This window comes from Bifidobacterium saguini DSM 23967, assembly GCF_000741715.1.
Lineage (GTDB): Bacteria > Actinomycetota > Actinomycetes > Actinomycetales > Bifidobacteriaceae > Bifidobacterium > Bifidobacterium saguini.
The window spans coordinates 288,358-346,028 of sequence record NZ_JGZN01000003.1; the positions used below are offsets into that span (position 1 = coordinate 288,358).

Annotated in this window: 49 protein-coding genes, 1 tRNA gene and 1 riboswitch (1 of these 51 running past the window's edge); of the genes, 33 read left to right on the forward strand and 17 right to left on the reverse strand. The window is 55.1% G+C overall.

Going from position 1 to position 57,671, the window contains the following annotated elements; genetic code table 11:
• The 9 genes from BISA_RS01260 to BISA_RS01300 form a co-directional block, all read left to right on the forward strand.
• On the forward strand, positions 1–243 hold the final stretch of the coding sequence (locus tag BISA_RS01260) for an amino acid ABC transporter ATP-binding protein (RefSeq protein ID WP_237746054.1). 612 nt of this gene lie to the left of the window's left edge; 243 of the gene's 855 nt are visible here — the last part of the coding sequence; its start codon lies beyond the left edge, outside the window; the stop codon is at positions 241–243.
• Positions 244–314: 71 nt separating this feature from the next.
• Positions 315–1,220 (forward strand): cysteine ABC transporter substrate-binding protein, encoded by a 906-nt coding sequence (locus tag BISA_RS01265; protein ID WP_033889696.1) that lies wholly within the window; start codon positions 315–317, stop codon positions 1,218–1,220.
• Positions 1,221–1,361: 141 nt separating this feature from the next.
• Positions 1,362–2,594, forward strand: a complete 1,233-nt coding sequence (locus BISA_RS01270; protein ID WP_033889697.1) for a trans-sulfuration enzyme family protein — start codon at positions 1,362–1,364, stop codon at positions 2,592–2,594.
• 64 nt (positions 2,595–2,658) lie between these two features.
• Positions 2,659–3,969, forward strand: a complete 1,311-nt coding sequence (locus tag BISA_RS01275; RefSeq protein ID WP_033889698.1) for an O-acetylhomoserine aminocarboxypropyltransferase/cysteine synthase family protein — start codon at positions 2,659–2,661, stop codon at positions 3,967–3,969.
• A gap of 92 nt (positions 3,970–4,061) precedes the next feature.
• A complete protein-coding gene (locus BISA_RS01280; protein ID WP_033889699.1) occupies positions 4,062–4,304 on the forward strand; it encodes a mycoredoxin in 243 nt (80 codons plus the stop codon).
• 224 nt (positions 4,305–4,528) lie between these two features.
• Positions 4,529–5,287: an amino acid ABC transporter ATP-binding protein gene (locus tag BISA_RS01285; RefSeq protein WP_033889700.1), complete on the forward strand. Its 759-nt coding sequence runs from the start codon at positions 4,529–4,531 to the stop codon at positions 5,285–5,287.
• Positions 5,288–5,360: 73 nt separating this feature from the next.
• A complete protein-coding gene (locus BISA_RS01290) occupies positions 5,361–6,179 on the forward strand; it encodes a transporter substrate-binding domain-containing protein (protein ID WP_033889702.1) in 819 nt (272 codons plus the stop codon).
• A 91-nt stretch (positions 6,180–6,270) separates the two neighbouring features.
• Complete coding sequence (locus BISA_RS01295; RefSeq protein ID WP_033889703.1) at positions 6,271–6,933, forward strand: amino acid ABC transporter permease; 663 nt, start codon at positions 6,271–6,273, stop codon at positions 6,931–6,933.
• A gap of 253 nt (positions 6,934–7,186) precedes the next feature.
• The gene (locus tag BISA_RS01300) at positions 7,187–8,074 is read left to right on the forward strand and encodes an SPFH domain-containing protein (RefSeq protein ID WP_420308618.1); all 888 of its coding nucleotides are present in this window, start codon (positions 7,187–7,189) and stop codon (positions 8,072–8,074) included.
• 289 nt (positions 8,075–8,363) lie between these two features.
• Here BISA_RS01300 and BISA_RS01305 read toward each other — a convergent pair whose 3' ends face one another.
• Positions 8,364–9,212 carry a patatin family protein gene (locus BISA_RS01305; RefSeq protein WP_033889705.1) on the reverse strand — a complete coding sequence of 283 codons (849 nt, stop codon included), beginning with the start codon at positions 9,210–9,212 and terminating at the stop codon, positions 8,364–8,366.
• A 23-nt stretch (positions 9,213–9,235) separates the two neighbouring features.
• Positions 9,236–10,030, reverse strand: a complete 795-nt coding sequence (murI, locus tag BISA_RS01310; RefSeq protein WP_033889706.1) for a glutamate racemase — start codon at positions 10,028–10,030, stop codon at positions 9,236–9,238.
• Between the two features lie 51 nt (positions 10,031–10,081).
• Here murI and dapF point away from each other — a divergent pair, with 51 nt between their 5' ends.
• Positions 10,082–10,975: a diaminopimelate epimerase gene (dapF, locus tag BISA_RS01315; protein WP_033889707.1), complete on the forward strand. Its 894-nt coding sequence runs from the start codon at positions 10,082–10,084 to the stop codon at positions 10,973–10,975.
• Between the two features lie 104 nt (positions 10,976–11,079).
• On the opposite strand, the gene BISA_RS01320 is transcribed toward dapF, so the two are convergent.
• Complete coding sequence (locus BISA_RS01320) at positions 11,080–11,769, reverse strand: vitamin K epoxide reductase family protein (protein WP_051917261.1); 690 nt, start codon at positions 11,767–11,769, stop codon at positions 11,080–11,082.
• 212 nt (positions 11,770–11,981) lie between these two features.
• Here BISA_RS01320 and BISA_RS01325 point away from each other — a divergent pair, with 212 nt between their 5' ends.
• The 6 genes from BISA_RS01325 to BISA_RS01350 all read left to right on the forward strand — a co-directional run bounded on the left by BISA_RS01325 (position 11,982) and on the right by BISA_RS01350 (position 19,690).
• Positions 11,982–12,875, forward strand: coding sequence for a PHP domain-containing protein (locus BISA_RS01325; RefSeq protein WP_081889953.1), 894 nt, complete (start codon positions 11,982–11,984; stop codon positions 12,873–12,875).
• A gap of 168 nt (positions 12,876–13,043) precedes the next feature.
• A complete protein-coding gene (locus BISA_RS01330; RefSeq protein ID WP_033889709.1) occupies positions 13,044–14,396 on the forward strand; it encodes an ABC transporter substrate-binding protein in 1,353 nt (450 codons plus the stop codon).
• A 96-nt stretch (positions 14,397–14,492) separates the two neighbouring features.
• On the forward strand, positions 14,493–15,428 hold the full coding sequence (locus BISA_RS01335; protein ID WP_161786493.1) for a carbohydrate ABC transporter permease: 936 nt from the start codon (positions 14,493–14,495) through the stop codon (positions 15,426–15,428).
• Positions 15,429–15,430: 2 nt separating this feature from the next.
• Entirely contained in the window at positions 15,431–16,438 is a 1,008-nt protein-coding gene (locus BISA_RS01340; RefSeq protein ID WP_033889710.1) for a carbohydrate ABC transporter permease, read from the forward strand.
• 68 nt (positions 16,439–16,506) lie between these two features.
• Complete coding sequence (locus BISA_RS01345) at positions 16,507–18,588, forward strand: beta-galactosidase (RefSeq protein ID WP_033889712.1); 2,082 nt, start codon at positions 16,507–16,509, stop codon at positions 18,586–18,588.
• A 43-nt stretch (positions 18,589–18,631) separates the two neighbouring features.
• Positions 18,632–19,690 (forward strand): LacI family DNA-binding transcriptional regulator, encoded by a 1,059-nt coding sequence (locus tag BISA_RS01350; RefSeq protein WP_033889713.1) that lies wholly within the window; start codon positions 18,632–18,634, stop codon positions 19,688–19,690.
• Positions 19,691–19,759: 69 nt separating this feature from the next.
• Here BISA_RS01350 and BISA_RS01355 read toward each other — a convergent pair whose 3' ends face one another.
• Positions 19,760–19,984, reverse strand: coding sequence for a DUF3107 domain-containing protein (locus BISA_RS01355; RefSeq protein WP_033889714.1), 225 nt, complete (start codon positions 19,982–19,984; stop codon positions 19,760–19,762).
• Positions 19,985–20,040: 56 nt separating this feature from the next.
• Complete coding sequence (locus BISA_RS01360) at positions 20,041–21,747, reverse strand: phosphotransferase (protein WP_033889715.1); 1,707 nt, start codon at positions 21,745–21,747, stop codon at positions 20,041–20,043.
• Between the two features lie 111 nt (positions 21,748–21,858).
• Here BISA_RS01360 and BISA_RS01365 point away from each other — a divergent pair, with 111 nt between their 5' ends.
• On the forward strand, positions 21,859–23,421 hold the full coding sequence (locus tag BISA_RS01365; RefSeq protein WP_081889954.1) for an ATP-dependent helicase: 1,563 nt from the start codon (positions 21,859–21,861) through the stop codon (positions 23,419–23,421).
• A gap of 25 nt (positions 23,422–23,446) precedes the next feature.
• Here the strand turns inward: BISA_RS01365 and BISA_RS01370 are convergent, their stop codons facing one another.
• Positions 23,447–25,150 carry a zinc-dependent metalloprotease gene (locus BISA_RS01370; RefSeq protein WP_033889717.1) on the reverse strand — a complete coding sequence of 568 codons (1,704 nt, stop codon included), beginning with the start codon at positions 25,148–25,150 and terminating at the stop codon, positions 23,447–23,449.
• A gap of 166 nt (positions 25,151–25,316) precedes the next feature.
• Here BISA_RS01370 and BISA_RS01375 point away from each other — a divergent pair, with 166 nt between their 5' ends.
• From BISA_RS01375 to BISA_RS01415, 10 genes are all read left to right on the forward strand, one after another.
• A complete protein-coding gene (locus BISA_RS01375; protein WP_033889810.1) occupies positions 25,317–26,165 on the forward strand; it encodes a YlbL family protein in 849 nt (282 codons plus the stop codon).
• A 127-nt stretch (positions 26,166–26,292) separates the two neighbouring features.
• Positions 26,293–26,718 (forward strand): DUF3052 domain-containing protein, encoded by a 426-nt coding sequence (locus BISA_RS01380; RefSeq protein WP_033889718.1) that lies wholly within the window; start codon positions 26,293–26,295, stop codon positions 26,716–26,718.
• Between the two features lie 102 nt (positions 26,719–26,820).
• A tRNA-Val gene (locus BISA_RS01385) sits at positions 26,821–26,897 on the forward strand.
• Positions 26,888–27,043, forward strand: a complete 156-nt coding sequence (locus BISA_RS12750; protein WP_156099581.1) for a hypothetical protein — start codon at positions 26,888–26,890, stop codon at positions 27,041–27,043. Before BISA_RS01385 ends, BISA_RS12750 begins: the two co-directional genes overlap by 10 nt.
• Positions 27,044–27,130: 87 nt before the next feature.
• Positions 27,131–28,753 carry a DivIVA domain-containing protein gene (locus tag BISA_RS01390; RefSeq protein ID WP_033889719.1) on the forward strand — a complete coding sequence of 541 codons (1,623 nt, stop codon included), beginning with the start codon at positions 27,131–27,133 and terminating at the stop codon, positions 28,751–28,753.
• Positions 28,750–29,937, forward strand: coding sequence for a 1-deoxy-D-xylulose-5-phosphate reductoisomerase (gene dxr, locus BISA_RS01395; protein ID WP_033889720.1), 1,188 nt, complete (start codon positions 28,750–28,752; stop codon positions 29,935–29,937). The genes BISA_RS01390 and dxr overlap by 4 nt, the downstream gene beginning before the upstream one ends.
• A gap of 72 nt (positions 29,938–30,009) precedes the next feature.
• Positions 30,010–31,212 carry a flavodoxin-dependent (E)-4-hydroxy-3-methylbut-2-enyl-diphosphate synthase gene (gene ispG, locus BISA_RS01400; protein ID WP_033889721.1) on the forward strand — a complete coding sequence of 401 codons (1,203 nt, stop codon included), beginning with the start codon at positions 30,010–30,012 and terminating at the stop codon, positions 31,210–31,212.
• Positions 31,213–31,355: 143 nt separating this feature from the next.
• Entirely contained in the window at positions 31,356–33,068 is a 1,713-nt protein-coding gene (locus BISA_RS01405; protein WP_033889722.1) for an alpha/beta hydrolase family protein, read from the forward strand.
• A gap of 90 nt (positions 33,069–33,158) precedes the next feature.
• Entirely contained in the window at positions 33,159–33,878 is a 720-nt protein-coding gene (gene recO, locus BISA_RS01410; RefSeq protein ID WP_033889723.1) for a DNA repair protein RecO, read from the forward strand.
• Positions 33,879–33,880: 2 nt separating this feature from the next.
• The gene (locus BISA_RS01415; protein WP_033889724.1) at positions 33,881–34,672 is read left to right on the forward strand and encodes an isoprenyl transferase; all 792 of its coding nucleotides are present in this window, start codon (positions 33,881–33,883) and stop codon (positions 34,670–34,672) included.
• A 302-nt stretch (positions 34,673–34,974) separates the two neighbouring features.
• Here the strand turns inward: BISA_RS01415 and BISA_RS01420 are convergent, their stop codons facing one another.
• The 11 genes from BISA_RS01420 to thiM all read right to left on the reverse strand — a co-directional run bounded on the left by BISA_RS01420 (position 34,975) and on the right by thiM (position 48,999).
• Positions 34,975–35,751, reverse strand: a complete 777-nt coding sequence (locus BISA_RS01420) for an ABC transporter permease (RefSeq protein WP_033889725.1) — start codon at positions 35,749–35,751, stop codon at positions 34,975–34,977.
• Positions 35,752–35,894: 143 nt separating this feature from the next.
• Positions 35,895–36,950, reverse strand: coding sequence for an ABC transporter substrate-binding protein (locus tag BISA_RS01425; RefSeq protein ID WP_033889726.1), 1,056 nt, complete (start codon positions 36,948–36,950; stop codon positions 35,895–35,897).
• 278 nt (positions 36,951–37,228) lie between these two features.
• Entirely contained in the window at positions 37,229–38,791 is a 1,563-nt protein-coding gene (locus tag BISA_RS01430; protein WP_033889727.1) for a glycoside hydrolase family 32 protein, read from the reverse strand.
• 328 nt (positions 38,792–39,119) lie between these two features.
• Entirely contained in the window at positions 39,120–40,163 is a 1,044-nt protein-coding gene (locus BISA_RS01435) for a LacI family DNA-binding transcriptional regulator (protein ID WP_033889728.1), read from the reverse strand.
• Positions 40,164–40,183: 20 nt separating this feature from the next.
• Positions 40,184–41,554, reverse strand: coding sequence for a serpin family protein (locus BISA_RS01440; RefSeq protein WP_051917264.1), 1,371 nt, complete (start codon positions 41,552–41,554; stop codon positions 40,184–40,186).
• Positions 41,555–41,563: 9 nt separating this feature from the next.
• A complete protein-coding gene (locus BISA_RS01445) occupies positions 41,564–42,037 on the reverse strand; it encodes a hypothetical protein (RefSeq protein ID WP_051917265.1) in 474 nt (157 codons plus the stop codon).
• Between the two features lie 150 nt (positions 42,038–42,187).
• Positions 42,188–43,561, reverse strand: a complete 1,374-nt coding sequence (locus BISA_RS01450) for an MFS transporter (RefSeq protein ID WP_033889729.1) — start codon at positions 43,559–43,561, stop codon at positions 42,188–42,190.
• A gap of 297 nt (positions 43,562–43,858) precedes the next feature.
• Complete coding sequence (locus tag BISA_RS01455) at positions 43,859–44,236, reverse strand: thiamine-binding protein (RefSeq protein ID WP_033889730.1); 378 nt, start codon at positions 44,234–44,236, stop codon at positions 43,859–43,861.
• 91 nt (positions 44,237–44,327) lie between these two features.
• Positions 44,328–45,125: a bifunctional hydroxymethylpyrimidine kinase/phosphomethylpyrimidine kinase gene (gene thiD, locus BISA_RS01460; protein WP_033889732.1), complete on the reverse strand. Its 798-nt coding sequence runs from the start codon at positions 45,123–45,125 to the stop codon at positions 44,328–44,330.
• 54 nt (positions 45,126–45,179) lie between these two features.
• Positions 45,180–47,921 carry a phosphomethylpyrimidine synthase ThiC gene (thiC, locus tag BISA_RS01465; RefSeq protein ID WP_033889734.1) on the reverse strand — a complete coding sequence of 914 codons (2,742 nt, stop codon included), beginning with the start codon at positions 47,919–47,921 and terminating at the stop codon, positions 45,180–45,182.
• 181 nt (positions 47,922–48,102) lie between these two features.
• Positions 48,103–48,999 carry a hydroxyethylthiazole kinase gene (thiM, locus tag BISA_RS01470; protein ID WP_033889735.1) on the reverse strand — a complete coding sequence of 299 codons (897 nt, stop codon included), beginning with the start codon at positions 48,997–48,999 and terminating at the stop codon, positions 48,103–48,105.
• A riboswitch (TPP riboswitch) is annotated at positions 48,991–49,098 on the reverse strand. It overlaps the preceding gene by 9 nt.
• Positions 49,099–49,272: 174 nt before the next feature.
• On the opposite strand from thiM, the gene BISA_RS01475 reads away from it, so the two are divergent.
• The 6 genes from BISA_RS01475 to BISA_RS01495 all read left to right on the forward strand — a co-directional run bounded on the left by BISA_RS01475 (position 49,273) and on the right by BISA_RS01495 (position 57,592).
• Positions 49,273–50,691 carry a C1 family peptidase gene (locus BISA_RS01475; RefSeq protein ID WP_420308615.1) on the forward strand — a complete coding sequence of 473 codons (1,419 nt, stop codon included), beginning with the start codon at positions 49,273–49,275 and terminating at the stop codon, positions 50,689–50,691.
• A gap of 247 nt (positions 50,692–50,938) precedes the next feature.
• Positions 50,939–52,225, forward strand: a complete 1,287-nt coding sequence (locus BISA_RS01480; protein WP_033889737.1) for an MFS transporter — start codon at positions 50,939–50,941, stop codon at positions 52,223–52,225.
• Between the two features lie 57 nt (positions 52,226–52,282).
• Positions 52,283–53,587, forward strand: coding sequence for an MFS transporter (locus BISA_RS01485; protein ID WP_033889738.1), 1,305 nt, complete (start codon positions 52,283–52,285; stop codon positions 53,585–53,587).
• Between the two features lie 197 nt (positions 53,588–53,784).
• A complete protein-coding gene (locus BISA_RS11820) occupies positions 53,785–56,202 on the forward strand; it encodes a family 78 glycoside hydrolase catalytic domain (RefSeq protein ID WP_474846793.1) in 2,418 nt (805 codons plus the stop codon).
• Positions 56,145–56,351 (forward strand): alpha-L-rhamnosidase C-terminal domain-containing protein, encoded by a 207-nt coding sequence (locus BISA_RS13260; RefSeq protein WP_237746055.1) that lies wholly within the window; start codon positions 56,145–56,147, stop codon positions 56,349–56,351. Before BISA_RS11820 ends, BISA_RS13260 begins: the two co-directional genes overlap by 58 nt.
• Positions 56,352–56,392: 41 nt before the next feature.
• Positions 56,393–57,592 (forward strand): LacI family DNA-binding transcriptional regulator, encoded by a 1,200-nt coding sequence (locus tag BISA_RS01495; RefSeq protein ID WP_081889956.1) that lies wholly within the window; start codon positions 56,393–56,395, stop codon positions 57,590–57,592.
• Positions 57,593–57,671: the final 79 nt, after the last annotated feature.

The window sequence follows — 57,671 nt, forward strand, 5'->3', positions numbered from 1 at the left end:
ACCGCAGCACTTGACCCGGAAATGGTGCGTGAAGTGCTTGACGTGGTGCTCGAACTGGCCAAGGCCGGGCAGACCATGCTCATCGTGACCCATGAAATGCAGTTCGCTCGCGCTATTGCCGATCATGTGATTCTGCTGGACGGTGGCCACATCGTCGAGGAATCACATGATGCGCACGCGTTCTTTGCCCACCCGCAAACCGAACGCGCCCAGCAATTCCTGCGCACCTTCGAATTTGAGTGACTTCATAACTGAACTGGATAACTGAATAACCCATCACAACCAAGAAATAATAAGAGAGAAGGGAAGAGCCAATGACCATCAAGATTGGCAACGCTTTCAAGACAATCATCGCCACCGGAGCGGCCCTGATGATGGCCGTCTCCGTGGCCGCATGCGGTCCGAGCGCTGGAACCCCGTCCGACTCCGCATCCTCCGATTCCAGCTCCTCCAGCTCCAGCGCAAACGCCAAGGCGCGCACGCTGGACGAGATTAAGAAGAGCGGCAAGATCAAGATCGCCGTCTTCTCCGATAAGGCTCCGTTCGGCTATGTGGATCAGGACGGCAAGTACCAGGGTTATGACGTGGTCTTCGCCGAGCGCTTGGCCAAGGATTTGGGCGTTGACGTGGAATACACTTCAGTGGATCCGGCCGCTCGCGTGGACGTGCTCACCTCCAACAAGGTGGATTTGGTGCTCGCCAACTTTACCGTGACCGATGAGCGCGCTGAAAAGGTGGACTTCGCAAAGCCATACATGAAGGTGGCACTCGGTGTGGTCTCCCCGGAAGACGCTCAGATTACCGATGTGAGCCAGTTGGATGGCAAGACCCTGATTATCGCCAAGGGCACCACCGCTGAAACCTGGTTCGAGAAGAACGCTCCGAACGTTACGCTGCAGAAGTACGACCAGTACGCTGACGCCTACAATGCGCTGCTGGACGGCCGCGGCGACGCCTTCTCCACCGACAACACCGAGGTGCTGGCTTGGGCCAAGGCCAACAAGGGCTTCAAGGTGGGTATCACCCACTTGGGCGATGATGACACCATTGCTCCCGCCGTGCAGAAGGGCAACAAGGAGCTGCTCGACTTCGTGAACGAGGAAATCGCCAAGCTTGGCGAAGAGAACTTCTTCCACAAGGATTACGAGCAGACCCTCGAGCCGGTCTACGGTGATGAAGTGGATCCCGATGAGATTGTGGTAGAAGGCGGAGAGCTCTGACACATAGCCTTCCATAACCAACACATATAACAACGCCGGCCTTAAGGCCGGCGTTTTGCGTTATGGTCGAAACTGTGCCAAGCAAGGAATGTCCTTGCTGCATAAGGCCAATGAATTCTAGCAACTCAAAGGGGGTGCGCAATGACCAGGTTCAACACTCAGCTCGTCCACGGACTGCCGGTTGACGATAACAACACCGGAGCCGTGAACCCGCCGATCTACAACTCCACGACATATGCCTTCGAGAGGGTCGATGCGATGCCTCGCTATGACTATGCTCGAAGCGGCAATCCAACCCGCGATTTTCTTGAGCGCCAGATCTCACAGCTCGAGGAAGGCACACGAGGATTCGCTTTCGCTTCCGGCCTTGCCGCGATTCACGCCGTGCTTTCCATCTTCAAGCCGGGCGACCGCATTGTAGTGGGAGACAATATCTACGGCGGTACTTACTCGCAGCTCAATGAATTTTTCACCCGCTGGGGTCTGCAAGTCGACGCCGTCGACACGCAGGACCTGACCGCTCTCACCGCAGCTGTGCAGGGCGATCCCGAGAACGGCATCGCGCCAGCACAGGCCGTCTACTTTGAAACCATCACCAACCCATTGCTCAAAGTCAACGACGTACGCGGTATTGCCGCAGTCGCTCACCGTTTCGGTGCGCTGACCATCGTGGATAACACGTTCGTCACTCCATATCTGCAGAAGCCGCTTTCCCTCGGCGCGGACGTGGTGATTCATTCCGCCACCAAATACTTGGCCGGTCACTCCGACGTGAACGCCGGTTTGGTAGTGGCATCCGGCGAGGATTTGGCCAACCGCATCTACTTCGCACAGAATCGTTTGGGTGGCGTTCTGGCACCGGCCGAATGCGATGCGGTACGCCGTGGTATTCAGACCCTCGCTCTGCGCATGGATCGTCAGCAGGAGAACGCGCTCGCCGTGGGCCGTTACCTGCTCGCTCACCCACTGGTGAAGTCCGTGCATTACCCAGGTCTTCCAGGAGCCGGAGACCAGCGTCTTGCGGCCAAAGGTTTGAAGGGTGCCGGTGGCGTACTGAGCTTTGAGGTTGTTCCGGGAGTCGATCCCGCGGACCTGCTCAATAATCTGCATGTATTCCGTCTGGCCGTTTCACTGGGCGCGGTCGAATCCCTGGCCGAACTGCCTTGTCGTATGACCCACTTCGAACTGCCACGCGAAGAACGCCTCAAAGTCGGTATCACCGATGAACTGGTACGTCTTTCTTTGGGCATCGAAGATGCGGCCGACCTCATCGAAGATTTGGGACAGGCGTTCGATATCGCCTATGAGCAGTACCTCAAGCGTCATGCCGGCTCTGACGTGTTCGCACAAATAACGGAGGAGGCATTCGCCTAGCGAATGTGAAATGTGCAATACATTTCCCAGACTATCGCAGACATGAATTGGGGCTGACATACATATGGGTATCGCATCCGAAAACGAGGAGTTCGCCACACGCGCGATTCATGCGGGATACAATCCGCTGGAATACGGACATGCGGCAGTGCCTCCTATCTACGCATCCGCCGCATTCGACTTGGAGAATGCCGTACGTGGCGATGCGCTTGCGGGCGGACTCATCGACGGATTCGAATACTCCCGTGTGGCCAACCCCACTGTTGACGTATTGGAAAAACGTCTGGCCGCTCTGGAAGGCGGCATTGGAGCTGTAGCCGTTGGCTCCGGTATGGCTGCGGTGAGTTACGCGCTGATGTGCGCAGGCGAGGGCGGTGGTAGAATCATCGCTCCCAGCAATTTATATGGTGCAAGCGTGGATGCACTCGGTGATTTTCTACCACAATTCGGCATCCACACGGATTTCGTCAAAAGCATCAACGACTTGTCTGAAGTGGAATCACGTATTGGTCCGGATACGCGAGCGATTTTCACGGAAACCGTGGCCAATCCCTCCACGGAATTGTTGGACATCGAGCCGCTTGCACAGTTGGCGCACAGCCACGGCATCGCCCTGATCGTAGACAACACCGTGCCGACGCCCTACCTGTTGCGTCCGATTGAATTCGGTGCGGATATCGTCGTACATTCCACAACCAAAGGCATCACCGGCCACGGCAATGCGATTGGTGGCGCTATCATCGATGCCGGCAAATTCGATTGGGCCAACGGTCGATTTCCGCAGTTCACCACCCGGCAGCAGGTTATTAGTGACGACCGCAATAACGAGTGGCACAGTTTTGCCAGCAAGTATGGCAATGCTGCATTCATTAAGCGCATTCGCATCAAATACTTGCGAACGTTCGGTGCCGTGGCCAGTCCATTCAATGCGTACCTATCGTTGATCGGGTTGGAAACATTGCCGCAGCGAGTCAGCCAGCAGGTGGCTTCCGCGCAGCATATCGCTCAACATTTGAGCCGTGCCGCCCATGTGATGAAAGTCAATTATTCTGGGCTGGGCTATACGCCGCAATACGAGCTGGTAGGCAAGTATTTTCCGCGCGGTGTTGGTCAGATTCTCTCATTCCTGGTAGATGGCAGTGCGGATAACGTGCGCCGCATCATCGATGGCACCAAGCTGTTCTCCTATGTGCCGAACATTGGAGACGCTCGTTCGCTGATCGTTGATCCAGCACATATCACGCATCGCGAGGTGCCAGCTGAAGCGCGTATCGCGGCCGGTGTGAGCGACAATCTCATTCGATTGTCCATCGGATTGGAAAACGTGAACGATCTCATTGCTGATTTGGATCAGGCGATTGCTCATGCATACTGAGCGTTGCAGCTGTTCGTTGTGAGAATAATCTGTGCTGTTATTCTTAAGGACATTGTGAACTTGGGGTTGACATAGTGAAGAAAGGACAGAACATGGCTATTGATGTGTATGGTGCAACATGGTGTGGCGATTGCAAGCAGGCAAAGCGCACGCTTGAGGAACTTGGCACCGAATATAACTGGCACAACATTGAAACCGAAGATGGTGCCGCCGATCGTGCGGTGGCCATTAGCGGACAGCAGCATATTCCGGTGGTACTGTACCCGGATGGCAGCTTCCAAGTGGAACCTTCCGCAGTGGATATCAAGAACAAAGTCAGCGAACTGGGATTGTAAGAGACAGTTTCAGAACCGTTGAGCGATTGCCGTACCGGTGCAATCGCTTTTTTATTGACAGGAATTGGCTGTTCGACATCGGCTGTTTATTGATGTGAATAGCTGTTCATAGGTAACGCATATAGCCACGCCGAAACATGAGCATATGGGCGAGTCTACGGTGAATGGTTGTACGGCGGAGCGGCTCTGGCGTACGGAACAGTAATGATAAGGGAAGTAGCAGCATGATTCAGATCAGGGGCGTGAGCAAAAGCTTCGAGGGCACCAAGGTGCTTGACGGGCTTGACCTTGACATTCCTCGTCAGAATGTGGTCACTATTATCGGGCCTTCAGGTTCCGGCAAGTCCACGCTGCTGCGCATTCTGGATTTTCTCGAGCATGCTGATTCCGGCACCGTTGACTTTGGTGATGGGGCAGTGGATTTAACCACCACCAAAACTGCTGATATACGCAAAGTACGTTCCAAAATCGGGTTCGTATTCCAGAATTACAACCTGTTTTTGAACAAGAACGCGTTGGAAAACGTAGCTGAACCACTGATTTATGCCAAAGGGTTGAAGCCCGACGAAGCTCGCAAGATTGCAGCCGAACAGCTTGATCGTGTGGGATTGGCCGATTATCAGGATCGATTCCCAAGCACATTGTCGGGTGGACAGCAGCAGCGCGTAGGCATTGCTCGCGCGGTAGCCATGAATCCTGAATTGCTGGTGCTTGATGAGCCGACTTCGGCACTGGATCCCGAAATGGTGACCGGTGTGCTTGAAGTCATCAAGCAGCTCGGCAAAGATGGCATGACGATGCTGATGGTCACTCACGAAATGCGTTTCGCTTATGAAGCTTCGAACCATGTGGTGTTCATCGAGGGTGGTCATGTGATTGAACAGGGTGACCCGAAGCAGCTCTTCGAACATCCACGAGAAGAACGTACCGCCGAATTCCTGTCGTCCACGAATAATGTGCTGATGATTCCCGCATCACGATAGCGGCGAGCTGAAGCACCAGAATTCACAGTTGTTGATTCAACCATTGATGACAATATCAAGAGAGGGGTTTGTCATGTCTCAGAATCATCTTATCCGCAAGGCCGTTGCCTTGCTGTCCGGCGTTGCCGTGCTGTTCTCAGTGGCTGCCTGCGGTTCCGCATCTGCGGGCGGATCCAACTCCAACGCTCTGGAGCAGGTCAAGCAGGCCGGCAAGATTGTGTTCGCCACCGAGGGCACGTATGCTCCGTTCAGCTACCATGACTCCAAAACCAATGAGCTGACCGGCTACGACGTTGAAGTGGCCAAGGCCATTGCCAAGGAAGTCGGCGTCAAGGCCGAATTCGCTGAAGGCAGCTTTGACTCTCTGCTGGCCGGCGTGGATGCCAAGAAGTACGATACGGTTGCCGACCAGATTTCCGCCACTGACGAGCGCAAGGCTAAGTACGACTTCTCCGACCCGTACACCTACTCCTACGGTGTGGTCATCACTTCCAAGGAGAATCCGAAGAATGTGAAGTCCTTCGATGATGTCAAGGGTTTGCGTGCTGCTGAAACCGGCACCTCCAACTGGAACAAGACCGCTCAGGAGAAGGGCGCCACCATTGTGCAGGTCAATGACTTCGGCCAGCAGGTTGACGCCATTACCTCTGGTCGTGCAGACGTGTCGCTGAACGACGGCCTCGCCGCCCTTGACTACTTGAAGCAAAAGCCTGACGCGGATATCAAGATCGCAGCCAAGTCCGAGAAGACCCCGGCCGCCTACCTGCCGTTCCGCAAGGGCAGCGACGATCTGGTCAAGGAAGTCAACAAGGCCATCTCCAAGCTGCAGAAGGATGGCACTCTGACCAAGATTTCCGAGAAATACTTCGGTGAGGACTTCTCTCAGGAGTAAGCCCTCGATGTCGGTTCCCTTGCCAGCAAGCAGGGAAGAGGCTCATAATAATCGGCCTGATGGATACGTATTAACCAACAAAGGATAACCAATGGATGCACGAGTATGGGGAATAGTCGTAGATTCCTTTACTAAGCTACTGATTCCCGGTATTACCGTGACCATTCCGCTGACGCTGATCTCCTTCGCCCTCGGTTTGATCCTGGCGATTGTGGTGGCGTTGGTTCGCGTGGCCAAAGTTCCTGTGGCATCGCAGATTGCATGGTTCTACATCTGGGTGTTCCGCGGAACGCCGTTGCTGGTGCAGCTGTTCGTTATCTTCTTCGGTCTGCCATCCATCGGCATTACGATTCCTGCACTGCCTTCCGCGGTGATTGCGTTTTCGCTCAACGTGGGCGCGTATGCCGCCGAAACGTTACGCGGTGCTATTCTGGCCGTGCCCAAAGGCCAGCTTGAAGCCGGTCTTGCGGCGAATATGCCATACGTCACAATTATGCGTCGCATCATTCTGCCGCAAGCGTTCCGTTCAGCGTTCCCGCCCTTGTTCAATTCCTTCATCGCGCTGGTCAAGGATACGTCCCTGGCCGCAAATATCACAGTGGTAGAAATGTTCATGACCGCGCAGCGTATCGTAGCTATCTACTATGAGCCATTGGTGCTGTATATCGAAGTGGGACTTATCTACTTGGTATTCTGCACGCTGCTGGGATGGCTGCAGGACTATTGCGAGAAGAAACTCAACGAGCACTTCTAACAGTGCTGTTGATGCTTCGGTTGAAGGCGCTTCCTTGATGAAGCGCCTTTTTCATTTTTTGTATATTCGCCTGCACATGGTGAACGGAACGTGAAATCTCATCATATGCCTGATATGACTCGCATAGAGGTCCATCCATTCCAGCTGTTGCGCTGGTAGCATGGAAACTGTTGGGTCACGGCACAACGATATGCCGTGCTTAGCCCTTGGAAAGGGGGCTTCGATGACTATTGCAGCCATGTTGGGAGGAACCATGCTGTTGCTGCTGATTCTGTTGATCATTATTATTCTGCTGGTGTTCGCCGCGATTTTCGTCGTGCCGCAGCAGCAGGCATATATCATCGAACGATTCGGTAAATTCCTGAAAGTTCAGTTCGCTGGTATCCACATGCGTATTCCGTTCGTCGATCGCATTGCCATGAAAACGAATATGCGCGTGAACCAGTTGAACGTGCAATTGGAAACCAAGACGCTGGATAATGTGTTCGTTACCGTGGTGGCATCCACGCAGTTCCGCGTTAATCCAAATGATGTAGCTACCGCATACTATGAGCTGCGTGATCCAGCCGGTCAGCTTCGTAGCTACATGGAAGATGCTTTACGCTCCGCCATCCCTGCCCTGAGCTTGGATGATGCATTCGCTCGTAAGGATGATGTGGCTTCCGATGTGCAGAAAACCGTTGGCAATGAGATGAGCCGATTCGGTTTCACCGTGGTCAAGACCCTGATTACGGCCATCGACCCAAGCCCGCAGGTCAAGAACGCGATGGATTCCATCAACGCCGCCCAGCGTGAGAAGGAAGCCACCCGTCAGCGTGCTGAAGCGCAGCGTATCCAGATAGAGACCCAGGCCGCTGCGGAAGCTGAGAAGACTCGTCTTCAAGGTGAAGGCCAGGCTAACTACCGTCGCGAAATCGCCAACGGTATCGTCGACCAGATTAAGAGTTTGCAGGCTGTGGGCATGAACATCAATGATGTGAACAACGTGGTGTTGTTCAACCAGTATCTTGATGTGATGCGCTCGCTGTCTGAATCCAACAATGCGAAGACCGTGGTATTGCCGGCTTCCACGCCGGGAGGCTATCAGGATCTCTATGAGCAGGTCACCAAGGCCATGCTCACCGCCTCCGAAACTAAGTAGGAGCAGACGGTTTCCCATCCCGCCAAGCACCTACCTCCACTGCTTCTACTACCTCCATTGACTGTAGGTTTTTGAACTTTAACTGTAGGTTTTTGAACACTGACTGTAGGATATCGAACGTAATTCGTTCAGAAACCTACAGTCAGTGTCAGATATCCTACAGTCAAAGTTCAAAAACCTACAGTCAATGTTGAATACCCTACAGTCAGTGTTCAAAAACCTACAGTCGGGATGAGAGGTTCGGATTTCAGGGGTGCGGAGGTATCACGGTATCGCGAAAAAATGTCTGCTATTTGCTGAGGAACTCCGGAATCTCTTCAGCGGCGGCGTATCCCTTGCGGTACATCATTTCCAAGCCCTCGAAATTCTTCTTCAAGGTGTTGAGGCCGTATAAATCTTCAGGAGCGAGAATCAGCACCTTGCCCTCGACTTCATACTGTTTGGCCAATTCAATCTCATCGTTATAGGTCTTGTACCGTTCGCGCAAGCGCTCCGCAGCGGCCGGGTACGTACGTTCCAGAATGCGTGCCGGTGGTAGGTCCTTACGCTGCTGGCGTACTTCATCACGAAGACGCGAAAGAATCAGAATCACACGCTCGTAGCCATCGTCCAAAGCCTTCTGCACCGGTACCGGGTCGGCAATGCCGCCATCGAAATACGGCACATCGTCTACCACATATGGCTCGCACGCCACAGGAACCGCAGAAGATGCCTTGACGATATCGAAATCATCAAAGCGGATACGAGACTTATCGAAATACTTCGTTGAACCATCTTCGGCGTTGCACGCCACCACGGTGAAACCAGTGGGATTGGCTTCAAATGCTTCGAAATCCACCGGGTACTCACCGTCATGATTGCTCAATGTGCCATAAATGTAATCAAGATTGGCGAAATTATGGTTCTTGAAGAAGCTTTCCGCACTGGCATATTCCTTGCGGAAGGCGTACTTCGTGTAGAACGTATGATTGCGCCCGTGCTGGCGCGCGATGAACGAGGTCATGTTGGCGGCGCCGGCCGAAACGCCGTAACACATGTCCACATCAATACCGTCTTCAAGCATGCGATCCATTACGCCGCAGCCGAAAATCGCGCGGAATCCGCCGCCCACATCAATCATTGCGGTTTTATATGCCATAGAAATCCCTCTTTCAACAACTTTTAACGATTCAACAGTTCGTGTGTAAGCGTGGCGATACGCTCGGATGGGTCGGAGTTGGCGAGGTCCACACGGCCACGTGCATCTTCCGGTGCCAGTTTGCCCAAGGATTCAAGCACCACGCCCAGATGCCGCACGGTACCTTCATTGCCGTCGATGATGGCTGCGCGCTCAGGCAACAGTTCACGGAAATAGTCACGGTAGAACACAAAATGCGTGCAGCCCAGTACCACGGAATCAATACGGTTCAAATCGTATTGATCAAAATATCGGTGCAGCGTATCCATTACCAGCTGATGATTGCCGAGCTGGCCGGATTCCACGATTTCCACCAAATCAGGACAAGGCTCTTTGTAAATCTCATTATCCGAATCAAAACGCTGCATGAGATTCGCGAATTTCTGCTCGCGCAAAGTCAGGGGAGTGGCGGCCACAATTACACGTTGCGGGATATGATGCGGGTCGGAGGGTACGTCACCCCGGTCGCACGCCACTTTCAACGCCGGTTCCATGCCGATGATTGGAATGTCGTAATGTTCACGCAGGTCGTTGACAGCTGCGGAAGTGGCGGTATTGCAGGCAATCACCACTGCCTTAACGCCTTGCTGCACAAAATGCTCAACTATTGCAAAGCTCAGCGCCTTGACCTGCTCGGGTGTCTTAGTGCCATACGGGGCGTTGGCTGAATCGCCGAAATACAGCACATGCTCGGCTGGCATGTCCTTGGCGATTTGCCGGGCCACAGATACGCCACCAAGACCGGAATCGAACACGCCAATTGGAGCCGACGAACTCATGCCTGAATCCTTCCTGTCATTGTGTCGATTACTAGAGTACTCTTACAAGGCATGAGCCTTCCGAAACAAGTAACCAAAGCACATGGTACCGGCAATGATTTCGTTGTATACCTTGACCGCTCCGGCAAGTATGAGCCCACCGCGGAAGAGGTGCGCTTCCTGTGCGATCGGCATTTCGGTATTGGAGCCGATGGCCTGATTCGCCTGACCCGTCCAGATTTCGTCTCCGATTTGAATGATGACCAGATAGCGCAAATGCTTGCAGGCGGCGCGCGCTGGTTCATGGATTACCGCAATGCTGATGGTTCGTTGGCTGAGATGTGCGGTAACGGCACGCGAGCCATCACGCTGTTTGCTCAGCGAGAAGGTGTTGCCGACTCCACCGAACCGTTCCGTCTGGGTACTCGCGCAGGTGTGAAGATTTTGACGCCTAAAGGCAATATGAAGCCGTATGGTGCGGATGTCTTCCAGGTGGAAATGGGCGCATGGAGGATTGGCGAACTGGATGCGTACGAGGTAACGATTCCCGGCACTGCCGGTTCCGCACGCGGCACTTTCGTGGACATGGGCAATCCGCATGTTGTGGCGGTGATTGAGGATGCGTTCGCTTCGCTGCCGGTAGTTGAAGAGCTCGATTTGGTGACCAAGCCGGTGGTGGCTCCGGAAATCGAATCTGACCAGAACGTGGAATTCGTACGCGTTGACGATATTGATGAGGCCGCTGGCACTGGCGAAGCCACTATGCGCGTCAATGAACGCGGCTGTGGCGAAACACTGTCCTGCGGCACCGGTTTGTGTGCTACCGGCATTGTGCTTCGAGCCAAGACCGGTATTGATCACTGGGATATTACGGTGCGCGGCGGTACTTTGCGCGTGGATGTGACCGACGAGGATGTGAAGCTCACGGGTGCCGCTACTCTTGTGGCCGATATCACACTGCTGTAGTCATAGGGTAATAAGGTATTTGGCTCCCCTGTGCAAAAGAGGGGAGCCAAATACCTCCTGCCGGCTGAGGGAAGCCAGAAAAGTGCGTGCTTGTTTGCCGTCTGTTATGCGGCAAACAGCGCGGCACCTTCAGTCACAAATATCAATGTTACAATGGCCACAATCCACAGCACATCAATCATCAAGTCGAAATTCAGACGATAGTACTTATTAAGTCCTGCCGGCACGTTGCTAGTGACTTTACTGTGCGGCAGTTCCTGCACGGCCACTGTTGCGTGACTCAACGCTATGAACTGAATGGTGGTGGAGAACATCAGCGTCAAGCACCACGGGCACAATGCGTGAATCACGAACAGCGACTGGGTGCTGAGCCAGTACGAGTATGCAAGTGCGGCAAGTCCGCCCAGCCAAGTGCAGGTGGCGAACCAGCGTGGCACGCGTACTCGGGCGAGACCAATTACCGCAATCGTAATGAACACTGATTCGGCAGCAATGCCGAAGAATGCATTCGGATAGCTCAAACCGCCGAACTTCACGATTTCTGCTTGCCAGGATTGTGCCACGGTAGTGCAGGAGATGACGGCATTCACATCGCAGCCAAGCTGTGCTTCAGGGTGACGTGCCAGTTGCAAGGTTTCCGCGGACAGAATAAACGAGGTGCCGAGCGCCACTACTGAGGCGATCAGCATGATGAGATACGTCCATGTGGCGCTGTGCCGCCATCCTGTCAGCGGTGTTGGCGCGATGCCGCTGATAGAGTTAGTGTTCTGTTTGCTTTCAGTGTTGCGAGCCATGATTCCCCTTACCGTTCGATTGTGTTCTACCATAGCCGCGCCCCTCGCCGTCTCTTTGCGGCATTGAAACGGTTGACTGAACAGTGAGGGTGCTGGGAGGGATTACTCGGGATGGTTGAGAGAAGCGCGGTAATGATTCCAGTGCTGTGAGTATTCGTTGCTACGGTTTGTTCTGCTCTGTTTGGCGTAGACATGCCGAATATGCGGTTACGATGGAACGTATGACTGGATATGAGATGCCTGTGGCCCCGCCGAAAACCGGCTGGGACATTCATTGCCACACCGTGTTTTCCGATGGTACGGAAACGCCGGCTGTTCTTGCTGCACAATGCAGGGCACAGGGGCTGAAGGGCGTCGCTATTTCCGATCATGATACGACGGCCGGATGGCTTGATGCTGAAGCTGGCGCGCGCGAAGTGGGATTGCCTCTGCTGCGTGGCACGGAAATCACGGCTACGGATCAGGGTGTTTCGGTGCATATGCTCGGCTATCAGTATGACCCGAAGAATTCGCGCATTGTTGAGCTGTTCGCTTCCACTCGTGAGGCTCGTCTGCGCCGTACGCAGCGGATGGTTGAGCTTATGTCTCATGATTATCCGATTTCTTGGGAATCGGTGTTGGCGCAGGTGAAAGAGGGGAGTAAGACCACCATCGGGCGGCCGCATATCGCTGACGCATTGGTGAGCGCCGGCGTATATGAGAATCGTTCCGAGGCCTTTGCCGATGCGGTCAACTCCTCGTCCAAGTACTATATTCCAACGCCTTCGCCCACCACGCATGAAGTGGTGGCGGCTATCAAAGAGGCCGGTGGCGTGATTCTGGTGGCGCATGCAGCGGATTTGAGTCGCAATCGCCGGCTACTGTCTGACGAGCAGATTGCATCACTGGTTGATGAAGGTTTGGATGGCTTGGAAGTGTGGCATCGGGGCAATCCACCGGAGCAGCGTGAGCGTTTGCTTGGGCTGTGCAGTCGTTTTCATTTGCTTGTTACCGGTGGTTCGGACTGGCATGGCAAGGGTAAGCCGAATCTGCTGGGGGAGAATCTCACCGATGAGGCGACCGTGGCGGAAATCGTAAGCCGTGGTGTGCTGCCGCTGTATCGGTAGGTCTACAAGCGGGGCTGGCTTATCGGCCCGTTTTATTGAAAAATCGCGATGATAGTCGTGGCGTGTCGTGAAGTTTGACATTTTGGTACACGGGTGTATCATCAGTGGTATTGGTACACAGTTGTACCAAAGAAACATCCCGAACAATGGGGTAGGAGGAGAATCATCATGCGCAACACAAAGAAGGTCATCGCGGCAACGGCAGCAGTCGCCACCCTCGTCGGCCTCGCAGCGTGCGGCAACGGCAGCGGCGACAGCAACGCCAACAAGGGCGATGCCGATAAGGCCGAACTGGTGTTCTGGGGCTGGGATTCCGGCAATTCCATGAAAGACATTATCGCCAAGTTTGAGAAGGCCAACCCTGGCATCACCGTGAAGTTCAACAACACCGGTACTGCCGAGAAGACCTCCACCGCGCTTTCCAACGCCATCGCAGCCGGTAACGGCGCTCCGGATGTCGTGATGCTCGAAGACCCGACCGTCACCCAGTTCGCAGTCACTGACGGCCTCGTGGATCTGAGTGAATTTGGTGCGGACAAGCTTGCCGATGATTTCGCAGCCGGCCCGTGGAACAAGCTTCAGTACAACAGCAAGCCGTACGCACTGCCGATTGATTCCGGCCCGGAAATGTTCTTCTACAACAAGGCTGTATTCGACAAGGCCGGTGTGGACGGCGAATCCATCAAGACCTGGGACGACTACTACGAGGCGGCCAAGAAGATTCGCGCCACCGGGTCCTACATCACCAACTTGGCTGGCACCTCCAACGACTACCAGCCATTCACCGCACAGATCTGGCAGGCCGGTGCTCAGCCTTGGAAGGTTGACGGAGAGAAGATCACCATCAACATGACCAAGGACGAGGGCATGCAGCGCTACATCAAGTTCGTCCAGAAGCTCATCGACGAAGACCTCGTAGACACCAAGACCCCGAACTGGTCCGACGATTGGAACCGTGAGCTCAACGACGGTACCATTGCATCCCTGACCATCGGTGCTTGGATGCCGATTAATCTGATGACCGGTGCTCCCGACCAGGCTGGCAACTGGCGCGTCGCCCAACTGCCGCAGTGGGAGGAAGGCCAGGAAGTCTCCGCCGAAGATGGCGGTTCTGCACTCGCCGTGGTCAAGCTCTCCAAGAACCAGGCTGCAGCCTACAAGTTCGTCGAGTACATGACCCACGGTGATGGCGCTCAGGTCATGGCCGATACCGGTACCTTCCCGTCCCTGAAGAAGATTCTCGCCTCCGATTCCTTCACCGATCCGACCACCGAAGCCAACAAGAAGACCAACGACTACTTCGGCGGCCAGAACGTGAACGAAGTGCTCTCCGAGGCCGCACAGCGCCCAACCGAGAAGTTCCAGTACCTGCCGTACAACCCGTTCGCCCAGTCCTCTTATGGCGACGAGGTTTCCAAGGCCTACACCGGTGATATCACTTTGGAGCAGGCACTTGAAAACTACGGCAAGAAGCTGGCCGAGCAGGGCGAACAGCAGGGCTACACCGTCACCGTCAAGTAAAATCACGCCGGCACAAGCCGGGTAGTTAGGAGCGGGGATACACCCCAGTATCCCCGCTCTTTTCATGCCCGGAAGGCTGATGGAAAGAGAAAAGCAATGACACAACCAATAGGCGTGAGCCCGGAAATGGCGGGGGCACATATGCCCCAAGCACGAATCAACAAACATAAGGCGGATTGGCGTGGATGGAAGTTCATGTGGCCGTTCGCAGTGGTGTTCATCTTCGTGTTCATCATCCCGATTTGCTATGCCATTTACATCAGCTTCTTCAAGAAGCAGATGATTGGCGGCACCAAGTTCGTCGCACTGGAGAACTACCAGCGACTGCTTGTCGACCAGCAGTTCTGGAGCTCGGTCGGTCGCGTGGCAATCTTCACCATCTTCCAGGTGCCGGTTATGCTCTTCCTCGCGGCAGCTATGGCATTGGCATTGGATTCGATGAAGCTGCACGGCACGAAGTTCTTCCGCATCTCCACCTTCTTGCCCTACGCAGTGCCCGCCGTGGTGTCCACATTAATCTGGGGCTTCGTATACGGCGCCAAATACGGCCTGGTCGGCAGCTTTAACAGCTTCTTCGGCACCCATATCGATGTGTTGAGTCCAGATGTGCTGCTTGCCGCCATCGCAAACATCAACACCTGGGAGTTCACCGGCTACAACATGCTGATTTTCTACAGCTCCCTGTCCACGATTCCGCACTCCCTGTATGAGGCGGCCAGTATCGATGGTGCTTCCGAGTGGCAGATTGTCAAGTCGATCAAGCTGCCGGAGCTGAAGGGTTCTCTGGCGATCACGGTGATCTTCTCCATCATTGGCAGCTTCCAGTTGTTCAACGAACCGAGCATTTTGCAGAACATGGTGCCGGGCAACGCGATCACCACGTATTACACGCCGAACATGTACGCGTACAACCTGAGCTTCTCCGGCAATCAGTCGAATTATGCCGCGGCTCTGGCCATCGTTATGGCAATTATCACTATGGCCATTGCATATATTGTGCAGCTTAAGAGCATGAAGGAGCAGATGAAGTAACCATGAGCACTGCAACTATGACTTCAACCGGACGCCTCACCGCCTCGGAGCTCAAGGCTCAGGAAAGGGCCGCTAAGGCAGCGGAAAAGGCTCGTCAGAAGCGCATCGCCGCCGATGAGAAGGCCGAGCGTAAGCGCGCCGCCAAGAATGGGTTCTCCAATCCGGCTAACCCGACCCGTTCCATCGGTTTGACCGTCGTCTGTGCGATTTTCGCGATCTACTGCTTGTTCCCGTTCGCTTACCTGATGATTAACGCCACGAAGACTCAGGCTGACTTCACCAGTACCTTCGGCATGGGCTTCGGCAAGACCTTCGCCCTGTGGGACAACATCGTCACCGTATTCACCTATCAGGATGGCATCTTCGGTCGCTGGTTCATCAACACCATCCTCTATGTGGTGGTGGGTGCAGGCGGTGCAACCCTGCTGGCCATCATGGGTGGCTACGCCCTCGCGAAATTCCGCTTCCCAGGCCGCAACCTGTGCTTCGCCATCATCATTGGAGCCATCTCCGTGCCGGGCATCGCGCTGGCCGTGCCGCAGTTCCTGCTGTTCGCCAAACTGAACCTGACCAACACCCCGTGGTCCATGATTATCCCCAGCTTGGTGTCCACATTCGGGCTGTACCTCATGTGGATTTTCTCTGATCAGGCTGTGCCGGATGAACTGCTGGAGGCCGCTCGTGTGGATGGTGCTGGAGAGTTCCGCACCTTCTTCCAGATTTCCTTGCCACTGCTTGCCCCTGGCATTGTGACCACTGCTCTGTTCGCCATCGTGGCTACGTGGAATAACTACTTCCTGCCGTTGATCATGTTGAAGGATTCCAACTGGTACCCGCTGACCATCGGTCTGAACCAGTGGAAAGATCAGGCCAGCACGGCTGGTGGCCAGGCCATCCAGAACCTGGTGATCACGGGCTCCCTGATTACGATCATCCCGTTGGTCATTTCCTTCCTGTGCCTGCAGAAGTACTGGCAATCGGGCCTCGCGGCAGGTGCCGTCAAGGAATGATTGAATAATTCACTATCGGCTCCCCTCCAGAGAGGGGAGCCAGCATCAACAACATACAAGGAAGCATCATGGCAGCACGCAGACCGTTTCAATGGCCAGCATTGTTGACGAGCGACGGTCGTGGCATCGCATACGGCGGTGACTACAATCCCGATCAATGGCCGGATAGCATGGTGGATGAGGATATTCGCCTGATGCGCGAGGCGCATGTCAATACCGTGGCTCTTGCTATTTTCAGCTGGGATAAAATCGAGCCTCAAGAAGGTGAGTTCACGTTCGATTGGCTTGATGCTGTTATCAGCAAGCTGGGCGAAGCAGGCATCGCCGTCGATCTTGCTTCCGCCACAGCCTCAGCTCCAATGTGGCTGTATGTCAAACATCCGGAAGTGCTGCCTCAAGATAAATATGGCCATACCGTCAATGCTGGTTCCCGCCAATCCTGGCAGCCCACAAGCCCGGTGTTCAAAGAGTATGCGCTCACCCTATGCCGCAAACTCGCCGAACATTATAAGAACAATCCATATATCACCGCATGGCATATGGGCAACGAATACGGATGGAATAACCGGTACGACTACTCGGATAACGCCCTCAACGCTTTCCGCTCATGGTGTGAAGCCAAATACGGCAGTATTGAGCAGCTGAATGAAGCATGGGGTACGGCGTTCTGGTCCCAGCATGTCAACGATTTTAGCGAAGTATTACTGCCGCGCCATATGGGTGGCGACGCGATGGTGAACCCGGCTCAACAGCTCGACTATGAGCGGTTCGGCAACGATATGCTGCTCGACTTCTACAAAGCCGAGCGTGATGCCATCGCTGAAATCTGCCCGGATAAGCCATTCACCACAAACTTTATGGTTTCCACCGATCAGTGCACGATGGACTACGCCAAGTGGGCGGACGAAGTGGACTTCGTATCCAACGATCACTACTTCCATGAGGGTGAATCCCATGTGGATGAGCTGCTGTGCTCGGATGCGCTCATGGATTCGCTCGCCTTGGGCAAACCTTGGTATGTGATGGAACATTCCACTTCTTCCGTGCAATGGAAGCCGCTGAATGCGCGCAAACGTCACGGCGAACTCATGCGTGACGCTTTGGCTCATGTGGCTATGGGTGCGGATGCCATCAACTTCTTCCAATGGCGGCAGTCTGCATCTGGTGCTGAAGCATTCCATTCAGCGATGCTGCCGCATGCAGGGGAGGATTCCAAGATTTTCCGTGGCGTGCGCGAGCTAGGTGAAGCATTGCACACATTGTCTGAGGCTGGTCTGCAAGGCACGGAACTGCAGCGCGCCGATACAGCCATCCTCTTCAGTGCCGAATCGGAATGGGCCACACGCAGCCAGACGCTGCCGAGCATGAAACTCAACCATTGGCATGACGTGCGCGACTGGTACCGAGGTCTGCTAGATGCCGGGCATCGCGCCGATGTGGTGCCGTTGGCCTACGACTGGAGTAACTACCAGACCATCATCCTGCCCACAGTGCTGATCCTATCCGACCATGATGCCCAGCGTATAGCGAATTTCGTGCAAGCCGGAGGCACAGTGGTCATCGGTTACGCCACAGGCATTATCGATGAGCATTTCCGCGTTGGACTCGGTGGCTACCCGGGTGCTGGGCAAGGACTTTTGCGTGAAATGCTCGGCATACGCAGCGAAGAATTCAACATTCTTGGGGATAAAGCCGAAGGTGAGCCAAACGCGATTACGCTCACCAATGGGTGCACGTCAAAGCTCTGGCAGAATGATGTGACCTCCATTGCCGCTAATACCACGGTTATAGCCTCATATGCAGGTGCGGAAGCCTTCGATTGGGAACTGGATGCTGTTCCCGCCATCACCAGCCATCCGTACGGGAGCGGAACCGCCGTCTACGTTGGCTGCGATCTGGACCGGCAGGGCATCGCTCTGTTGGCGGAGTCGCTTGGTATTGAAGTCGATGATTCGCGGGTTGTGCACACCATTCGCCGAGCAGCGGATGGCACCAGATTCGATTGCTATCTCAACCGCGATTGGCAGCCGGTGAGTATGACGAACATTGACGGTGAACCTGTCATCGCTTACCGGTGCACAAACGGTTCGACGCGCGGTGAATACGTGTTGCACAGAAATTCCATACTCATCACCAAGCGGGTAGAATAACGCTGTTATTGAATCAACGCATGGCCTAGCGAGGGAGTTTCAGGTGAGCGAGACACATCCGGGAGCAAAAAGGCGCGTAACACTGCGCGACGTGGCTCAGACGGCCGGTGTCTCGCTCAAAACCGCTTCGAATGTCATCAACGGTTCCGGCCGCATGAGCAGCGAGACCAGAACTAAAGTCGAAGCGGTTATCAAAGAACTCGGATATCAGGTGAATGTGGCCGCCCGTAATTTAAGCCGCAATCATACCGGGTTCATTACGCTCGCGGTGCCATCGCTCACGCCTCCATATCTGGCCGAGTTGGCGAACCGTACGATTGATGCCGCACGCCAGCATGATTACTCCGTATACGTGACCACATATGCCGAAGGATCCGCCAAAGGTGCTCGCGATGTGTTGAAGAAATTCAATTCCACCGTGTCTGACGGCATGATTCTCTCCATGAGTGAGGTGGAGAACATCAGCAAAGCCGATTTGGATGTTGATTTTCCTCTGGTCGTGGTCGGTGCCCGTACCACATGGGGTATTGCCGACCATGTGACTCCGGATGATGTGAATGCAGCGGCTCAAGCGGCAGGCTATCTCTACGATCATGGCTCCAGTCGTCTTGCTGTAGTTGGTGCTCGAGGCGCATATGATGAAGCCGCTTTGCTGCAATCGATTGAAGGTAACGCACAGCTTCGTTTGCGTGGCGTGATTGAAGAGGCTCATCGTAGAGGATTGACCATTGACCCGCGACTGATTGGCGCTACGAATCAGGATTGGACCATCGGCGCTGGCGCTCGGGTAACCCAACAGCTGATTGATTCAGGAGTGCCATTCGATGGGGTAGTGGCATTGAACGATCAATTGGCCATTGGGGCGCTGACTGCGCTGCGCATTTCGGGATACGATGTGCCCAAGCAAGTGCAGGTCATCGGCTTCGACAACATTGAAGAAGCCCCATATTTGCAGATTCCACTTACCACTATGGATTCCCGGTTGGAATGGACGGCTCCGACTGCTGTGAATCGTATCCTCGGCCGCATTCGAGGAAAGATCACCGAACCGGAACTGCTGACCTGCTCATCGCAAGTCATTGCACGAGCCTCTACGCGATAAACAATAATCCCTCTGACTGTTTTGGTCAGAGGGATTAATTCGCTTGTTTTCAGCTATCTCGACCGGCGATCACAGAGCGCCGAAACCGACTGCATGCTTGGTGTCGGAACCGATGATGGCGTAGCCCAGAGCTTTGGCCGGTACGATGATGCGACGGCCCTTATCGTCAGTCAGGTCGATGGTGGTGCCTTCAGCAACAGCCTGTGCGATGGCGTTGCTCACTTCATCAGCGGACTGTTCGGTGCTGAAGTTCACCGGACGAGCCACATTCTGAATGCCCAGTTCGATATCCATAATGCTCCTTGTTCTATGGAATGGTTATATGTGCTATTGTGCCGTACGCTTGCGGGTTACGCCTGTGGCGTGGAAGCCTGCTGGCTGGTCATGGTATTGCCTTCGTGATCGTATCCGCTGAGACCGGCTCGCGCATCTCGCAACGCGCGTTCCTCCCGTTCCAACAGCGGAATCACCGTGGTTTCCACTGAATTCCATGACTGCGGGGCATGTTCGCCGGTGTCGTCGTCATCGTCATCCGCTGCGGCAGCCTGTTGCTGCGCGGCATCCATCGGTGCCGGAGCGTTCACGGCATCCGCGGACTGTTTCGCCTGCTCGCGCTCATTCATGTCAATGAGCTCTTTCAACGTGATGGTGGATGCGGAAGCCGGGCGAGGCTCATTTGCCGGCTGCGGCTTGGTGGAACCGGTAGCGGTCACAGGACGGTTTGCGGTCTGATCATCCTGATTTGCCGCCGCCATAGTCTGGGCGGCTTGACGTACCGCGGCAGTGGTGACCTTAGGCGTTACATCAACGCTGCCGGCTGCGATAATATCCGCAGAGCCTGTGCGATCAGGATCGTTCGTATCATCTGATGTTGCTGGTGATGCAGATGCAGCAGCAACATCAGATGGTTGAGCTGCAGTATTGCTGTGCTGAGACTTCTTCGCATCATCATTCAACAAAGTACCCACGGTAATCGTGGATGGATTATCGCCGGATTTGCCGGAAGCATGAGACTGCGATGCGGTAGTGGCCGTCGAACGATTAATAACACCCAACTGGTGCGCAAGACGCTCCACCTGCGCTTTGAACTGGATAATTCGATCGTTATCCGCACGGTTCAATGCGGAAATGAATTCGCCCACCTGCTCCATCTGCAGCCACAAATTGGCTCGCAGCATAATAAGATCATCCAAACGCGAGCCCATCATGCGGCCATACGCGGAAAGCACGGCATTGCGATGCGACTCATCGAGCTTGCCGAAAATCCAAGCCAAATCGCGGGCCGGATCATTGACCTGCATATCCTGCCAATTCGTAATGGCGGTAATGGTGGAACCGGAGAACAACAGATCACCGTCAGAGAATCCGCCATGCACCGTGCAAGTGGCGAACGACCACAAGCCCTCGGTTTCAATAATGCGAGCCCAACTGTTGGTGATTTCCTGCGGTACGTGACCAGCAGCCCGCAAACGCTTGATCCAGGCAATCAGCTGCGAGCGAATCTGGCCAGTGGTGAACACAGGGTATTTGGAAGCTTTAAGGAATGCGGTGGGAAGACGATGAATCGCGCCCAATGCGGTGCCTACGGAAGCGCAATCATCCAAGGTGAGTAAGTCAAGCGAGCGGGCCTGTCCATCCAGATGAGAGGCGATCATTACCGTCGTTTCGCCGGTGGGACCCGGTTTCACTGGCTTCTTGGCTGCAGCGGCCGGAGACTGATCTAGCGCCTGAGCGGTGGAAGTGGCCCCTGGTTGTGGCACGTTGCCCGGGGCAAATGCAATGATGCGATCCAAACCGAAGCCAAGACCGCCCGGCTCGCGGGCGGCAGACAATGTTTGCGCTGCCTGTACACGCCGAATCAAACGGGTGCGCCCTTCCTTGGTGTCGGTGGCATATACGTCGTACAGTTTGCCGGAGGCATCCTGTATCACCGCCTGGTCAATGCCCTTGGCCTGATCGGTCGCGCTTTGCTGGGTACTCTCCCTTACGCCGGCAACGGCCAGATTCGGCAGGACGGCCGAGGTCAATGCCGCCAACATGTAATTGCTTCGTCTCATCACCCTTCCACACTAATACATGCCTTGCGCTTTGAGGGGCGTGGCGCGGGCTCAAAGTTCGTGAATTGGACGCCGATGCGGGAAAACTGGCAACGTGTCACAATGGAGAGCATGGAACAGGCGCAGAATATTCTTGAAGGGCTTGACGAGCGGCAGCGCAAGGCCGCCACCACGCTGCAGGGCCCTGTACGAATCATTGCAGGAGCCGGTGCCGGTAAAACCCGCACGGTGACCCGCCGCATCGCCTATGCCTGCGCCACCGGAGCATGGAGGCCCGAACAGGTACTTGCCGTCACCTTTTCGGTAAAGGCTGCAGCCGAAATGCGCGCGCGCCTCACCCAACTCGGTCTTGCCGATGCGCGCGGCGGTGCCGCAGGCGGGGTAACCGCAGCCACCTTCCACTCCGCGGCCCTGCACCAGCTCAACAGCGTATGGGAGGACGTGTGCGACGCTCCATTCCCGCATCTCATCGAAGATCAAAGAGATGTGGTATCCCGTGCCATTACACGAGTCAGTGCCAATGCCGATACGGATCCGATTATGGTCCGTGATGTTCTCGCCGAAATCAATTGGGCTAAAGTCTCCCTGATCGCCCTCCAAGACTATGCCAGTGTGTGTATGCGCGCGCATCACCTGCCGCCAGCAGGCCTTGAACCGAACCGATTCGCCGATATCTACGCCGCCTACGAGCAGGAGAAAACATCTCGAGGTGAAATTGATTTTGACGACATTCTGCTTCTGGTCTGTCACATCATGGATGATTTTCCCGAAGCCGCCGCACAGATTCGCTCATCCATCGGCTGGCTCACAGTGGATGAGTATCAGGATATTTCCCCACTCCAGCATCGATTGATGACCTTGTGGCTTGGCGGAGGAAGCTTAAACGACGCAACCATCTTGAACCGAAACGTATGCGTAGTGGGAGACCCTGCGCAGACCATCTACTCATTCGCAGGCGCATCCAGTTGGGATTTGCTCCGATTCGCCGACGAATTCGGCCCCCTGGCCGCAGACATCGATTTGAACACGGACTATCGTTCCACGCCGCAAATAGTCTCGCTCGCCAATAAGGTGCTTGCCGCCGCTCCCGACAGGCAAGACTATCTCAAACTCGTTTCCGCCAGACAATCCGGTGCCCGTGTGAGCAGAACAGTTTACGAAACCGATATTGAAGAAGCGCAAGGTGTAGTCGCCCGAATACTGCGCCTGATTCAACAAGGCGCCAAACCATCCGATTGCGCGATATTGACTCGCATCAACGCGCAACAGCAGGTTTTCGCTGCAGCTTTGCGCCAGGCAGGAATGAAATTCCGAATACGCAAAGATGCAGGATGGCAGTCATCCGCGCTCGCTGATGATGCAGCATCCAAACGAGCGATTTTGGAAGCTCTCGGATTAAACGCCAGCGGGAATACGCTCGTTGAGGATCCCGGAGTAACCATATCCACCATTCATGCATCCAAAGGTCTGGAATTCGACCATGTATTCCTCATCGGATGTTCTGAAGGACTACTGCCATATGGTGCTCCGGAATCAGGCGAAGCATTGGAGGAGGAGCGACGCCTCATGTACGTGGGCATCACCCGAGCACAGGATTCACTGCATGTATCCTTTGCCAGGACCAAAGACGGATACGGCGCCCAACAGCGCCGTCCGTCCCGGTTCCTCTCGTGATGAGAATGATATGAACGGCTAAGCCTTACTCGTCGGTGGGCTGGTCGTCACCATCCTTGGTGTCGGCATCGCCTTCACCAAGCAACTTGGACAGTTCGGCATCCCAATCAATATCCGAAGACTTACCGTCTGCGGCCGGATGATTGGTATGAGCGTCGCTGGAGTCCGCCGCCGAGCCTGCCTGAGCGTTGTCCGCAGACTGCGCATTGCTCTGTTCTGCAGGCAACGTCGGCAGAAGATCAGGATGGGACCACTTGGCATCGCGGGCTTCGGAGCCTTCAGCGGCGGTAATCATATCCCACAATCCTGCAGCTTCACGCATACGCTTCGGACGCAGCTGCAAACCAAGCAGACTCTCGAACGTGCGCTCGGCAGGGCCGCCCATAGCGCGCTCGCGGCGCATCATCTCACGCAACTGTTCGATATGCGGCAAATGTGCCATGCCGGCTCGCCACACCACACAATCAACCCATCCTTCGACCATAGCCAGCAAGGATTCCAACGAAGCCAACGCTTCACGTTGCTCCGGCGTATCCGGAATGCCGACTTTGGTGAGGTTCACGGCGCCGGAAATCGACTCCGGATCCATAGCAGTGGCGTCACGCAACTGTTCTTCCATAGCATCCAAATCGATGGAAATGCCGCGTGCATATTTGCCGATCAGGGCTTCAAAACGAGGCATCAGCCAAGGCACCGATGCATACAGTCGAGCATGGGCCATCTCCTGCAAGGCCAGGAAGGAGAGCACCTCGGATTCGGGAATGTGCTCAACGGTATTGAAGTCCGCGAAAGCCGCTTCAAACTCCGCGTTCAGCTTGGCATCCTGAGCAGATGCATCATTGGATTGAGCTGCATTAGTATCCGAATCATCCGCATTCGAGCTGGCGGAGGTAAAGCCTATCGGATGGTTGGCGGTAGCATCCTTGGAATCCGCGGTGTTCGAAGACTGTCCGTTCAACAGGGCCGCATATTCGGTGGCGTTCTGTGCAATAAGACCACCCGCAGGGTTCTTCAGCAGTGCGATACCCTGATCGAAACTGCCATGCACTTCATGGCTCAGGTTGCCGGCTGCATGACCCAATTGCATGGCAAAAGACGTATTGCCTAGCAGCTTCATAAGCTGAGCGGGATCCTTCATGCCGTCAGGAATTGGAATCGGCACAGGGCCGGCGAACATGCCGGCGATCTCACCCTCACCATCGCCCAACATGCCGCCGAGACGTTCGGAAATCACGGAAGCAAGAGCATCATTCATGGATTCAGCAACCGGTGCTGCAAACTTGGCCCACTGATCAATAGTGCCTTCCACCCATGCTGCGCGGGTGAGCACATCCGGCTCTCCAGGGGCGGGATTGAACTCACAAGCAGTATCCAGCCAAAGGTTCGCTTCGCTCATCGCACGGCGTGCGGCCTCGCCATCCACCGCAGACACGCTCGAATCAGAACCGGAGGCGTTGGCCTGTTGCAGAGCAATGGACTTCGCCAACTTGACGTTAATCGGCCCCTCTTCAACCGTGCGCTGCATATCAGACATGGTATTCAGGCCACCAGCGGTAAACGCAGCCATCATCTGCTGCACTTCAGACGGGTCAGGCAAACGGCTCGGATCCTGACTCATCAGCTGTTCGCGAATCTCCTCAGGAAGCTGGCTGATTTGCTGCCATGCTATTTCGCCCTGAATAGGGCCGAAGCACTTGATGAGCCATTCGTGAATAGCGTTGTCGTCCATGCGTGTCCTTCTTTACCGCGTGATGGTTTCTCCAAGATGAGTTACCACAAGTGTATGCTGTGCCCGCGCCGTTCGCCTGAGGCCGAGCGAGAATATGCATTCAAGGTGAAAGGATTGGAACGAGGTTTTCCTGCCTGCGCATACACTATTGGCTATGTTTGTGGATATGTTCGCACGTTGCAAATGCCTGAAACACTATGTGGCATCGCGCTCGCCGCAATACTTTGCGGGAGCCGTGGCGGTGATGCTCGCCATTGTGGTGCTTGTGCTGCCCAGCGCCTATGTCATCGAGATGCCAGGGCCTACTCAGGATGTGTTGGGAAAGGTTGACGGTGATGACGTGATCGCCGTTTCCGGCACGCAGGTGCGCACATATAAGGATTCCGGCAAGCTGCTTTTGGTTACGGTCAGTGCTTCCGGCGTGCCGGGATATCCTATCGTCAACGCGCAGGCGGTGTGGGCTTGGGTCAATCCGCATATGGAGATTATGCCGCGTGAAGCCGTGGTTCCCGTGGGGCAGACAGCCGACGAATACCAGCAGAAGGTGGATTCGGACATGTCCGGTTCGCAAGACGAAGCAAGTTCGGTTGGCCTCAAGTATGTGAAGAATCATGCCAGCGAATTAGGCGTTGACGCCTCATTGTTGCAGGGAGCACATGTTGCCATGCATGTGGATAAGATCGGTGGTCCCTCAGCCGGCATGATGTACACCTTGGGACTGATTGATAAGCTCACCGCGGCCAACGAGAGTGGCGGACAAACCATTGCCGGTACCGGCACGATTAACGCCAAGGGCAAAGTAGGAAAAATCGGCGGTATCCGACTCAAAATGCTGGGTGCCAAACGAGATGGTGCCACATGGTTCCTGGCTCCCAAAGACAACTGCAGCGAGGTCGTGGGCCATGTGCCACAAGGTTTACGCGATGTGAAGGTCGCCACTTTGGATGAGGCGTATCAGGCATTGGTGGCCATCGGGAAAGGGCAGGGCGATCAGCTGCCTCACTGCACCGCCTGAGCCTAGAAAATGGGCTTGTCATTGATTCACCAATGAGGGCAAAACCATCGACGATGCATCATGATGATGGTCAAACAGCGAGATTTTTTATGAAAGTTAACGTGATTGTTCGCCAAGACTTGCTAATGTGGCCTCTGTGAATCAAACGGCATCACAGAACGCTGAAGAATTTGGGTTTGAACCTGGAGATATCGTCCAGGAGTGGCTCTGGGACGATGACGTGGATGACTCTATCCGCGCCAAAATCGAGGAGCTCACGGGCGAGGATCTCGTAGACGAGGACTACAACTCCGCTGTGGACGGTGTCATTCTGTGGTGGCGAGACGGCGACGATGAAGACGAGCTGTCCGACACCATTGTTGACGCATGTGGAGTGCTGGATGACGACGCTCCGTTGTGGGTGTTGACTCCAAAGCCGGGACGCCCCGGTGCGGCCAGCTCCTCTACCGTGCAATCCGCAGCACAAACCGCAGGCATGAACGCCGCCACTCCGCTGACCGTCAGCAAGGATTGGAACGGTATTCGTTTGCGTGCTTTCGGCAAGGGCCGCTGATAGGAATTCTTATCCAATCGGTTTCTGCGATAGGGCATGCGGCACGCCCAAACGTAACAAGTTGACAGACTGTGCTGGTTATGCGCTATTGTAGACACCCGCGGGCAATTAGCTCAGTTGGTTAGAGCGCCACCTTTACACGGTGGATGTCGGGGGTTCGAGTCCCTCATTGCCCACCATTGAAGAAGATGGGGAACAAGCCGTTCTGCTTTACGCCAGTAAAGCCGAGCGGCTTGTTCATTATGTGCAGTCGGTAAGGGTGCTCGGTCTGTTGCACGCTGTTTTTTGGCGCGGTCATGTTCATCTGAAGCGCAACAAACTGTGAAATTACGGAATGTAAGAACTACTGAGTCGTAACACTCACGTAGAGTGGTGAACAGAGTGTTTTATCCAGCAGGAGGTTGATCAGCCGATGGCGAAGGAACTTCGTGAAGGGGACGGCAAGGCCGGAATCGCGCGTGCCGGTAAGCGCAAGTTGGGATACGATACCGCGCAAGTGGATGCGTTTTTGGAGCGTGCCCACGCCTTGTACGAAAGCGAGGGCATCCACCTCACTCAGCAGGATATTCAGTCCGTTTCGTTTGATTTGGCCAAAGACGGTTATGTAATCAGTCAGGTTGATGCCACGCTGAACCGTCTCGAACGTGCAGTCGTGGATAAGCAGACCGCTTGGGAAATCGCTCAACAAGGTCGTGTGGCTTGGAAGGCTCAGACCGAAAAGCTGTATCAGGAAATCGCATCTCATGTGGAGCGTGCCCCGCGTCAACGTTTCAAGCCGGGCGAGCCGAAGCATCCGTCGTATGACAGGAAGCAAGTGGATCGCATCGCCGATCAGGTGGTGGATAAGGCAGCCGCTGCGCTCGGCGTGGACGGCGTCACGCAGGAGGATGTGCGTGGACTGGCCGATCTGAACGCCGCTTCCGTCAATAATGTCATTTTCACCCAGCGCAAGGGCAAGAAGGGTTATGACGAGCGTCAGGTTGATTACTTCCTGAATGTATGCGTCCAGTTGCTCAGCCGGTTGGAATCATTCGCTCGCGTCAGCGATTATGACACCGATGATTCCTCTGCTACCAAGCAGGAAACGACTGCGGCAATTGCCGCAACTCAGCCGGACAGTTCAGTCTCTCCGTTGATTTCCGCTGATGCCCAGCGTGCTGCAACCACTGTAGCGCCTACCGCAGCTGCTGTGGCCGCAGGCGAATCGTTCGACGCGTTGCGTAAGGCCGAACAGAACTTGTTCCCGGCTCCGGCCTCCGCCACTGCTCCGATTATGACGACGCCCAGCGCTCCTGTTACGAGCCCCGCTCCCGTGGCATATACGCCTTCCGCGCCATCGGTTGCTCCTGCTGCTTCGGTCAGCGAATCGCAGCCTGCAGCTAAGGCTCCCGCGCCGAAGACCGTCGAGCCGCTGCCATCATTCCAACCTGCAGGCCGCCCGGTTCCCACAGCGGCTGAGCCGACTATTCCTGTTACTGCACCTGCCGCCGCAGCCCCTGTCACGACGGCTGCATCGGCGTCAAAGCCGGCTAACACGGCTACATCGCAGCCGGCTCCGGCCGTAGCGCCAGATGCTACCTATACCAATGCCGCAGATAATAACTCTTCTCTTGCAGCACTGGCTCATATGGCTGAAATCTCCCAGGAAATGCCGGCTGTGGGAACGTCTTCATTCGCTCCGAAGATGCCGAGCTTGGACACGCCGAGTGCGCTTCGCTTGCACGAAACCCCTGCACCGGTGCATAACACCGACATGCCGGCTTCCTTCGCTCCGTCAGCACAGCCTGTTCATACACACGCTGATGCCACCGCTTCCACTTCTTCGGCTGTAACTCAAGATGCACCTACGCAGGTGCAACCGGAAGCCAAGCCAGCTGACCCGACTACCGGTGATGCCGATAAGTCGAGCGACAAGGAGTCGATTCCGGATACGGTTTTCCCGATGATGCCTTCATTCGATAGCGATTTCGGCATCTCCATTCCGGATCTTTCATTCCCCACGCTCAACGATGACGACACAAAGAAGGAACAGTGAGCGAAGTCTCTAATCGCAGCGTAGTAATTTTAGGATCCACAGGATCCATCGGCACCCAAGGACTTGACGTCATTCAGCGTCATCCTGAGCGGTTCACTGTTACCGGACTGGCCGCAGGAGGCTCTCATATTGAGCTTCTTGCCCAGCAGGCCGCGGCATTTCATGTCCCGCAGGTAGCGGTGTTCGACGCTTCCAAGGTCAAAGACCTTGAAGAGGCCCTGACTCAGGCTGGAGCCAAGCAGACCAAGGTCAGTGGTGGCCCTGAATCGGTTATTGCTCTTGCCGGGTCAGGCGCTGATGTGGTGCTCAACGGCATCACCGGTTCAATCGGTTTGGAACCTTCAATCGCAGCGCTTCAGGCAGGCTCCCAGTTGGCTCTGGCCAATAAGGAATCGGTGGTTGCCGGCGGTCATCTGCTGTTTGACTCGCAGGTGCGTGCCAAACAGATCAACCCGGTTGATTCTGAGCATTCAGCCATCTGGCAGTCCTTGCGGTCCGGCACTCATGCGGAAGTCGCCAAGCTGATTGTCACGGCATCCGGTGGCCCGTTCCGAGGTTGGAAGCGTGCTGATATGGAGCATATCACTCCGGAACAGGCATTGCACCACCCAACGTGGAACATGGGACCGGTGGTGACCATCAACTCTTCAACGCTGATGAACAAGGGCTTGGAGGTTATCGAGGCTTCACGCCTGTTCGATATTCCTCCGGAACGCATTGACGTGACCGTGCACCCGCAGTCCATTGTGCATTCCCTCGTTGAGTTCGTGGATGGTGCCACTATCGGACAGGCTTCTCCACCGGATATGCGCTTGCCGATTGCCTTGGGACTTTCCGCTCCTGACCGCATGAATAATGTGGCTGCCGCCTGCGATTGGACTCAAGCTGCGACTTGGACCTTTGAACCATTGGATAATGAAGCATTCCCAGCCGTTCAATTGGCTCGCCATTGCCTTGCTGCATCCGAAAAGCATACGGCTGTGTTGAATGCCGCCAACGAGCAGGCCGTGCACGCTTTCCTCGACCATCGTTTACCGTATTTAGGCATTGTGGATACGGTCAAGGCAGTACTTGACGAGATGGATGCTGAACTTCGCAGTAATCCATTGTTCGCCAACGTGGAGGAAATGAACCAACTGGAGCTCGAAGCACGTCGTTTTGCGGATGAGCTGATAAACAAGTAATGCAACTTCTCAGCTTTCCTCAATAGAGGAGCTGGCTCGCAAAGTGAGACTGAGGGGTAGAAAGGCACAAGCTTGAATCCTGTAGACAAGCCGTTCCGCAAAACCGGCGATCCGATTGAACTCACCAGCGAATCCCCGCTGCATCCTCGTCGTAAGTCCCGCCGTATCATGGTGGGGCCTGTGCCGGTGGGTGGGGGAGCTCCCATCTCCGTACAGTCGATGACCAATACGTTGACTGCGAACGTTCCGGCAACACTGCAACAGATCGCTGAGCTCACTGCAGCCGGTTGTGATATTGTGCGCGTAGCGGTGCCGAGCCAGGATGATGCCGACGCCTTGCCGGAGATCTGCCGTAAGTCGCCGATTCCAGTGATTGCGGACATCCACTTCCAGTCGAAGTACGTATTCCAGGCCATTGATGCCGGTTGCGCTGCCGTTCGCGTGAACCCGGGCAACATTCGCAAATTCGATGAGGTCGGTCCCTCCATCTGCAAGGCGGCAACCGATGCCGGCATCTCACTGCGCATCGGCGTGAACGCTGGCTCGCTGGATAAGGAACTGTACGCCAAGTATGGTGGTCCGACTCCTGAAGCGTTGGTTGCCTCCGCGCTGAAGGAAGCCCACATGTTCGAGGACGTTGGCTTCCATGATTTCAAGATTTCCGTCAAGCACCACGATGTGATCACGATGGTGCAGACGTACCGACTGCTTGCCTCCAAGGGTGATTGGCCGCTGCACCTTGGTGTCACCGAAGCGGGCCCGGCATGGCAGGGCACCATCAAATCGTGCCTTGCATTCGGCGCATTGCTCGCCGAAGGCATTGGCGACACGATTCGTGTATCCCTCTCGGCACCGCCTGTTGAAGAGGTCAAAGTAGGCTGCAAGCTGCTTGAATACATGGGATTGCGCCCACGCAAGTTCGATATCATCTCCTGCCCGAGCTGCGGTCGCGCCCAGGTGGATGTGATTCAACTGGCCTCCGCGGTAACCGAAGGCCTCAAAGATATCACCGCTCCTATTCGCGTGGCCGTCATGGGGTGCATCGTCAACGGTCCTGGTGAGGCTCGCGAAGCCGATCTTGGCGTGGCATCCGGTAACGGCAAGGGGCAGATTTTCATCAAGGGCAAGGTCATTAAGACCGTGCCCGAAGATCAGATTGTGGAAACCCTGCTCACCATCGCCAATGATATTGCCGCCCAGATGGAAGCAGACGGTCAGGTGCCCGCCAACGCTACCGGTCCGGTAGTCGTGCCCATCCAGCATCCTGGCCACTGATACGTCAAAGGTTCCGTGTTCTCTTTAGACTCCTTGCCCGCAGCGAACACGGAACCTCAGGTGGTGCAGAGGATACAATAATTCGCGTGTCAAATCAGCAACAGCAGCATTCTCCTCAACCGTGGACCCGTGGCCACCGGCTGATGGTGAGTCTGCCTATTTTCATCATGCTGATCGGCATACTGGTATCAATTTCCAATCTTACTACTGTTCCTTGGAATATTGAGCCCACAGGCCAGTCAATGGCCACGCTAACCAGCGATACTTCAGTAACCTTCGACAACACAACCGGGGAACAGCTGCCATCAAAAGGCAGTTATGATGTTTCCGAGCGATACATAACATTGAACATTGCTCGCGACGGCTCGCTCAGCCAGGAACAAGGTACACGCAATACGGCCAATGCCAATGGTGTGCAGGCCATCAAAGTATTGATTCGCGAGCCACAGGGAGTTTCTGGCAAACGTCCGGCAATGGTGTTCATGCATGGTGCAGGATATGGCACTTGCGACAATTCCTTCGGCGATGTGGCCTCCGATCTTGCGTCAGCTGGTTTCGTAACAGCTGTGCTTGATAAACCGGTTTGGAATACTACGGATATCAGCCGAGATTACCCGGCTTCCGCCAAAGCCTACGATCGTGTCATTGAATATTTGCGCGGGCTAGACAATGTGAATGCCAAACAAGTTGGTATTTACGCCACCTCGGAATCGACGTGGATTTCCTCATACCTCTTGCAGGAAGATCGGGACATCGCATTCCAGATTCTCTTAAGCCCAATGGTGTTTAGCCCAAGGCAATCATTGGGGTTCTTCGTGACTCAGGATTTCACACTGGTGGGAGCCAATGATGGATATCAATCCATTGTGCAGCGCCTGTTCAGTGTTGACGCGGGCCTGTTCGGACTGACGAATTTCGATATTCACACACTGGTACCTCGTGCCTATGCCGTACCCACCTATGTGGCCTACGGTTCCAAGGATGTGATGACCGCGCAAGTGGAAGGCGTGCGCGCAATTTTGTATAACGCGCATAAGGCCGGTAACTGGAATGTGACAGTTCGCAGCTATCCGGTAGCCAACCATGTGCTGCGCTTGGGGGATGAATCCGAAGAAGGCACTCCATTCGCTGATGCGTATGTTGATGATCTAATCGATTGGTCGGTCGGAACCACTGCAGGTCTCGCCCAAACCAGTGAACGTGTGGGTGGCACCAATCTATATCAGTCCATCGGACTGCCGAGAGCATTGAAAGCACGCAGAACCGGAACCATCTACGGTGTGATTCTTCACGCTACGATGCTGCTGCTATTGCTTGCTTCTGCTGTGATGTCTCTGATTGCATTAGGGCGCAAACTAGTGGCTGATGCTCGGTGGCGTCGACGCAAGCATCAAGCCATAAAACTTGGGGAGCGTATTCCCCCAAAGCCGGTGACCCTGGGATTCGCACATGGATTCGGCAACGCACTATTGACTTTGACCCTATCCACAATGGCTGCATTGCTCATCTTCATTGCAGGACTTGGACAGGTGGTTATGGGCGTGGTCAAGCTCGCTTGGGGCGGCGCACCCACGGAAACACCGGGTGTAATGTATTGGAGCTGGCCGGTTATCCAAGTGGTATCCATCGTAGTGGTATGGGCATGGTCTCGCGTATTCATGCGCCTGATTGAGGTGGCATGGCAGCGTGGTCTGATTCAGTGGCCGCCGCGTAAGGACGCGGTCAAGAACATCATTACCGGCCAGGAACCGGTGCTAGCCTCCACTCGCTTCGGCCGCGTCCTGTTCTGGTTGCTCACCTTCACCATGCTTTACGTATTACTGTTCTTCGCGTTCTGGGGACTGTTCATCTACTGACACAGCGAGCGGCAATGATAAATGATGGCGGTGATCCGCCGTTCGCATCGCTCATATAGGCGCTGCGATGATGATTGAGGAGTAAATGATATGGCACTGTACCGAGACGAGGGCGTGGTATTACGTACCGCTAAACTCGGCGAAGCCGATCGTATTATCACCATCTTGACTCGCAACCACGGCAAAATTCGAGCGGTAGCCAAAGGCGTGCGACGCACAAAATCACGGTTCGGCGCTCGTCTGGAGCCGTTTATGCGTGCTGATTTGCTTATAGCCGAAGGCCGTACGTTGGATACCGTTTCCCAAGCGGAATCCATAGCTGCGTATGGTGCATCAATTGCCGTTGACTTCAATGCGTATGAGGCTGCGAACGTTATCGTGGAAACCATTGATAAGCTTGCCAACACCGAACATGAATGCGTGCCGGCACAGTATCGACTGTTGATTGGTGCATTGAATGCGTTGGCCAAGCATGCTCATGCGCCGCGTGCCATCAGCGGTTCGTATGTGATGCGCGCCATGTCCTTGGCTGGCTGGACGCCGCGACTCGGCGCTTGCGTGGTTTGTGGGCGCCCTGGGGGAGCATATCTTTCCATTGCCTCAGGTGGTGTGATGTGCGAAGCTGATCACACCACTGATGCTCGGCGCGTTCCACCGCGTGCAGCGCAAGAGCTCCAAGCCCTGATTCAAGGCGACTGGACTGTGTTGGACGAGGCTCCGTTGCAACGCATTACTGAAGAGTTGGTTGAAGATTGGGCGGAGTATTACCTCGAACGGCCCATTCGTTCGCTGCGCTTGATAGATTCATGAGTATGGCTTTTGAGAACGTAGATTACACGTCATTGGACATTCCCGCTGCCCCGTTCAGCGACCCCTCCCGTATCCCCGATTTTCCGAAAAACAAAGTGCCCCGCCATGTGGGCGTGATCATGGACGGCAATGGCCGTTGGGCCAAGCAGCGTGGCATGATTCGCACCAACGGCCATCAGGCTGCCGAGCCAGTGGTGTTCGACACTATCGCCGGTGCCATTGAGGCGGGTGTGCGCTATCTGAGTCTGTACACGTTCTCCACGGAAAACTGGAAGCGTTCTCCTCAGGAAGTGCGATTCCTGATGGGCTTCTCCCGTGAGATCATTCACCGCCGTGTGGAGCAGATGGATGAGTGGGGCGTGCGCGTACGCTGGTCCGGTCGCCGCCCGAAACTGTGGAAGTCCGTGATTGACGAGCTGGAATCCGCTATGGAACGCACGAAGAATAATAAGGTTATCGATGTGGTGTTCTGCATCAACTATGGTGGCCGTGCGGAGATTGCCGATGCTTGTGCTGCGATTGCGCGCGAAGTGCGTGACGGCAAGATTTCCGGCGATCGTGTAACCGAAAAGATGATTGCCGACCACCTGTACAACCCAGATATTCCTGATTGCGATCTGGTGATTCGCACCTCCGGCGAACAGCGCACCTCGAACTTCCTGCCCTGGGAGGCTGCTTACGCCGAACTCGATTTCGTGCCGGAATTGTTCCCGGACTGCGGACGTGAAGTCCTCTGGCGTGCCATCGACGACTACATCCATCGTGATCGTCGATTTGGCGGCGTGAAAAAGTGAACAGTCCAGTGGACTGTTCACTCACGCCGCCGAGCTGGGCGTGATAGCGCCCAGTGAGGTAATGCTGAGTCTGCCGAAGGCAGTCAAAAAATGCTGGGCAATGCCAAGTGAATATAAGTGCGGATAGTTGTATTTACGTCGGCTGGTGGGATGTGCGTTGTTCGACACACTCAAGGCCGTTTGGCCTCGCTTCGGCGCGTGCTCGCTGAGCTTAGCACACGCCTACGCTGCTTACAGTCGAACAACGCACATCCCACCAACCGCCTCTTCGCAATACGATGGATTCCTGTGGGCGCAGTCCACTACTGATCGAGGTCTTCGTCTTTGCCGTTGCCGAGGGTAATCCATTCGACCAGGGAGATAAGTCCTAGGAGGATTGCGGTTTCGGCGATGACCACCACTGTGGCGGAGAAGATCAGCGGCGTGCGGAACGAGTTGAAGGCGGCTTGCAACCAGATACCCAAGCCGTTCATGGCACCCAAGTATTCCGCGGTGGCTGCAGTGCCGAAAATGTAAGCGGCGGAAATGCGAACGCCGCCGAAAATCTGGCGTGCGGCCACACGCAGTTTGACGTGGAAAAGCGTCCATATACGGGTTGCGCCGCATGTCAGCGCCACATCCTCGTAGAATCCCGGCACGGCGTTCAAGCCGCGTGCGGTTTGCACGGCGATGGGAAACACACCGAAAACGGCCACAATAACGATTTTGCCTAATGGTTCGAAGCCGAACCAGATCATAAACAGGGGTGCCACGGTAATCAGCGGAATCGTCTGCGCTGCCGCCAGAAGAGGGTAGAACGCGCGATACATGGTTTTGGACACATATAGGCCAATGCCAATGAGTATGCCGGCAATAATGGCGATGCTAAAACCGGTGAGTCCCTCGTAAGTGGTGATGGTGGCGGCTGTCATCAAATCAGGCCATGTATCAACCATTGAGGCCACAATTTGCGTGGGGGAGGCGAGCACGCGTTCGGAAATATGCCCGGCTTGAACTGCAATCTCCCAAATCACCAGTAATCCGCCAATGGTGATTGCCGGTGGCGCGATACGCGCAAGCCAAGATTTCAATTGCTTCATAAGAGTCTTTACTGATAGATTGGCTCCCCTCATTCTGAGGGGAGCCATTACATCCTCTTGTGCCTCGTTTGGGAAAGGAACCGACTCATGAAGTGAGCCGTTATTCCTTTGGCTCCCCTCTATGAGGGGAGTGAGAAAGAGGCTCAGGCCACGTAATCGTTGGTGGCGAGTTCCTTGGCCTGCGGAGCTTCGGCCGGGTTCTTGCCATCCTTGTCCTTGTAGGTGCCAGCCTTGTACTGGAAGTCCAAATACGGCTGGGCATCATCGAAGTTCACGGTACCGGGCAGATTCTTGGCGTCATCAGTGGTCCAGTAACCGTTCTTGGCGATTTCTTCCATAGAAGTGCGGGTCAGCTTGGAATCCAGCTGAGCTTCCTTGGCCTGAGCCACCAGAATGTCCGCAGCCTTGTCCGGGTTGGCCAGAGCGTAGTCGTAACCCTTCTTGGTAGCGGAAATGAACTTCTTCAGGGCATCGGCGTTCTTGGAATCCTTGACCCAAGAGTCATTGACGGCGAAGCCAAGCTGATCCGGATTGCCAGGAACACCCCAGTCGGAAGCCACAAAGCAGTTCAGTGCCGGGCCATTGAGTTCGCTTTCCACGCCCTCCCAAGTCACATAGAAGCCGCCGAAATCACCCTTGCCGGAAGTCAGCGTCTCGAAGGTGTTGGTGCCAGCGGTGGCGGTCTTGATTTCGCCAGTGCCACCGGCGTACTTAATCATCTGCTGCACCACAGCGGTCTGCTCGGCCGAGCCAAAGCTCACGAAGGTCTTACCAGAAAGGTCCTTCGGGGTCTTGATATCGGTACGGGAAGCCAAAGCGCACCAACGAGCCACCGGCTTCTGAGTCAGGTCGAAGACGAACTTCAGCTTGGCACCCTGGGAGTTGAAGGCAGCCACATTGCTCAGCGTGGTGAAGCCCACGTTGGCCACGCCGTTTTCAACGCTGGTTTCCGCACCAGCCTGAGCGGTCGGAAGAATCTTTACGTTGACTCCGGCATCCTTGTAGTAGCCGAGCTTCTGGGCCACGTACAGGCCAATGTGGTTGGTGTTCGGCGTCCAATCCAGCATGAATGACACGGTAGGCGTGCTGGAGTTGCTGGAATCAGCAGAGTTGGTGCTGCCGCATGCAGCCATAGTCAGGGACAGGGCAATCGCTCCGGCTGCGGCCGCGAACGTGGTCAGGCCCTTCTTGATATTCATCATCTTCTCTTTCACCTTGCTTTCTGCGCCTTACGCGCTTTCGGCCTGATGCCCCATGCGTGGGAAGGTGAGGAGCCCGCGCGAGACATCAAACCATACACCCCTAATGACTTGGCGTGTCAATAACGCGCCAGAGGAGTGTTATTCAACTGATGTGGGCACGGCTGCTGCCACCAACCGCGCGAACGCCCTTCAGTATAGCCGCATGCTTGGAAGGCGTATTGAAATACAAAAAAATCCCGCTGGCCGGAGCCAGCGGGAACAGCATGGGCAAGATCTTACTCCAAGCCAATAGATTTCAGATGATGCAGCTTCAACGAGCTGACTGCGAGAGAGCCGGATTCGGCGGTGAGCTTGATAGCGCGTGGGCCATCGGAGGCGAACGAATATTCGCTCAGCACCTGGTGGCCACCGTTCACATACACTTCCACGGAGCCACGATCCACGAACACACGCAGATCAAGCGTATCGGCGGCAAGTTCTGCTTCAGTCAGTGGCGCGGTACGGTAACCGCGATCGCCATACTTGAGGGTCTGACGGTCCACCACCACACGGCCAAGCTGATCATCGTATGCCACATACAAGTACGCACCATCATCAGTGGCGTGAACCTTCAGGCCACCGCGTTCGGCGGTGGTGTGCTTCAGGTCAATGCTCAGTTCGATTTCCACGGCTTCGGCATCGTCGGAGATGATCTTCTCGCCATCGCCGTCCAGCGTAATGGAACCGTGGTCGAAGGTGTCTTCGCGCGACTCTTCCATCTCAGCCACCGGAGCGGTGATCACGTCGCCATCAGCGCCCAAGGTGATTTCACGCGGCAAAGTCAGTTGACCGCACCAGCCATCATCCATCATTGGGGCAGGATCCATGAACGGTGCCATCCATCCGTAGACGATTTGGCGGCCATCCTCACCGCCAGCGTTGAACGACTGCGGCGCATAGTAATTATGGCCGCAATCCCACGGGCGGAATTCGGTTTCCGGCTTGAATTCGCCACCCGGCTCCCAAGTGCCGATCATGTAACCGGCATTGCTTTCATTGCGGTTTGCGAAACCATTCGGCTTGGAACCCATAGCAGAGAAGCCGATAACCCACTTCTCATTGCCGTCCTTGTCCTTCAACGGGAAGAAGTCAGGGCATTCAAGCATGAACACGTTCGGATCCGGATGCTCGAACAGCACGCGCTCATACTTCCAGCTCACCATGTCTTCGGAGGTGAACAGCCACATCTGGCCGCGCTTTTCGGCTGAGGAGACGCCGAAAGTCATGTACCAGGTTTCGCCGGTCTTCCACACCTTCGGATCGCGGAAGTGATGCCAGACTTTATCGGTGGGGCTGTCGATGATCATGCCTTGCTTAGTGGCAGAGGTCAGTTCATCGTTATCCGGGGTGGCGAGCAGCTGCACCTGCCAATCGTCGGTACGATCAGCGGGATTGCGCCAGCGGTGGCCGGTGTAGTAGAAGCGGAGCTCGCCGTCGTCGCCAATGGCTGCGGAGCCGGAGAATACGCCGTGCTTATCTTCTTCCAGCGAAGGAGCGAACATAATCGGTTCGCGCTTCCAGTGAATCATGTCCGTAGAGGAAACATGGCCCCAATGCATCGGACCCCAATGGGAGCTGTAAGGATGCAACTGATAGAAGACATGCCAGCGGCCCTTGTAATAGCACAAGCCATTCGGATCGTTAATCCAGCCGGCATTGGAAGCAATGTGGTACTTCGGGTACCAACGATTGTTGCGCTTAGGTTCTAATGCGGCAAGACCGGCTTCGGCCTTGGCTAGCTCAGCCTTATGGTCGAGAATCGGGTGGAGTTGCGGGGTCTTCGGTGTGAAATCGGTCATAACAATCCTTTGTTTGACTGGAGCTGTTGCATCGTTGCGTCCGGTTGCGGTTGATTTCAAGAAATATTATGGGTCGTCAATCGATTTACGTCAATCGATTGACGAATATGGCGTGTCATCTCATCTCAGTATTTGCTATTGATATCGCTCAATTTGCTTTGTAAGTTCGCGCAATTACGAAGGTGTCGTGAACATACAAACATTTTCACCGTCAAAATCCTTTGTTAGTTTGCGCAGCGCTCGTTATTGCGCGAACTTACAAAGGATTTTGAAACAGGAGACGGGTAGAAGAAGCGAAAATGTCCGATGATTGCATCGACTGGGCGCACTAGTGGCGCACAGATCCCTTTTCGATCAACGTGCAATGAATCGCTGCCGGAATCGGGGATTTGATTGGCGGCAGGGGAGCTGTGGTATCGGGCCATTCCATGTCCGCCAAGGAACTTTCCTCGATAATGGACACCAGTTTGGATGCGGCCCAATACCCCATTTCAAAGTGAGGCAGTTCCACAGTGGTGAGCTGTGGAACAAGCGTGTCCGCGAATACGCGATGATTATCCACGCCTATTACGGAAATATCATGGCCTATTGTCAGTCCACGTCGTGCCGCGCACTCATACACGTACCAGGCGCGAGCATCGTTGAAGCAGAAGAATCCGTCCGGTTGTGCGGTGTCGAACAGTGCATTGACTGCTGCCAAGGCCGGCTCATTATTACCGACGTGTGCCACGAGATGCCCGTCGAAAGCCATGTCTGCTTCGGCAAGTGCGGCACGATATCCTGCCATACGGCCTTGTTCGGCGATGATGGGATCTTCAGCGCCCACATAGGCAATGCGTTGGCATCCGGCATTGATAAGTCGCTGTGTGGCGTCATAACCAATACGGAATTCGTCCGGTTCGACGCTTGGGGTCATGCCTGCCTCATCAGTGGCATCCACCAATACCAGTGGGGTGTCTTTGAGGGCTTCAGGCATCGTGGCCATACGGTTCGACATCTTGGCGTACAGAAAACCATCAGTGCCGTAGCGTTTCAAAGCTTCGATTTCCTCAGCCTCGTTTTTGGGGCCTTCGGTACTCACCACAATCAGCATGTAGCCCAGCTGTTGAGCCGCTCGTTGCGCGCCTAGAATCATGCCGCCCGCATATGGCGTAGTGGCTACGTCTTCGCTAATGAATCCGAGAATATGTGTCCGTCCAGTACGCAGTGAACTCGCTAGGGGATTGGATTTATATCCGAGCTGTGATGCGATGGCCCGCACCTGATTGGCGACGGTATCCCGCACACGTCCCTCGTCGCGATTATTCAACACCAGCGACACGGTCGAGACAGACACACCTGCCTGCTTTGCAATCTCCTTCATCGTAACCATAAGGTCAAACGATACACCTACTACAGGTTGCGCACTGCTCCGATAAAGAGCGGCACGTCATCCGGCGTAGTCAGCATATACAGGAATGGCCGATTCACGGTGAATTCCACAACCTGCTGTTGTACTGGTGCGCTTCCGGCTTCAGCCCCCACTTTGGTGAACGCCGAAGCCTTTGCCCCATGTTCGTTCACTGCAATACGAGTGCCTTGGATCATCGAACCGATGAACAATTCGCCGGCAGGAGCGGCATCCGTCATCTTACTCAAATCAGCAGTGCCAGCATCAAACGCATCGGTGATACCCAATGTTTTCAAAGCTTGGATTGAATCATCGGAAGCAAACGAGCTATCGATGGTGAAACGCGGCAAAGCGACTCTCACCAAAGCCGATTCGGCGGCCACGCCCCAGCCCTCAGGAGCATCGGTCATACACCCATACTGGTATGAAGCTCCCAAGCAAGTGCTCAATGCCCAGCGCAGCTTCGTGGTGTCTTGAATAATATCGTCGAAACTACCGGCTGCGGGCAGCAGCACAGTCAGTGCGCCACCATTATCGAACGGTATGGAAATGCGCTGCCATGTGCTGTTGGAATCATGTGCCCAAACCATGCCATCGAATGACTGATTCATCATCGGCACATCATTATCGCCGTTCGTGCCGTGGAAAGTCTGTTCATCAGTGAATTCAGGTTTAAACGAATCCTGCCAGCGCCCATCCGCAACCACGATATTGATGATGGAGATGACTTCGTTCCCCTCCAATGTGATCCGTGGTTTTAAGGAACCTTGAGTATGTTGATCAATCCATTGACTCATGCGTTGTGCTGCGGCATCATTGAACGGCAGCGACTGCACATCCGCATCAAAAGCATTTTCAACAACTGATTTGAAATCCTTATTCAGCGTGTACTGATTATCGACCCACAATGAATTTGCTGTGCTCATCTGAGATTTCGAGCTACTGTAGTGGCCATTGATGGAACTCAACAGCGATTGATAATCCTCAGTACTCAGCGACTTGGTACCCAATGCTTTATCCAACTGTGATCGAGTTGTACCATCCGCTCCTTGGGCGGCCATCGCCAGCGCCATCCACATCAAGGCAGGGGAGTAGTTCACATTGCCCTGCTTATTCTGAGCTGACTCCATCTGTAGAAAAAGCGAAGCAGAGTGATAGGCGAAATCAGAGGAGCTGGTAGTCACCGACTGTGTGGCGGATTTGGCTGCTGGTTTAAACAGCTGCACAGTAAAGAATCGGCCATCGCCAACAGTCCACCACACGCCACCGCATGCGCAAGCGATAAGCACGACCACCATAATGATGGCGATACGAACCTTGTGCTTACGCTTGCGCAGCAGCGTGTGGTGGAGGTCGGTACTATGGCTTTCCATCGCTGATCCTTAGGTGTGCCGGACTCGTGTGATAATCCAACGAACGAAAAGAACCACGCCGAATCCCGCAAATGCTGCGACTGCGAATACCAGCAGGAAATACCACACCTGATCCATCGTGGACCAATTGATATACCACGTACCCATATTCGTGCAGACAGATTCCGCCGAGCATTCGCCATCATAAGGAGTAATCAGTGCAAAGAGCAGTGGTAATGCAACCGCCGAACACAGTAGAGGAAAGAGCAGCGCTCGCAGTGGATGAGCGAGTGCCGTAGCGCGAGACGCGTATACAGCATTGGTTATCAACAACACCGGTGGAATAGCAAAGTTGATAAGCAATGCGCCGCCCATTTTGGCTTCACCGCCCATGAGAATCGATATCAGCAACAGGCCGTAGACGATGGCAACGGCGGCAATGCAGCCAATGGCGCGTGCATCGAGACGTGTGGAACGAGATGATGAAAGTGTTTGCGATGTCATGGCATGTCTCCTCTCCATTGAAAACGGCATGCATGCTGACAGTTCCATAATAAAACGGCATGCATGCTGACAGTTCCATAATAAAACGGGCTTGTCTGCAACACGAATGGTTGCCGACAAGCCCGTTGGAATGACCTATCAGACTGACTATCAGTTCACCGAACGGCGAGCTGTTTCCACACCGAAGATGCCGACGATAAGCATCGAAGCGATGGCGATCACGCTGATGGACACGAAGATGGATGTGGCACCGAGGTTCATCAGCATCCAGCCCACCACCATAGGCATCAACACGTTGAGCAGCTTGGCGATGGCGTTGGCAACACCCACGCAGCGGAAACGCACCTTGGTCGCGAACAGTTCAGGAGCGTACACGGCCACCACGGAAGCCATCAGCACATAGAGGCACATCATGAGCAGGAAGCCCACAACAATGGCGCCGACGGTAGAAGTCTGGAACGCGTAGAGCATACCGAACACACCAGTGAAGAGGAACGCCGGCACGATAGTGCGCTTGCGGCCGATGCGGTCGATAAGCAGGGAGCCGATGAGGCAGCCCACCGGAGCGCCAAGCATCATCATTGTGGAGGTGGTCAGCGAGGAGGAGAGGTTGATGCCGCGCTTGACCAGGATGGTCGGCACCCAGGAAGTGAAGGCGTAGGAGCACACGTTGGTGGCGCTCACGGCCACGATGGCCACGAGCAGGCAGATGCCAAGCGAACGGCCACCGGCGTTGCGAGTGGATTCAGCAGCAGACTTGGCAGCAGCTTCAGCAGGCTCAGAACCGTTGGCTTCAAGCTGCTTGACGATGGCATCAGCCTCGTTATAACGGCCGTGCACAGCAAGCCAACGCGGAGACTCCGGGATATCACGACGCAGCCACCAAATCACAGCGGCAATAAGACCGATACCGACGAATAGCGGACGCCAGCTCCAACGAGGAATAATGAATGCGCACAGCAGCATAGCAATCGGCACGCCGCAGTTGGCAACGAGTGAAACGATAGCGCACCAATGGCCACGGCGGTTCATCGGAGCGAACTCATTAACCATAGCGAAACCGGTGACGATTTCAGCACCAAGGCCGAGGCCTGCACCGAGTCGGCAGAGGGAAAGAATGGCCATATTCGGAGCGAATGCGCCAAGGAAGGTAAAGCCGCCGAACAGCAGCAGGTTGATTTGGTAGGCTACGCGGCGACCTTTCAGATCACCGACGAATCCAGCCAGCAGCGAGCCGACCAACAGGCCCAGGAAGCCTGCGGACATGAACGTGGAATTCTGAGCCACAGTGGACCAGTGGGTGGACAGTGCACTGGAAGCCACAGCACTGCCGATATACACATCGATGCTGTCCATCAGCATGCCGGCCGCCACCAGAGCGACGATGCGATAGAACATCGGGGTCTCATGCGCACGATCCATGCGCGAAACAATTTCTTCTACCTGCGCGTGATTCTCAGCAGTGCGAGCCTTGGCAGTATTCACTGCAGAATCATGGGAAATCTGCTGTTCAGCAGCAGTCATAGTGAGCGCCTCTTCTTACATCTTGTTGCAAGGCAACCGCTCAACGGTCTATTGCCGTGCAACGAACTCATAGCGCGGGTTCGACTTCGTTTGCCTTCCCATTGTGTGGGATAGACAACGATTTCAAGCCTACGTCTTGAATTCACCTACCGAGCCAACATTGTGAGCTGGCTCACGTACGTCAGAAAAGAACTATAGGAGTGTTTTTCTGAGGCTCCCGGCGCGGGTCACATTGTGAACGGATATGAAACGGGGTGTCTCACTATGAGACACCCCGAGACAATCATCATGCATGTATTACTGCTGATGCTTCTTGGCTAGAATTTCATCCACCAATTTCGGCTTTTCAGTCAGCTGACCAGTGAAACCGGGGCGAATATCCATGTGCAGCACCAGAGACGTGCGGTAACCCTGCTCGGCAAGCTTCTTGGCTGCTTCGCCGGCCACCTTGAGCACATCGTCGAGATTACCCTCCACATTGGTGAACAATGCGTTGGTTTCTTGCGGCAAACCGGATTCGCGAATCACCTCAACGGCCTGAGACACATAAGGGGAAACTTCGGAACCCACGCCAGCAGCGGAAACCTGAATCGCTGCGACGGTGTTTAGGTACGGTTTGCCGGTTTCGGGGTCGATGGGTACTTCCTGCTTCACGGCATTGCGGTCAACGGCCATAGTTGTCCTTTCCTCATATCTGGCTCCCTTGCAGGGGAGCTGTCGCCATAGGCGACTGAGGGGTAGTTCTCGACTGTAGACGGGAGAAGGGCTAACGGTACTTCCAGAAGTGGTCCATCGGGCCGGAACCGTGGCCCAGATCCAGCTGGGCCTTCAATGCGCCGGTCAGATACTTCTTCGCGTGCTTAATGGCCTTAGGCAGCGTATCGCCTAGAGCCAGATACGAGGCGATGGCAGAGCTCAACGTGCAGCCAGTACCGTGAGTGTTCGGATTATTAATACGCACGCCATCGAACCAAGTCACCGTGCCATCAAGCTCAGCGAGCACGTCGTTGGCGTCTTCAGTACCATGACCGCCCTTGACCAGAGCCGCGCAACCGTACTGTTCGCTGATACGACGAGCTGCAGTCTCCATATCCTCCTGATCATGAATCAGGGTGTCGGTCAGGGCTTCGGCCTCCGGGATGTTCGGTGTTACCACGGTGGCCATGCCGAACAGTCGGCCGGTCAGCGCTGCAATAGCGTCATCGCTGATGAGCTTGGCACCCGAAGTGGCCACCATCACTGGGTCGAGCACAATGTTGGTGGCGTGATGGGCTGTCAGACGGTCAGCGATGACGTTGATGATATCCGCGGAGGAGACCATGCCGATTTTCACGGCGACAGGCGGAATATCCTCGAATACCATGTCGATCTCATCGGCCAGAATATCCGGCTTCGTGTCCTGAATGGAACGCACGCCGGTGGTGTTCTGGGCGGTGAGTGCGGTGATGGCGCTCATGCCGAACACACCACATGCCAGCATGGTTTTCAGATCAGCCTGCATACCGGCGCCGCCGGACGAATCCGAACCTGAAATCGCAAGTACTGCTGGCAAAGTGGTGCTCATAATTTCTCCTTTAAAACTCGTAACACGTACCGAGCGTAGCGAGGTGGCTGTACGTTACTGTGCCTTCTGGTACAGCTTTGAGCCGCCCTCCTGGAACTTGCGGCTCATCTCAGCCATGCCAGCGGCAATATCATCCGCATTGGTGCTCGACGCAGCGCTTGTGGCAAATGCGCCACGAGCCTCCTGAGCAGACGGAATCTTGCCGGCAAGCGTATCCTGCACCAGCTGTTCCTGGGCTGCAGCGCCGCCGAACTGCTTACGGATGTTCTGAGAGATGGCCATCGAGCAGAACTTCGGGCCGCACATCGAGCAGAAGTGCGCCATCTTAGCCGGCTCGGCGGGCAGCGTCTCGTCATGGAATGCGATGGCCGTATCCGGATCGTAGGAGAGGTTGAACTGGTCAAGCCAACGGAATTCGAAACGAGCCTTCGAGATGGCCAGATCGCGATCCTGCGCATGCGGATGATGCTTGGCGATATCCGCGGCATGGCACGCGATCTTGTAAGCGATCACGCCTTGCTTCACATCATCCTTATTTGGCAGGCCGAGGTGTTCCTTCGGCGTCACGTAGCACAGCATGGCGGTGCCGTAGCGGGCGATCTCCACGCCGCCGATGGCGGAGGTGATGTGATCGTAACCGGGGGCAGTATCGGTGGTCAGCGGTCCAAGCGTATAGAACGGGGCATCCTTGCAGATGGCCTTCTCCATTTCGATGTTCATACGCACGGTGTCGAATGGAATATGGCCCGGGCCTTCGATCATCACCTGAACATCCTTGGCCCAAGCGCGCTGGGTCAGTTCGCCCAAGGTCATCAGTTCGGCGAGCTGTGCGGCGTCGTTGGCATCGGCAAGCGAGCCTGGACGCAGACCATCGCCCAGGGAGAATGCCACATCGTACTTGGCGAAGATATCGCACAGTTCATCGAAGTGGGTGTACAGGAAGCTTTCCTGATGATGCTGCAAACACCATTCGGCCATAATGGAACCGCCACGGGAGACGATGCCGGTCACACGGTTGGCGGTCAGCGGCACGAAGCGCAGCAGTACGCCGGCGTGAATGGTCATGTAGTCCACGCCCTGCTCGCACTGCTCGATTACGGTGTCGCGGAACAGCTCCCAGCTGAGCTTGGAAGCGTCATCCTCCACCTTCTCCAGTGCCTGATACATCGGCACAGTGCCAATCGGCACAGGGGAGTTGCGTAGAATCCATTCGCGGGTGGTGTGAATGTCGTTGCCGGTGGAAAGATCCATCACCGTGTCGGCACCCCACTTGGTAGCCCAAGTGAGCTTCTCCACTTCCTCATCGATGGAAGAGGTCACGGCGGAGTTACCCATGTTGGCGTTGAGCTTGGTCAGGAAGGCGGATCCGATGATCATCGGCTCTGCTTCCGGATGGTTGATGTTGCACGGCATCACTGCGCGTCCGGCAGCCAGCTCGGAGCGCACAAGCTCCACATCACAGTTCTCTCGCTCAGCGACATACTTCATTTCTGGGGTGATGATGCCGTGGCGGGCATACCACATCTGTGTCACAGGATGGTCCTTGGCGCGCATCGGCTGGTGCTTGCGGCCACGCCATTCCTTGGTGGCACGGCCGCGCTTGATGGCGCGCTTGCCGTCATCGCCGAGATTGCGGCGGCGGCCCTCATACTCCTCAATGTCTCCGCGGTCACGAATCCAGTCGAGGCGCAGCGGCTTCAGGCCTTCCTTCGGGTCGCACTTGGGACCTTCAGTGTTGTAGTCGATGAACGGCGGGTTCGGGCCGACGCCGGGAGTATCGGAAAGCTTGATTTCGGTGTACGGCACCTCAAGATCGTAAGCGCCGAACTGGTTTTCGAAATGCACCGACTTGGTCTTGCGGATGTGCGCCTTATCGCGCTGCTTGGAGCCGCGGGCGGCAATATCCACACGCTGCTGCTTGGCGAGCTTCTGTGCGTCCTTGGCCTGCTTGGCGTTCGTGAACTTCTTCTCGGTGGCTTCGGAGCCGGCAGCTGCAGTACCCTCCTGAGCGGCCTGAGTATCAGCGGCCGGAGTATGAGTCACAATGCGCGGGGCGTAACCATGCTTGGCGTCGCCGCGTACGGCCTTCCATGCCTCAACCATAGCCTTGGTGGTGGCTTCCGGATCATCGGCACCGGCGATGGCAGACACCACGAACCAGCCTGCGGCCTTGGTGCCGGCGAGCATGGCCATATCCTTAACGGTCACACCGCCGCCAACCACCACTGGGAACTCACAAGCAGCGCAAATGGTGTTAATTTGCTGGGCGTCAAGGGTCTTGCCGGAACCGTCGTTGCCGCCCACGGAAGCCTCCGGTTTGGTGGTGGAAACATGCAGCGGGCCGGCGCCAATGTAATCGATGCAGCCGTCAGGTAGCTCGTTGATGAGCTTGACTAGGCTTTCGGTCTCTGCGGAAAGGCCAACAATGGCATCATCGCCGAGCAGAGCGCGGGCTTCGCGTGGTTCCATATCGGTCTGGCCGATGTGCACGCCGTCCACCTTGATGCCCTTGCGGCGAGCCTGCCACACCACATCGGCGCGATCATCGATTACAAACGCCACGGAATCGGACTTGTTGTTGTCTTCGATGATTTGTGCGATGTCCTGAGCCATTGCGGTCAGCTCGGAGGCGTCGGCCTTCTTGGCGCGTAATTGGATGAACGTGGCGCCACCGCGCAATGCCTGATCGACAATGTCGGTCAACGGTCGGCCTTTGCAATCGTCGGGGCCCACCACAAAGTATGCGGAAAGGTCGAACGAGTCGCGCATGGATGCGTACGGATATTCGTTGCTCATTATTGTTCCTTTTGATTGATATTGAGGAAGTCTGTGTGTGATTTGGATAGTGTCAGAAAAGGTATATATGTCTATCTGATTTTTCTCTTCGTTGGCTCCCCTCAGTGGGGGAGCTGCCGGCTGAGCCGACTGAGGGGAGCCAAAGCTGCATATCGACTGGGGAAGCCATTTCGAGAGAGAATTACTGCGCCAGAATTTCGCTGCTGGCCACCTGCTCAGCGGTCACATTCCACAGTGCGTCAAGGAACGCCACCTGGAACGAACCGGGTCCTTTAGCTTCGGCTTCGGCTACTTCAGCCGCACGGTCATACAGCAGGGAAGCGGCAAGTGCCGCAATCAGCGGTTCGGCAACGGCGAGGTAGGTGGCGGTCACACCGCCCAGCGAGCAGCCTGCACCAGTGATTTTGGCCATCATCGCGCTGCCACCGGGCAGTCGATAGACATGTTCGCCATCGGTCACCAAGTCGACTTTGCCGGATACGGCCACTGTGGCCTTATGCTGCGGTGCCGAAGCGGCGAGGAACTGAGCCAACAGCTTCGCCGGCTCGATTGCAGCGTCCACTTCATCCACGGACTCCACGCCTGCCGGGCGGCTCGTCTTATCCGCGTCCAGCAATCCCCACATATTGGCTAGTGCGATGACTTCAGAAGCATTGGCGCGAATCACCGTTGGGGGAGCAGCCTTGAACGATTGCAAAATTGCGGTGCGGGTTTTGCCGATGCCAGCGGCTACGGGATCCAATACCCAAGGCTTGCCGAGATAGTTGAGTCGTTGTGCGATAGTTGGCAACGCGTCCTTATAGAACGGCAGTAGCGTACCCACATTGATATAGTTTGCGCCGGCGATTTTCGCGGTTTCAATCACATCATCCGGCAGGAAACTCATGGCTGCGGTGCCGCCTGCGGCTAGCTGTGCATTGGCCACAAGATTGATGGTGACGAAATTCGTGAACGATTGTGCCAGAGGTGTTTTGGCTTTTACGTCTCGCACCGCCTGCGCTATGGCTTCACGTAGTTCTGCCAAATCATTTGATCGAGATGTTTGTGTACCACAATGTACGTGCGAATCATCGCTCATATCACTGCTCCCTACGATGGTCTTAACCAACAGGTTCTAAGGGTTAGGCGTTATGCCATTCTCAACCCGCCGTTGACGCGGGTTCCCCTGCATTACAGTGCTGACGCTATGCGCTCATGCGGACAATTTCTTTACAAATCCGAACAGAATCGTTGATTTTTATGTGATTGCTCTGGCGCGTCGCTGCTCCGCGTGGTATTTATGCGGGCTCTTGCTGTGACACGCGTGTAGGATGAGGTTCGTTTGCTTGGAATCCCTAGAATTTCGGGAGGAATGATGACTAATCAGTCTGCTGTTGATATCAATCAACTTCAGGAATACTCGCGTGTATTCAATGCTGACCGTGCCAATCTTGTGGCCGCCAATGCTGCCGTCTCCACTGGTGTGCTTGCCGCAGCCACCGATTACCAAGGTCTGCGCAATCTGCCCCGTGACTTTTCCATCGAACTCAAGCAGGGCTCCATCACCAATCAGGAACGCTCAGGCCGTTGCTGGATGTTCGCATCGCTCAACACGTTGCGTTATGAGCTGATGCACCGCTGGAACTTGGAAGATTTCGAATTCTCCGAAACCTATTTGTTCTTCTGGGACGCCATCGAAAAGTCCAACACGTATCTTGAGCATGTGTTGGAAACCTTGGACGAGCCCACTGATTCCCGTATCTTCGAGGTCATCAACGATGGTCCATCCGATGACGGCGGCTGGTGGCAGATGTTCGCCGCGCTGGTCAATAAATATGGTCTGGTGCCGAAGTCCGCTTACCCTGAATCCGCCAATTCGCGTGACTCGGATGCCTTCAAGCAGTACCTCAACACCAAGCTGCGTGAGTTCGCCGCCGAACTGCGCCGCCGCCATGCTTCCGGCGAATCGACAGAAGCGCTGCGCGAGATGAAGCGTGAGGACATGGCCACGGTGTACCGCATCTGCGCCATCGCATTGGGCGAGCCGCCGGCAACGTTCGACTTCTTGGCGCGAGTCAAGGATGACGATGACGACAAGGATGATAATAAGGGCAGCAAATCTGAGCAGGCCAAGAGCGAGTCCGGCAAGGATGAACGCAAACAGATTCGCGAAACCGGTATCACGCCGCTCGAGTTCTACAAGAAGTACGTACCGGTGGATGTGAACGATTTCGTCACCATCTCTAATGCTCCGATGGCTCGCACTCCATTTGGCAAGCGCTACCGTATCCGTTACACCGCGAATGTGATTGAAGCCGGTGATATGGAATTCGTCAACGTGCCGCTGGACGTGTTCAAGAAGGCCGCCGTTGACCAGATCGCAGCTGGCCACCCGATTTGGTTCGCCTGCGATTGCATGCAATTCGCGCTGCGTGGTGAAGGCGTGTTCGATCGCGGTACTGTGCGAGTGGATCAGCTGTTCGGTACTGAATTCACCTTCGATAAGGCTGATGGCCTTGAGTACGGCGACCGTCCGAGCAATCATGCGATGACGCTCACTGGTGTGAATCTGGACGAGAACGGCAAGCCTAACCGTTGGAAGATTGAAAACAGCTGGGGTAAGGACAACGGCAAGGATGGCTACTATGTGGCTTCCGACGCCTGGTTCGACCAGTTCGTCACTGAACTCATCATCCGCAAGGACATGCTCGACGAGGCGACGCTGGCCATTGCGCAATCCGAACCCGTCGAACTCGAACCGTGGGAGCCGCTCACGCGCCCTTGCCGTTGATGATTCGTTGATTTAATCGCCGGTATTTTTCGTAACAAGGCTTGGTCGGTATGTCGTTGACGTACGCGACCAGGCCTTTTCTCGTTACGGGTGGATATTGACTTGTTCCCGGCGTGTTGCGCATTGACATTAAAGCGCTTCAATCACATAATTGAAGCGTTCAAATAAAGCGCTTCAATTTCCGGATGTGCAAAGCGGCCATTCGACACGTTCTGCAATGACGAGAAATCGGAAAGGAGACCAAAAGTTGGTCAATCAACATGAACGCTTGGACAAGCGCTACTGGCAGTTGGCAAGGAATGCGGGCATCGCTTCGTACCTCGATGCGGCGCTGTTGGTGTCCACAGGTATCGCGTTGGCTTCCTGGCAGGAGCATTATCAGCTCAATGCATGGTGGACCGGCGCGCTCAGTACCATTTTGACGCTTTGCGTTGGTGCGGGCTCCTTCTTCGGAGGCCGTTTGTCCGACCGTTTCGGCAGGGTGCTGGTGTTCAACATCGATATTTTAGGAGTCGTCGTCGGTGCTACGATTATTGCACTCGCTCCTTCGATGCCGGTGCTGGTCGTAGGTCTGGTGGTTGCAGGATTGGCGTCCGGTGCTGATTTGCCTACTTCTTTGGCGGTGATTTCAGAACGTGTGCCCGAGCAGTACCAGGGTCGAGTGGTGTCATCCACGGAAATCTTTTGGATAGCCGGTATCGTGATTTCGCAAGGCATAGGATTTCTTGTTTCATCATTGGCAATGACCGGAATCCGATTGCTGTTCGTGGTTATCGCCGTTGTGGCGTTGTTGACCTGGCTGGTCAGAGTTGCAAGTCCTTCATTCAAGCGAATCGAAGATGATCTGGCTGCTGAATGTGCTGCAACCCAGTCGGATGCTCATGAACAAACGTCACGGGCATATCCATTGGGCAAGCTGCTGACCACACCGCGCTATCTGCTGCCGTTGATTGGATTGTCCTGTTTCTACCTGTTTTGGAACATTCCAGCCAATACCTGGGGATCGTTCCTCAACTACTACATGGTGACTGTTGGCGGCAGAACTCAATCCTTTGCCACAGCATGCGCGTTCTTCGCCAATATTCTGGGTGTGTTGGTGCTGTATGGCATCTACATCCGATTCGCGGACGGGAAGCATCGTTACACGATGATGCATATTGGCCTGATTTTGTGTATTGCTTCCTTCGTACTGTCCGCATTGGCGGGAAGTGCATCATGGCAAGTGTTCACCGTGTGCTACTTCGTCTATTGTGCAGCCAACATGTTGCATGGTGAGCCGCTGTACAAAGTATGGAGCCAGGAACTATTCCCGGTCAATGCGCGCGCCACGGCCACGGGCTTCACATACGCTGCGGTGCGATTCATCACGGCTGCATTCAGTCTGGCTACGCCGGCGATTATGGCGGCTTCGCCTACGACGTTGCTGTGGTTGTTGGTGGGTTCGCTATGCCTTTCCTACATCGCGGCGATGCTGATTATTCGTTTCATCGGCAGGCATCATGTTGCCGATCCGGCGATTAAGTCTCGCTCGTAGCCGCTCATTTTCAACCTGTATTCGTTATTCACATCAACATAAATAAGGAGAACAATAATGTCAGTGACCAAAGATGCCGGGCAGCAGGCCAAACTCGGCAAATATGCCCCGCTTGTTGTAGCGGCTGGAATCGGATCGATGCTGGGTTCCGGCATCATCGTGGGACTTGCGTCGACAATTACCGTATGGCAGTCCGGACTGGGTATGACAGCCGGGCAGGTTGGTATTGTGTCGGGTGCACTGACCTTTGCCATTGCGTTTGGCTCGATTTTCGGTGGGCGCTTTGCTGATGCAGTAGGCCGCGTCAAGGTGTTCAACTGGATTAATCTGTTGTATGCAATTGGTGCGTTGATCTGCGTGTTCGCGCCGAACTATGTGGTTCTGCTCGTAGGCGTTGTCATTGCAGGTGTGGCTTCCGGCACTGATTTGCCGGTTTCCTTGGCTGTGGTTTCCCACGACGCTCCGGACTCCGCCACTCAGGCCAAGCTGGTTTCCTCCACTCAGGTGTTCTGGCAGGCCGGTATCTTCATCTCTTATATCTGCGCCTTCGTGGTTTCTGCCATGAGCGGTGCGATGGGTGCGCGAATCGTGTTTGTGATTCTTACGGTATTTGCAGCCATCGCATGGATTTGGCGAACCACATCCAAGACGTTCCAGAACTTCCACGATGAAGCGGATAAGCGTCTTGCTGAAATCGGCGAGTCCTCCGGTGACTCCGAGAAGTTCTCGGTGTTCTCCCTGCTGTTCGGCAAGGGCAATGGTAAATATCTCGCCTTCTTTATTGCCATCTTCGTGTTCTACGCCGCATGGAATCTGCTGGCAAACACTTGGGGCCAGTTCCAGACCTACATGCTGGTGCAGGCCAACGCCAGCCAATCCCTGGCAACCGGTTTGGGCATCGTGCTCAATGTCATCGCATTCCTGACCAGTATGTTCTTCGCTTCTGTGGCTAGCGGCAAGCACCGTAACACCGGTTTCGTCATCGGCGGTGTGATTGAGATCGTAGCTGTGGCGATCATGGCCATTGGCGGTGGCGGTCTGTGGATTATCGTGGCTGGAATCGCCCTGTATAACATCGGTTCCCCGATGGCCGGCGAGGCTATGTACAAGGTGTGGACTCAGGAATCCTATCCGGTTAAGGCTCGCGCAACCGTGCAGGGCATCATCAACGGCGCCTCTCGAGTGTTGTGCGCTCTGTTCGCGCTGATTACCCCAACCCTGGTCCTGCCGGAGAACATCAAGGGCACGATGTGGGGCTTTGTCGGCATCGCCTCCGTCAGCCTGATCTTCGGCCTGATTATGATTGCCCTGCAAAAGAAGCATGGCACCGATGCCGACAGGCTCGCTGGAATCAACGACTGAATCAATGACTGAGTGGGATTGAGACGGGAATGGCTGAGAGGACTTGAGTCCAAGGCCATCTCCCGTCCTCCAATCATCCACGGTTGTACTGAAAAGCACCTTTGCACTCCTGTTCATACCTTCCTATACATGGCAGAAAGACTTGAGACATGAAATCTGTAGCATCATTGCAAATTGAACATTATGCTGGCCCTGCGATGGGTATCGGAACGTTCACTCCGCGAATTTCCTGGACATATGATGCACGTGTGGACATTGCGCAAGATGCCAATGTCCTGATTCGGGTTCGAAGGAGACTGCCCGGTCATGATGAGCATACCGAGCAGGTTATTGCTTCCGCTTCAGACAATGTGCTCAGGGACTGGCCGTTCCGGCCGCTGGGGAAAAGGGAACAAGCATATGTCTCGGTAGCGCTGGCAAATGATTGCGATGAGCCCATCTGGTCTGATGAGGCCTATGTTGAACCAGGCCTGATTCATTCAGGCGATATTCTTTCGCAAATGGTCGGTCCTGCATGGAGAGAGCCATGGAGTGATCGGCGTCAAGCTCCGCTGATTCGTACGGAACTTCAGCTGCGCGACACGCCTCAATGTGCGCGACTCTACGTGAGTGCCTTTGGCTTGGTTGATGCCGAGATCAATGGCAATCCCGTAGGGGAGGACATTCTGAACCCAGGATGGACGCTCTACAACGAACGCTTGCAATATCGCACGTATGATGTGACTGATCTGCTGCATGCCGGGAACAATGCCATGGGCTTTTGGCTTGGCGATGGTTGGTACCGTGGACGTTTGGGCTTCTGGGGTGGCAAACCCAATGTGTATGGCAGCAAATTGGGCGTTTGGGCGCAGCTCGAAGTGACCTTTGCCGATGGAAGCACGCAGATGGTTGCTTCCAATGCGTACGATGGCGCGTGGAAAGCGGCAAAAGGACCGATTATCTCCAGCGGTTTGTGTGAGGGAGAGACGTATGATGCGCGTTTGCTGCCTGAAGGCTGGTCATGTGCGAGCTTCGATGATTCCGGATGGGAACGTGTTACGGAAATCGATTTCGATCCGCTCACACTGACTTCGCCGGAGCATGATCCCATTCGTCGTATCGGCAGTCATGACATTGTTTCCATGAATACGTTGGATGATGGATCGGTGATCATTGACTTTGGTCAGAATTGCACGCAGCGTCTCGAATTCAATGTGTCTACGCTGCCGGCGGGCACTACCATCACTGTGCAGCATGCCGAGGTGCTTGATAATGATGGTGATCTGTTCACCAGGCCACTGCGTAGAGGCATCCAACGTGATACTTACATTTCCGATGGAAAAAACAAGACTTGGGAACCACGTTTTACCATTCATGGATTCCGATATGCCAAGGTGCAAGGCTGGCTGGGAACGCTGCGCCCCGAAGATATTGTCTGCCATGTCTATGGCTCGGTGATGCGGCGCATAGGCTGGTTTGACTGTTCGAGCGAAATCGTGAACGCCATGCATTCCAACGTTGTATGGTCCATGCTTTCTAACTTCGTTTCGGTGCCTACGGATTGCCCGCAGCGTGACGAGCGTATGGGATGGACCGGCGACATAGCGCTGTTCGCTCCGACCGCATCGTTCCTGTACGATACGGAGGCTTTCCTTTCGAATTGGCTGGTGGACGTCGCCTCGGAAACCGACAAATATAACGCCGTTCCCTATTATGTTCCGTTTATTCCATTGGCCGAATGGCGTAAACCGGAGAATATTGCAATTTGGGGAGATGCCGCGGTGCTGGTGCCGTGGGCGCTGTATATGGCCAGCGGCGATGTGCACATGCTAAAACGACAATACGCGTTGTCCCGCATGTATATCGAGCAAGTCTCGGAACTCTTGTCTGAAGACGGGGTTTGGGATAGGCCGCCCAAGCTTGAATTCGGACAACTGGGCGATTGGCTCGATCCTACCGCTCCGCCCGAGGACGCGGCCAAGGCAATGACCGCCAAGGAATTGGTAGCCACCGCCTTCTATGCGCAATCGGTGACCATAGCGAAGCATATGGCTGAGATTTTAGGGAATGACGGTGATAAGAGCGACTTCGAGGCTCTTGAGCATCGTGTCCGCACAGGGTTCCAGCGTCGGTTCATCAAGGCCGATGGTCGAATGACCTCGGATACGCAATGTGCATATGCGCTCGCCATTCAATTTAAGCTGATCTCCGATGATGAAGGATTATCGGTGGCCGGCAATCGTCTGGCTGCATTGGTGCGCGCGGGGGATTACACGGTGGGCACCGGTTTTGCCGGTACTCCGTATATCCTTCCCGCTTTGACCGCAACCGGACACTTGGATGAGGCGTACCGTCTGTTCCTGTCCACGAAGTGCCCCTCGTGGCTCTATCAGGTCAGCATGGGGGCCACTACCACATGGGAACGTTGGGATTCACAGCGTCCCGATGGCAGTTTTAATCCGGGAGGCATGACCTCGTTCAATCATTATTCGCTTGGTTCCGTGGCCACATGGATGCATGAGACCATTGGCGGTATCAGCCATTGGCGCCGGGTTGGAAGGAGTTCCTGGTATCCCCGATGCTGGGAGGTGCAATCGACCATGCACATGTGCGCCACAACAGTCCCTATGGGGTGATCGATTGCGCGTGGCAGGTGCAGGACGACTCCCTCAAGGTGACATTGACTGTGCCGCATGGCGCCCGAGCGCTGGTTAAAGTTTGTGGGCATGAGGAATGGGCCGAGTCAGGGGTATATGCAAGGACATACGGCATGGTGACTGAATGAGCTCATGAGCTGCACAGTGACCATTTCATTACCCAGTATTAATGTGCGATAGCAGTTTCGGGCGGTGCTCCATCGGTGTGTTACCGGTGACGCACCGCCCTATGTATGTGTGCATGATGCCTTACAATGCTTCTGAATATCAGTCGGATTGTATTGATCGCGGTCTCCTGGAAGTATCATCATCGCCATGGTTGTTCGGGGAAACTTTTGCGATGGAGGGTGTGCGGATGGGACGTGTGACCATTGCTGATGTGGCCAAGTTGGCCGGAGTGTCTCTGGGCACAGTGTCTAACATGCTGAACCATCCTGACCGTGTGCGTTCCGACACCAGAGCGACCATTCAGCATGCGATTGCGACCTTGGGATATGTGCCCAACAACAGCGCCCGGGTACTGGCTGGCGGTAGAAATTCCGCATTGGGGCTAATCGTATCTGGATTAGACCATGGTTTTTCGTTTCAATTGGAGCGTGGCGCACATGATGCCGCCCGTGAGGCGGGCCGTGAGTTGCTGATTGCCAGCGCTGATAACGACGATTTGTTGCAAAACCGGTATTATGACTATTTCCAAGGTGCCCATATGGCAGGCGTAATGATGGAACCCCGTGCCGGAACCTCTTGGAAGGCGCCGATTCATCATGATATGCCGACAGTGCTCATCGATGTGTATGGGGACGTGACGGATGCCTGCATGGTTGCCACGGACAATCAGCAGGTGGGAAATCTTGCGATTAGGCATGCGTTGGAGCTCGGCAAGCGCCGCGTAACCGTAGTAACCGTGCATGATGATTTGGTCGTACTTACCATGCGTCTCAAAGGAATTCAGTGTGCACTGGAGCAGTCCGGTGCATCGGTTGCGCTGAATATGCTGTATGTGAATGATTGGCGCTCAACGGATGATGGACGGTCTGCCGGGTTGCGCATCGCTGCCATGCCTGCGGAAGAACGGCCTGATTTCGTGATTGCGATGACCGATAAGTTAGCGAATGGCATCATTGACGGAGTATTGTCGGCGGGGCTGTCCGTGCCGCAGGATGTTGCGGTAATGGGGTGCGACGGCAATCCAGAAGCATGGGGGAGCCGTGTGCCAATGACCACCATCGCCCCATTTGGCTACGACGTGGGTAGACAGGCCACTCAAATGCTTGAGGATGAAATTGTCAATGCCGATCGGCATGTTCATCGTTCGATACTAATACCGGTGCAGCTTCTTGAACGGGAAAGCACCACAGGACGCCGGTAGGCACTTTGTGCGTGGGGTGAATGCTGTCACGATATGCCGCTATCCTGAAGCGGTTGTAAGTAAGTCCCCAAACCGTTCA

What these genes read in the sequence shown, in the direction of transcription:
- BISA_RS01265 (WP_033889696.1), top strand. Translation starts at nt 315, where the DNA reads ATGACCATCAAGATTGGCAACGCTTTCAAGACAATCATCGCCACCGGA.
- BISA_RS01270 (WP_033889697.1), top strand. Translation starts at nt 1,362, where the DNA reads ATGACCAGGTTCAACACTCAGCTCGTCCACGGACTGCCGGTTGACGAT.
- BISA_RS01275 (WP_033889698.1), top strand. Translation starts at nt 2,659, where the DNA reads ATGGGTATCGCATCCGAAAACGAGGAGTTCGCCACACGCGCGATTCAT.
- BISA_RS01280 (WP_033889699.1), top strand. Translation starts at nt 4,062, where the DNA reads ATGGCTATTGATGTGTATGGTGCAACATGGTGTGGCGATTGCAAGCAG.
- BISA_RS01285 (WP_033889700.1), top strand. Translation starts at nt 4,529, where the DNA reads ATGATTCAGATCAGGGGCGTGAGCAAAAGCTTCGAGGGCACCAAGGTG.
- BISA_RS01290 (WP_033889702.1), top strand. Translation starts at nt 5,361, where the DNA reads ATGTCTCAGAATCATCTTATCCGCAAGGCCGTTGCCTTGCTGTCCGGC.
- BISA_RS01295 (WP_033889703.1), top strand. Translation starts at nt 6,271, where the DNA reads ATGGATGCACGAGTATGGGGAATAGTCGTAGATTCCTTTACTAAGCTA.
- BISA_RS01300 (WP_420308618.1), top strand. Translation starts at nt 7,187, where the DNA reads ATGCTGTTGCTGCTGATTCTGTTGATCATTATTATTCTGCTGGTGTTC.
- BISA_RS01305 (WP_033889705.1), bottom strand. Translation starts at nt 9,212, where the DNA reads ATGGCATATAAAACCGCAATGATTGATGTGGGCGGCGGATTCCGCGCG.
- murI (WP_033889706.1), bottom strand. Translation starts at nt 10,030, where the DNA reads ATGAGTTCGTCGGCTCCAATTGGCGTGTTCGATTCCGGTCTTGGTGGC.
- dapF (WP_033889707.1), top strand. Translation starts at nt 10,082, where the DNA reads ATGAGCCTTCCGAAACAAGTAACCAAAGCACATGGTACCGGCAATGAT.
- BISA_RS01320 (WP_051917261.1), bottom strand. Translation starts at nt 11,769, where the DNA reads ATGGCTCGCAACACTGAAAGCAAACAGAACACTAACTCTATCAGCGGC.
- BISA_RS01325 (WP_081889953.1), top strand. Translation starts at nt 11,982, where the DNA reads ATGGAACGTATGACTGGATATGAGATGCCTGTGGCCCCGCCGAAAACC.
- BISA_RS01330 (WP_033889709.1), top strand. Translation starts at nt 13,044, where the DNA reads ATGCGCAACACAAAGAAGGTCATCGCGGCAACGGCAGCAGTCGCCACC.
- BISA_RS01335 (WP_161786493.1), top strand. Translation starts at nt 14,493, where the DNA reads ATGACACAACCAATAGGCGTGAGCCCGGAAATGGCGGGGGCACATATG.
- BISA_RS01340 (WP_033889710.1), top strand. Translation starts at nt 15,431, where the DNA reads ATGAGCACTGCAACTATGACTTCAACCGGACGCCTCACCGCCTCGGAG.
- BISA_RS01345 (WP_033889712.1), top strand. Translation starts at nt 16,507, where the DNA reads ATGGCAGCACGCAGACCGTTTCAATGGCCAGCATTGTTGACGAGCGAC.
- BISA_RS01355 (WP_033889714.1), bottom strand. Translation starts at nt 19,984, where the DNA reads ATGGATATCGAACTGGGCATTCAGAATGTGGCTCGTCCGGTGAACTTC.
- BISA_RS01360 (WP_033889715.1), bottom strand. Translation starts at nt 21,747, where the DNA reads ATGAGACGAAGCAATTACATGTTGGCGGCATTGACCTCGGCCGTCCTG.
- BISA_RS01365 (WP_081889954.1), top strand. Translation starts at nt 21,859, where the DNA reads ATGGAACAGGCGCAGAATATTCTTGAAGGGCTTGACGAGCGGCAGCGC.
- BISA_RS01370 (WP_033889717.1), bottom strand. Translation starts at nt 25,150, where the DNA reads ATGGACGACAACGCTATTCACGAATGGCTCATCAAGTGCTTCGGCCCT.
- BISA_RS01375 (WP_033889810.1), top strand. Translation starts at nt 25,317, where the DNA reads ATGTTCGCACGTTGCAAATGCCTGAAACACTATGTGGCATCGCGCTCG.
- BISA_RS01390 (WP_033889719.1), top strand. Translation starts at nt 27,131, where the DNA reads ATGGCGAAGGAACTTCGTGAAGGGGACGGCAAGGCCGGAATCGCGCGT.
- BISA_RS01405 (WP_033889722.1), top strand. Translation starts at nt 31,356, where the DNA reads ATGGTGAGTCTGCCTATTTTCATCATGCTGATCGGCATACTGGTATCA.
- recO (WP_033889723.1), top strand. Translation starts at nt 33,159, where the DNA reads ATGGCACTGTACCGAGACGAGGGCGTGGTATTACGTACCGCTAAACTC.
- BISA_RS01415 (WP_033889724.1), top strand. Translation starts at nt 33,881, where the DNA reads ATGGCTTTTGAGAACGTAGATTACACGTCATTGGACATTCCCGCTGCC.
- BISA_RS01420 (WP_033889725.1), bottom strand. Translation starts at nt 35,751, where the DNA reads ATGAAGCAATTGAAATCTTGGCTTGCGCGTATCGCGCCACCGGCAATC.
- BISA_RS01425 (WP_033889726.1), bottom strand. Translation starts at nt 36,950, where the DNA reads ATGAATATCAAGAAGGGCCTGACCACGTTCGCGGCCGCAGCCGGAGCG.
- BISA_RS01430 (WP_033889727.1), bottom strand. Translation starts at nt 38,791, where the DNA reads ATGACCGATTTCACACCGAAGACCCCGCAACTCCACCCGATTCTCGAC.
- BISA_RS01435 (WP_033889728.1), bottom strand. Translation starts at nt 40,163, where the DNA reads ATGGTTACGATGAAGGAGATTGCAAAGCAGGCAGGTGTGTCTGTCTCG.
- BISA_RS01440 (WP_051917264.1), bottom strand. Translation starts at nt 41,554, where the DNA reads ATGGAAAGCCATAGTACCGACCTCCACCACACGCTGCTGCGCAAGCGT.
- BISA_RS01445 (WP_051917265.1), bottom strand. Translation starts at nt 42,037, where the DNA reads ATGACATCGCAAACACTTTCATCATCTCGTTCCACACGTCTCGATGCA.
- BISA_RS01450 (WP_033889729.1), bottom strand. Translation starts at nt 43,561, where the DNA reads ATGACTGCTGCTGAACAGCAGATTTCCCATGATTCTGCAGTGAATACT.
- BISA_RS01455 (WP_033889730.1), bottom strand. Translation starts at nt 44,236, where the DNA reads ATGGCCGTTGACCGCAATGCCGTGAAGCAGGAAGTACCCATCGACCCC.
- thiD (WP_033889732.1), bottom strand. Translation starts at nt 45,125, where the DNA reads ATGAGCACCACTTTGCCAGCAGTACTTGCGATTTCAGGTTCGGATTCG.
- thiC (WP_033889734.1), bottom strand. Translation starts at nt 47,921, where the DNA reads ATGAGCAACGAATATCCGTACGCATCCATGCGCGACTCGTTCGACCTT.
- thiM (WP_033889735.1), bottom strand. Translation starts at nt 48,999, where the DNA reads ATGAGCGATGATTCGCACGTACATTGTGGTACACAAACATCTCGATCA.
- BISA_RS01475 (WP_420308615.1), top strand. Translation starts at nt 49,273, where the DNA reads ATGATGACTAATCAGTCTGCTGTTGATATCAATCAACTTCAGGAATAC.
- BISA_RS01485 (WP_033889738.1), top strand. Translation starts at nt 52,283, where the DNA reads ATGTCAGTGACCAAAGATGCCGGGCAGCAGGCCAAACTCGGCAAATAT.
- BISA_RS11820 (WP_474846793.1), top strand. Translation starts at nt 53,785, where the DNA reads ATGGGTATCGGAACGTTCACTCCGCGAATTTCCTGGACATATGATGCA.
- BISA_RS13260 (WP_237746055.1), top strand. Translation starts at nt 56,145, where the DNA reads ATGCTGGGAGGTGCAATCGACCATGCACATGTGCGCCACAACAGTCCC.
- BISA_RS01495 (WP_081889956.1), top strand. Translation starts at nt 56,393, where the DNA reads ATGTGCGATAGCAGTTTCGGGCGGTGCTCCATCGGTGTGTTACCGGTG.